Below are 53,807 nucleotides of genomic sequence, written 5' to 3'. Positions count from 1 at the left end.
CCTGGCGGCGGCGTTCGACAGCGTGCAGAGCACGGCCGTGGACGCGGCCGTCGAGCAGGCCAGGATGCGGGAGGGCCTGTCCGAGGCGCTGCGGAACCTGGCGCGGCGCAGCCAGTCGCTGCTGCAGCGCCAGCTCAAGCTGCTCGACGAGATGCAGCGCCAGACGGAGGAGCCGGAGGCCCTGGAGCGGCTGTTCAAGCTCGACCACCTGACCACCCGCATGCGCCGCCACGCCGAGGGCCTGGTGCTGCTCTCCGGCGGCTCCGCGGGCCGCAGGTGGCGCGGCATCATCCCGATCGAGGACGTGCTCAGCGGGGCGGCGGCCCAGGTGGAGGAGTACACCCGGGTCCGCGTCTACCCGATGACCGAGTGCGGCGTCTCCGGCGCGGCGGTGGCCGACCTCATGCACCTGTTCGCCGAGCTGATCGAGAACGCCGCCGCCTTCTCCTCGCCCAGCAACGAGGTCTCGGTGCGCGGGGAGATGGTCGGCAGGGGCTTCGCCGTCGAGATCGAGGACCGTGGCCTCGGCATGGACGAGGCCACCCGAAGGATCATCAACGAGCGCCTGGCCAGCCCGCCGGAGTTCGACGCCGCGCAGACCGAGCGGCTCGGGTTCGCGGTGGTCGGCATGCTCGCGGCCCGGCACGGCATCAGGGTGACGCTAAAACCCTCGCCGTACGGCGGCACGACCGCGATCGTGCTCGTCCCGGGATCGCTGGTCGAGCCCATGGCGACCCCGGTGCAGCCGCTGGAGTTCGAGTCCATCTCCGTGTCGGTGGTCCGGCCGGAGACCACGGGGCCAGGCGACTTGCCGCGCCGGGTCCGTACCGCCAAGCGTGGCGCGGGACCCGCGCTGCCGCAGCAGGCGCCGCCCGCGGAGCTCGCGGAACTGGCGGAGCCGGAGCTGGAACTGCCGCGGGGCGCGAGCTCCGGCGGGCCCACGACCCTGCCGGGTGCCGACGTGCCGATGAGCCTGCCGGAGCTCGCGCAACGGAACCGGCCGACCGGCCTTCCGCAGCGCGACCGGACCAACGGTCTCCCGCCCCGTGAAGGGCCCAATGGTCTCCCGCCCCGTGAAGGGCCCAATGGTCTCCCGCCCCGTGAAGGGCCCAATGGTCTCCCGCCCCGTGAAGGGCCCAATGGTCTCCCGCCCCGTGAAGGGCCCAATGGTCTGCCGCCGCGTGAAGGGCCCAGCGGGCCCCCCGCCGAACGGCAGACGAGCCTGCCCCGCCGCCGGCGGCAGACCAACCTGCCTCAGGGGCTCCAGGAGGAGCCGACCCCCATCCCGCCCGCCGAGGAGCGTTCGCCCGAGGAGGCCAGAGCGTTGCTCTCCTCGCTCCAGTCCGGCTGGCAGCGCGGGCGGCAGGACAGCGACCAGGACGGGGGATCTCAGCCGTGAGCCGCGAGCACGAGTGGGTCGACGAGGAGGCGGGCCCCGTCGTACGGCCGTACGCGGTCGCGCGCGGGCGCACCAGGCCCGCGTCCTCCGCGCTCGACCTGCTGGCGACCGTCGTCTCGACCGGGTTGCCCGCCCCGTCCCACGCCGAGCTAAGCGCACAGCATCGAAGGGTGGTCAGCTGCCTGTCCGGCCAGGGCAGGCCCGTCGCCGAGCTCGCCTCGGAGGTGGGCCTGCCGGTCGGCGTGCTGCGGGTGCTGCTGGGGGACCTGCTGGAGCACGGCCTGATCTCAGTGCGCCCGCAGGGCGAGCAGGCGTCCACGCCGACCGAGAGCCTGCTCCGTGAGGTGATCAGCGGTCTCCGAGCGCTCTGACGGCGCTCGGTAGGCCTCAGTTCGCCGAGGTCAGCGTGCGCAGGGAGTGCTCGACCAGGGTGATCATGACTTCCTTGGCCGACGTGCGCCGCCGCACGTCGCACAGCATCACCGGCACGTCGTCGTCCAGGTCGAGCGCGATGCGCACGTCGTCCACGCTGTGCCGATCCGCCCCGTCGAAGCAGTTGACGGCCACCACGAACGGCGTGCCACGCTGCTCGAAGTAGTCGACGGATGGGAAACAGTCGGTCAGCCGCCGGGTGTCGGCGATCACGACCGCGCCCAGCGCTCCGTAGGACAGCTCGTCCCACATGAACCAGAACCGCTCCTGCCCGGGCGTGCCGAACAGGTACACCACCAGCCCTTCGCGGATCGTGATGCGCCCGAAGTCCATCGCCACGGTCGTGGTGGTCTTGGCTTCCACGCCGTCGAGGTCGTCCACACCGATCCCGCGGTCGGAGAGCACCTCCTCCGTGCGCAGCGGTTTGATCTCGCTGATCGATCCGACCAGGGTGGTCTTGCCGACGCCGAACCCGCCGGCAATGAGGATCTTCAGCGCGACAGGGTCCTCAGAGAGCACGGAGTCCATTGATCACTTCCTTGAGAATGCGCTCATTCGACCGCGTCCCTCCGGCCGAGGGCGACGACACCGAGATGAGGCCGTGGTCACGCATGTCGCCGAGCAGGACTCGGACGACGCCGACAGGCAGGTCGAGCTCGACGGCCAGGTCGGCCACCGAGATGGGACTGCGAGCAGCCCGCAGGATCAGTTGCTGCTCGGGACCGAGCTCACCCGGCGAGTCGCCGATGGCGCGCACGGTCGCGACGAGGTCGAACGTGTCCCCGGAGGAACGCGTGCGACCGCGGATGAGGGCATAGGGCCGGACGACGGGCCCGGCCTCCTCATCGAACCACTGCGGGCCGTCGCTCATGACGCTCCAGCGCGCGGGTTCGTGGTGATGTGCTGGCCCACCCGCTTCACCAGCATCGCCATCTCGTAGGCGATGTGGCCGACATCGACGTTCGCATCGGCGATCACGGCCAGGCAGGTGCCCTGTCCCGCCGCCGTGACGAACAGGAACGCCGACTCCATCTCCACAATGGTCTGGCGCACGTCGCCGCCGCCGAAATGGCGTCCGGTGCCGCGGGCCAGGCTCTGGAAACCGGCCGCCACGGCCGACAAGTGCTCGGCGTCCTCCCGGATCAGCCCGTTGGAGTAGCCGATCGCCAGGCCGTCGGTCGACAGGATGACCGCCTGGCGCACCGCGCCGACCCTGGTGGTCAGGTCGTCAAGCAGCCAGTTCAGCTCACCGGTGTTGGTGGTCGGCACACTCATGCATCCCCCTTAGTCATGGCCCCTCCTCAGAGGCTTCTTCTCGGGCGCGTTGGGTTCCCCGCTGGAACGCTGAGAACAAGTCGCGTACCTCGTCGGGAGAGCGTTCGGCCGACTGCTCGGGCTTGGGCTCCTCGGACGGCCGGTTTTCCTTGAGCCGCGGCGACAGGCCGGCCTGGCGCACCCGCCTGGGCAGCCCGGCGTGGGTGCCCGAGGTGACCACCGCGAGCGCCTTCTTCCTGGTACGGCTCGGCAGCGCGGCCATCTCCTCCCCGCTGTCGCCGGCCGTCAGCGCCGTCTGCTCGGTCACCAGGTCGCGCGGCACGAGCACGATGGCGCTCGTGCCGCCGAAGGGCGAGCGCCGCAGCAGCACCTTGATCCCGTGCCGCTCGGCCAGCTTGGCCACCACGAACAGGCCGAGCCGGTCGCTGTCGGCCAGATCGAACTCCGGCGGGTTGGCCAGCAGCGCGTTGAACGCGGCGTACTCGGTGACCGGCAGGCCTGGGCCCTTGTCCTCGATCTCGATGGCGTAGCCGTTGCTCACCTGGTCGCCGCGCACCTGGACCTGGGTGTCCGGCGGTGAATAGATGGTGGCGTTCTCGACCAGCTCGGCGACGAGGTGCGTGAGGTCGGCCGCGGAGCCCCCGTCGAACGCGCTGACCGGCATCGTCTCGACGGTCACCCTGGTGTAGTCCTCGACCTCGGCGACCGCGGCCCGGACGATGTCGATCACGGGCACGGGCTTGCGCCACGCCCGCCCGGGCGCGGAGCCCGACAGGACCATCAGGCTCTCGGCGTGCCGCCGCATGCGCGTGGTGAGGTGGTCCAGCCGGAAGAGCTCCTCCAGCCGGTCGGGATCGTGCGTACGCCGCTGCATGCCGTCGAGCAGCGCCAGCTGGCGATGCAGCAGCCCCTGCTTGCGCCGGGCGAGATTGAGGAAGACCTGGCCGACCCCGCGCCGCAGCGCGGCCTGGCCGACCGCCGCGGTCACGGCGGTGCGCTGCACGGAACCGAAGGCCCTGGCCACGTCGGTGATCTCTGCCGAACCGCTCACCTTGATCGCCTTGGCCTCCTCCCGCACGTCGACGTCCTCACCCTTGCGCAACCGCTCCACGATGTCGGGCAGCCGCTGCTCCGACAGCTCGACCGCGGCCGCGCGCAGCCCGCCGAGCTCTCCGGCCAGGCGACGACCGAAGCGTACAGAGATGATGATCGACGCGAGCACCGCGATCAAGCCGACGCCGCCCGCGAACGCGATCTCGGCGACCGTGGCCGTGGCGGCCTCGGACGTGCGCGCGGCCAGCACCTCGGATGCGGCCAGGCCGTGTTTGTCCAGCTGAGCGGTGAGGGTGCTGATCGTCTCCGTCCAGGCGGCGGCGTCGGGCGGCGGCGTGCCGGTCCTGACGACCCTGGCCTCCATGGTGAGGAAGCTCCGGAACGGCTCGGAGGCGAAGATCTGCTCGTACGGCCTGCGCAACGTCACCTCGAGGCCCGCCAGCCCGCGCGCGTGCAGGAACTTCCTGGACGCGGCGTACTCGGTGAACGCCGCGGTCTCGGGCTCGGTGAGCCGCTTGTCGGCCAGGGCCCCGATGGCCAGCGCGTGCTCCCTGGCGATCTGCTCCCTGGCCATGCCCATGGCCTGCAGCGAGGATGCCTGCTGGAGTATGGCCAGGTCGGAGACGGTGACCAGGTGGTCGTAGAGCGTGAAGATCGAGTCGAGGATGCGGTTGTACTCGTTCAGCCCGGACAGGCGGGAACTGAGGCCGTTGTCGATGTCGGCCCTGATCGAGCCGAGCCGGTCGAGCCCGCCCATCAGCGTGCCCAGCGGGCGGCGCAGGTTGTCGATCGCGTCGCCGGCCTCCGTGACGGCCTGACGGAACTCGCCGACGGACCGGTCGGTGCGGGCGCGCTGGCCGCCGAGTGCCTCGGTGAGCTCACGCGTGGTGAGCGCCTCGGCGGAGCGCACTCGCTCGCCCTGAAGTTGTAAGCCCAAGTCGGTGGAGGTGACGCCGATGGTCCGGTACAGCGTGCCGGCCCGGATCAGTGACTGGGCGTCGCCCATGGTGAGGTTGAGGACGAAACCCCAGAGCGCGCTCAGAGACAGGAGGGGTAGCAGCAGTAACAAGAAGATCTTGAACCGAATTGACCGGTTTCGCGAGCCCATGTCCCAACCTCGAGTCGGGGGCATTTCCACACCTTGTGTAAATACACCTCCGGAAGATCGCACAGGAGACTAGCACCGTTTATGCTTCCGGCGCAGTGGGAGGAAGACGTTCATTACCGTGATTATTGGGACAAGATCTCTCGATGGTGCTTGCCCGATCGTACGATCGTCCACAGCCACACCAGCGCGACCAGCGAGATCGTGATGAGCCCCACCCAGTTCACCAGTGTGAAGATGTGCACCTGCCACGCGCTCACCCGCGGCACCCGGCCGATCCGCAGCAGCTCGAACTGCCACGGCCGGCCGGTCAGCACCAGCATGATCGCGATGGCGATGGCGGTCATCGAGTCCCACAACGCGTGCAGCAGCGAGACGCCGAGGTAGGTCAGCACCACGGGAACCGTGATCCGGCCGCGGGCGGCGAAGAGCACACCGCCGGCGATGGCCGTCCACAGGCCGTGCCCGACGGGCGTCAGGATGCCGCGCAGCACCTCGGTCTCGACCAGCTGGGCCAGCGACAGGCCCTCGGAGGTGAAGAGGGCGTTGAAGGCGTACCCGGCGCTCTCGAAGGCGGCGAAGCCGAAGCCGACGGTCGCGCCGAGTATGACGCCGTCCATGGTCGCACGCGTCTTCATGAGCCGGGTGACGAACATGAGCGCGGCCAGCTTCACGCCCTCCTCGATGAGGCCGACCAGCACGTACATGATGACCGACGGCCGGATGAGCCAGCTCTCCAGCAGCGAGGCGCCGAGCACACCGAGCACGCCGCCCACGACGAACGCCTTGAACATCAGCTCGACCGTGACCCGCGGGGATCGGCCGCGCCCGTACGCCCACACCACGAACGTCACCGGCACCAGGAAGCTGCCGAACAGCACCGCGGTCGGGACGAGGTTGGAGTTCTTCGTCCAGGCCGTCACGACGACGGTGGCCGCCCAGAGCGTGAGCCCGACCAGGAAGATCCGCAGCCACAGAGCTCGGAGCGTCATCGGGCCAGCTCTTCCACCGCGCGGAAAGCGGCCGTGACCGCGGCATCGGCGCGGGCGGCGGGCGCCGAGTCCGAGCCCGCGATCGCGATCCTGCCGAAGCGCCTGCGCGCCGTGTCCGCGGGGAACGGCCCGTCGGGATAGAACGTGTGCCACGGCCGGCAGTATTCGGGCGCGTTCCCGTGCCCCCACCGGTTGATCGTGATCGCCTCGATGTCCCCGGCCGGGTCGAAGCCGCCGGGCCCCAGCAGCCGGGCGAGCTGGTCCCGGATCGTGTGCTCCAGATGCTCGTACGGCGTCTTGATGAGCTCACGCCGGCCCGCCACGGAGCCCGCCTCCGGACCCAGCTCCGACCGGCACGGCGTGGCCAGCAGGTGCACCGCGGCCGGCCCACCCGGGCGGCGGGGCGGCTCCGGCTCGGTCAGCGACCAGTACGCGCCGGTCCAGCGCACCCGGCGCACGCCGGCCCGCCGCCATGCGTCCCAGTCGCGCACCCGTACCGTGGCGTGCAGCAGCGGCACCCGGACGGCCGCGCTCAGCGCCTGCCGCTGCTCGGTGGGCAACTCCGGCACCAGGTACGGGATGACCGCGTTCCAGCAGGCCAGGATCACCGCCCCGGCCGTGACGGTCATGACCTGGTGGCCGTCGAAGTAGCCCACGGTCGCCGACGTGGCGCCGTCGCGTACTGACACGACAGGGCTGGACAGCCGGAAGCGCACTCGGTTGCCGGGCCGCTCGAGCGTCCGTTGCACCATCGTCCGCACCAGGGCGTGATTCCCCTCGGGAAAGAGGTAAACGTCCGGATCCCCCATTCCCCACTGCTTCTTCACGGTGGGGGAGTTGAACCGCGACGGCTTGTTCGCGTCGAGCCCCAGGCCCGCGAACCCCGGATATCCGGTGCCCCAGGCGTCGATCGCACCGAGCGCCCGCGTGTCGTACCCCCATTCCTGGCACGACATGCTGCGGCAGAACCGCTCCACGTCCGGGTGCACACCGCAGACCTCCAGCAGGAAGGCCGAATACGTCAGCTCCGCCAACCGCTCCTGCTTGCCCTCTGCCGACAGCCCGGGAAACCAGTCGGGCGGCTCCCGGTGCAGCATGCGCAGGTCTTCCCTGGCCCGCCCGTCGATCGGCAGCCTGGCCACCCAGTCGGACGCCAGCCTGACCAGCGTGTCCGCGCCGAAGGTCTCCGCATCGCACATCACGCCGTCGGCCAGGCCGGGGTCGCCGTGCGCCGGGCCGCTCTGCCGGTGGAAGACCGCGCGCCGCGCCTGCCCGCCGATCTCGTCGTGGTTGTCGAGGACGAGCACGGCTGCGCCGGGATCCCGGCGCAGCCACTCGCAGGCCGCGCTCACCCCGCTGAGCCCGCCGCCGACCACCACGAGGTCGTAGCTCTCGCCGGTGGGCTCGGGCGGATCCGCGTACTGCCAGAAGCGACCGTCCCGCAGCGCGTGGGGCACGCTGAGCGCCTCCGCCGCGCCGCCGCGGAATCCACTCGGCGCCGGCGGAGCCGCGCTCTCCTGGGCTTTCCCAGCTTTCCCCGCGGACACAAACGCACTAACCGCGATGCCGTCGAAGAAGTCGCGGCGAGAAATAGGCTGGTTCATCCCGAGGTCGCGCGGACTCAAGCTCATGGCGCGATCATCAGCAGTCCGGCCAAATGCGACGCAGAGACGCGCAGCGTCTCGAGAAACATTTTGCGCGGCCTATTACCGCGAATGCCGGTTTGGAGTACCGTCCGGAATATCACTAACGGGGGGAGTCCGGTGGTCGGCAAGCAGGGCAGGGTCACAGGAAAGATCGGCCCTGGACTCGTCGGCGAGGTCATGATCTCGATCAGGGGCGGTGTCGAGGCCTTCTACGCCCATCCGAGCGTGACCGACGAGGAGATCCCCGTCGGGGCCATCGTCATCGTCGTGGACTACTTTCCCCCGCGCACGGTCTACGTGGCCAAAGCACTCATCTAGGGAGGGGTCGATGTCCCCTGAGCTCTACATCATCGGCGGCGCCGTCATCGTCGCGGCGATCGTCATCACCCTGCTGTTCAAGGCCGTGTGGCGGGTCGCGGAGCCCAACGAGGCCCTGATCATCTCCGGCCTGGGCGCGCGCCGGCGGGGCGACAGCCTCGACAGCCTCGGCTTCAAGATCATCACAGGCAAGGGCACGGCGGTGCTGCCGGGCTTCCAGACCGCCAGGCGCCTGCGCCTCGACACCAGGGCGGCCAACCTTCAGGTCTCCTGCGTCACCCAGCAGGGCATTCCGGTCCACATCCGCGGTGTGGTGATCTACAAAGTTGGCGACGACCTGTCCTCCATCGCCAACGCCGCCCGCCGCTTCCTCGACCAGCAGGACTTCATGACCAGCGCGATCCACGAGCTGTTCACCGGGCACCTGCGCTCGATCATCGGCAACCTCACCATCGAGGACCTGATACTCAACCGCGAGCGCCTGACCAGCGAGACCAGGGCCTCGGCGGCCGACGAGATGAGCAAGCTCGGCCTGATCGTGGACTCGCTGCAGATCCAGGAGATCGACGACGAGACCGGCTACATCGTCAACCTCGGCAAGCCGCACGCCGCCAAGGTCGCCGCCACCGCCCGCATCGCCCAGGCCCAGCGTGATCAGGAGGCCACCGAGGCCGAGCAGATCGCCGCCGCCAACATGGCCGCCGCCCGGCGCGCCACCCGTATCAAGGAGGCCGCCTACCAGGCCGAGATCGACCAGGCCATGGCCACCGCCCGGCAGGCGGGCCCGCTCTCGGAGGCCACCGCTCGCCAGGAGGTGGTGGTCCAGGAGACCAGGGCCGCCGAGCTGGAGGCCCAGCTGTCCGAGCAACGCCTGCAGTCGCAGGTACGCAAGCCCGCCGACGCCAAGGCGTACGAGACCGTCACACTCTCCCAGGCCGAGCGCGACGCCCGCATCGCCCAAGCGGAGGCCGAGGCCAGGGAGACCGAGCTGCGCGCGGCCGCGCAGGCCTCCCAGGTCAAGCAGGCCGCCGCGGCCGAGGCGGAGTCCGTGCGGCTACGCGGCGAGGCGGCCGGAGCGGCCACCAAAGTAGCCGGCGAGGCCGAGGCCCAGGCCGCCCGGGCCCGTGGGCTGGCCGGCGCCGAGGCCGCGAAGGCGCTGGGCCTGGCCGAGGCCGAGGCGTCACAGGCCAAGGGCCTGGCGGAGGCCAAGGCGATCAGCGCGCGGGCCCAGGCGCTGAAGGAGAACCAGGAGGCGGTCATCGCCCAGCAGCTCGCGGAGCGCTGGCCGGAGGTTGTGGAGGCAGGCGCGAAGGCGTTCGGGAACGTGGAGCACATGGTGGTGCTGAACGGCGCTCAGGGGGTCGAGGAGCTCCTGGCCAAGGCGCTCACGCTCGGCGGCACCGGACTGGGCCTGGCCAGGGCATTGCTCAACGGCGGAAACCCGAACAACGGCGAATCGGAAATCATTCCTAAAACCCCTGAATTCCGCGAATAGCGACGTTACACGGATGCGCGGCCCGGAATTCCTCTAGCGTTTTCGAAAATGCCGCTGGAGTTAAGGGGGAGGGCTCATGCGTAAGGCCATTTCCGGCATATGTCTGAGCATGGTGGCGGTTGCCGGATGCTCGTCCGATGAGACCGCGGCGGCGCCGGCCGCCTCGACGCCGCCGACGGCGTCGTCCGCCGACGCGGCCAAGCTCCGCGCCGCACTGCTGCCCGCGCCCGCGGGCATGCGCATCTCGTACGGCCCGGAGCTGGGCGCCTTCGGCTCACTCAAGTCCACCCAGCAGGGGCTGGCCGCGGTGCGCCAGACCAAGCTCGAGCGGCCGGAGTGCGCCGGGGCCGCCCAGCTCGACGCCGCCAAGCCGGACGTCGCCAAGGCGCCCGCCGCGGTGATCGCCTTCGCCGCGGAACGCGGCTCGATCACCCAGGCCGTGGTGCGGCTCCCGTCGGCGTCCTTCCCCGCGCCGCTACCGGAGCAGTGCACCTCGTACTCCGCGAACGTCGGCGGCTCGAAGATCTCGTACAAGACGCGGATCCTGCCCATGCCGACCAAGGGCGATCAGTCGCGGGCATACCTGACCACAGCCGCCGATGGGCAGAAGAACGCCCAGATCGGCTCCATCATGATCAGGCGCGGCACCCTGATCATGAGCATGCTGGTGGTCGGCAAAGACGTGAAGCCGACGGGCCTGTACGAGCTCGCCGACTTGGCCGATCAGAACCTGGGGCGCGTGCCCAAGTGAGGCATCGATAAGGCGGCAGGGCCCTTCCAGGAAGCCGAGGAAGGGCCCTCTGCGCCTTCTACTGCTGCAGGACCGACAGGATGTTTCCGGCCGGGTCGGTGAACCAGGCGATCGGCGGGCCCTCCTCGCGGACTATGCCCTTCTCATCGGCTTTGATATGCGGGTAGCGCTCGAAGCGCACCCCACGTGTCACCAGCTCGTCCACGGCCTTCTCGATGTCCTCCACCGGGAAGTTGAGAATCGTGAACGTGGCCGGGGTGTGGTTCTCCTTCGGGTACACCAGGATGCCGGTGCTCCCCGCTATGTGGAGGGTCAGCAGGCCGTGCTCCTCGGAGACCCGCAACCCCAGCGTCTCGCCGTAGAACTTCTTCGCCGCCGCGATGTCGTTCACCGAGAACCCGCTGAACGCCTTCGTCGTACCGAACATCGTCACATCGCCTTCCTGTGCTCCTCGCTGAGCTGAATGATCTGGACGTAGTTGCCGTCCGGGTCGATCGCGGTGGCGAAGAGGCTGCCGTCGCGGTCCTCCAGCTCGGCCAGCCACGTCACGCCCGCGCTCTCCATGCGGGCCGCCACGGCCCGGGCGTCCTCCACGTCGAAGTTCAGGATCACCCGGCCGGGCTCGGGATTCTTGTCGGCCACGTCGTCCCGCGTGTCGATGAACAGGAAGAATTCGCCGAACTTGAGGATGCGATAACCGTTGGCGTCGGTGTCGCTCTCGGGGTCGAGGGCGGCGGCGTACCAGGTGTGCAGGCGGCCGGGGTCGGTGCTGGCGAGCAGCAGGCTTCCCAGAACGGGGCGGGCCATGATCTTCTCCTCTGTCCGTTGAATGGGTGTACGACGGACAGACCGGGCGGCGGGCGAAAACTCATCGCTGGAACGGCCGCGCAGCGTGCCCGGGTCTGGTGGGCACGCTGCGCGGGGGTTTCGGTCAGCCGGTTCGGAGCGTGAGACCGTAAACGCTCAAGATCTCATTGACCGGCTGGTGGTACGTCGTGCCGCCAGTGGTGCAGTTGCCCGAGCCGCCCGAGGTCACGCCCTGGGCCTGGCTGCCCGAGATGAACGAGCCGCCGGAGTCGCCCGGCTGCGCGCAGGCACTGGTCCTGGTCAGGCCGGTGACGGTGCCCTGCGCGTACCGGACGGTGGCGTTGTGCTGCTGGATGAGGCCGCAGCGCCAGCCGGTGGTCGAGCCGGAGCGGCAGATGGACGCGCCGACCGAGGCCTGGGTGGAGCCGCGGACGGTCACGAGCGAGCCGCCGGAGCCGCGTACGTAGGGCGTCGGGTTGTTGCCGGGGGCGGCGACCCAGGCGTAGTCATTGCCGGGGAAGGACGAGCCTTGGAAGGTGCCCGTGGGGTTGTTGGTCGTGGCGCCGGTCCGGCCACAGTGCCCGGCGGTGACGAAGCCCGGAGTGCTGCCCCTGGTGACCGAGAAGCCGATGCTGCAGCGGCTGGAGCCGATGTAGAACGGCGCGCCGCCGACGATGTCGATGTACGTCCCCGGCCGCTCGGCCGTCGCCGCCACGGTGACCAGGCTCCTGTCTATGCCGGCGGCCGCGACGAGGGCGTCGGCGGCCTGGACCGTGGGGGCCTGGACGGAGACGGTGTTGGACTTCACGTCGACGTACCAGAGCGAGGCGGCGGCCGTGGCCCGCCGCGGGGCCGCGTCGAGCTTCTGCATGACCGCGTTGAGGTCGGCCAGCGTGCGCTTGACGAGGACCGGCTGCGCACCCTTCGCCTCGATGGCGGGGGCGGCGTTGGGGTCGGTGGTGGCGACCATGAGCTTGGAGGCGTCGTCGTTCAGCCAGGCGCCGCCGAACGACCCGCCGAGCTCGGCGGTCAGCGTGGACTCCGCGGCCGCGGCGCGTTCCTCGTTGGCCAGCCGGGTGACGACTTGCGCTTCGGAGAGGCCGAGGTCGCGTTCGAGCGCGTCGACCATGGCGGGGGGTGCTGGGGAGGCAGTTTGCGGTGCAGGGTCAGCTGCTGCGGGGCTGAGGGGGGTTGCCAGGCTGACGGCTAAGATGACGCCGCCTACCAGCGCACAGCGCTTACTCAACATGTGCACTCCTCGGGTGGGGGTGCTGTCAAGTTAACGGCTGGGTACGAAGGCCGTTCAGATACCAAAGGGACCCTATTTCGGTGTTATAGCGGGTTTTGGCCGCATCCCGAACCGGACATTTCTCGCCTTAAAGGTGGACAGGGAGGCGGGTCGGTAAGGTCCCGTTGCTGGAGGTGTTCTCTTTGCGTAACGGTGTTCGTCACTTGGTCGGTGCGGGCGCGGGACTGCTGGCCACACCACTGATCGCCGCGGGTCTCGGGTACGGGCTCAACAAGCCTCAGCCGATCACCGATTGGATCGCGCTGGCCGCGCTCTTCGGCGCCGTGATCGTCGTCGGCGTCCTGGCCGGGTCGCGGTTGTCGCCGCTCGCCTCTCTGCTGTCCGGCATGGCCTTCATGGGTCTCTGGGCGACGGTGCAGGTGCGCATGGGCATGGGAGGCGACCACCGGTTGTGGTATGCGTTCGTGCCCGCCGAATATCTCCAGGGCTACGAGACGCTGCTCCACACCTGGTCCCCCGTGGTCGGCTGCATCCTGCTCACCGCCTCGGTCTTTCCTTCCCGGTGGCGGGCGGCGGTGAAGGCGGTCTCGCCGCCGCCCGAAGAGGAGCCGGCGGAGGCGGCGGCCCCGGAACCGCCGCCTCTGCCCAAGCGGATCCCGTCCCGCTATTGAGCCGGCCGGGCCGCCAGAAGAGCGATCAGCACGTACGGCGCCACCAGGAGAGCGAACGTGGCACCGTGGGACAGGCCTGACGAGGCGCCGGCGTAGGCCGCGTACACGCCGAGCGTGACCAGGTTCGTGCCAAGCCCCGCGACCGACGTCACGGTGGCCCGGGCCGGGCCGGTGATCCGCGCCTGGAGGCGCGCGTCGGCCACCACCCCGGTCATCTGGAACGCCCCGAACGCCACGGCGATCAACGCGAACCCGGCAGGATGCCCGCTCAGCGCCCCGGCCGCCATGGCGGCGGCCGCCGCCCCGATCGTCAGGGCGTACCCACGGGCGGGCATACGCTGAGCCGCGCCCGCCAGGAGACCGCCGGCCGTGGCGCCGATCCAGACCACGAAGATCACCAGCTGGATGGCGGTCTTGGACAACCCCGTCTCCGCCCCGAGGACGGCGAGGTACTCCTCCAGGGCTCCCCAGATGGCCGTCACGAAGGAGAAGAGCAGGAGCGCGTTGAGCACCTTCCGGTCCGAGCGGGCCTCCGTGATCCCCGCTCGGAGCACCGCGAAATAGCTCATCTCCGTCGCGGCGGCGCCGGATATCCGGTGCTCGGGGAGCGTCAGAGCCGTGGCCGCGCACAGGACGCACGCCAGGACGCTGGCAGCCCCCACGGCGACATAGCCGCCGGCCGCGAAGACCGGCATGGCCAGACCCATCGCCGCCGCGACCGCGACGAGACCGACGGATTCTGCCCGGCCCATGACCGTGGCGTACCGGTCCTCCTGGCCGAGGCGCTCCAACTCCTCATAGGAGAGGGCTTCGAAGGCGCCGGAGACGAGGGCGCCCTCGGCGCCCCACAAGACGAAGCCGACGGCGAACACCCAGTAGGAGGGGACGAGTGTCCACAGGGCGAAGCCAGCGCCGGCCAGGAGCGGGCCGAGGCACAGAAGCAGACGCCGGGACACCGCGTCGGCCCACGCGCCGGACGGGACCTCCAGCACCATGCCTGTCACCGACCAGATGACGAACAATGACGAGATCTCGGCGACGGACAACCCGGTGTCGGTGAACAGCAACGTATACACCGGGTAGAGCAGGATGAATTCGCCTAGGAACGCATAGGCGTACAGTTTCTTGACGAGCATGAGGCCTTCCACGGGGACGAGCAGGGACTCCGAGTGCTCGTCGCCTCGGAGGTCCGCGCGCCCCGCGCCGGCCTCTGGTCAGTCATCAATGTCGCCAGTGCATGGGACGAGTGTAGCGCTGAAAGGCCTCGATCAGCGCGAGCGCGGCAGGGGAACGTCCCCGGATAGAGTCCAATGGTGGCTGACGTCAGTGTGGTGGTCCGATACCGCAAGGCGGTGACGTACGGCGTGCACGCGCTGCTCGCCGCTTTGGAGACCGCGAAAGTCGAGCACGACCTGCGGCTCGGCACCACTCCCGAGGAGACCGCCGAGCACATCACGGCCGCCGAGCCCGACCGGGTGTTGGTGCTCTGGTCCTTCTACTCGCCGGACGCCGAGGACATGGCGGCCGAGCTGGCCACGGTCAAGGCGCTGAGCGGCGGCCGAGGGCTGCACATCGCGGGCGGTGTGCACGCGACCGCGGAGCCGCAGCAGGTCATCGACGCGGGCTGGGACCTGGCGGCGATCGGCGAGGGGGAGTCGACGATCATCGCGCTGGTCCGCGCGCTCCAGGAGGGCCGGCCACTCACCACGGTCCCCGGGCTGGCGATCAAGGACGAGGACGGGGTCGCGCTGCGCACCAGGCCCGCGCCGCAGCTGCCGCTGGACACGTTTCCGTCCTTCGTCGGCAGGAACGGGCCGATCGAGATCACTCGAGGCTGCCGTTATACGTGCCGCTTCTGTCAGACACCCTTCATGTTCGGCGGCCAGTTCCGGCACCGGTCGGTCGCCAGCGTGCGTGAGCACGTGCGGGGCATGGTGGACAGGGGCCTGCGGGACATCCGGTTCATCACGCCGACCTCGCTCTCGTACGGCTCCCCCGGTCCCGACCCCGATCTCGGCGCGGTGGAAGAGCTGCTGGCCGGGGTCAAGGAGGAGCTGCCGCCGCACGGGCGAGTGTTCTTCGGGAGCTTTCCGTCCGAGGTACGCCCCGAGCACGTCACGCCGGAGGCGATGCGGCTGCTCAAGAGGTACGTGGCCAACGACAACCTGATCATCGGCGCCCAGTCGGGATCCGACAAGGTGCTGGCCGCTTCGGGGCGCGGGCACGACACGTCCCCGGTGCGCGATGCGGTCAGGATCGCGGTCGAGCACGGCTTCCGGCCCAACGTCGACTTCATCTTCGGGATGCCCGGCGAGGACGAGGGCGACCAGACCGCCTCGCTCAAGCTGGCCGAGGATCTGGCCGACCTCGGAGCGCGCATCCACACGCACACGTTCATGCCGTTGCCGGGCACGCCGTGGCGCGACGCCGAGCCGGCGTTCATCCCGCTCAGCACCATGAGTGAGCTCGACAGGCTGGCGCAGCGCGGGGACGCGTACGGGCACTGGCGCAAGCAGGCCGAGCACTCCGCGCGGCTGGCCGAGACGGCCAAGGCCTACCCGCGGCGGGCGCGGCGGCGGCGTACCGGCTAGCCTGCACGTCCGCGTCCAGGGCGTACCGACCAGCCTGCACGTCCTCGGCCACGGCGGGCAGGCTAGTCGTCGTCCTCGTCCAGGGCGTGCAGGACGCGTTCGAACGCGTCGCTGACGGGCCGCAGCGCCTCGGAAAACGCGTTGACGAGCGGACCGAAGATCTCCGTCATCTCGGTCATGAAGTCGGGACTCTTGTTCTCGGGAGGCGCCCAGCGCATGGCGTCGGCGCTCAGCGTCTCCCACTCGTCGACGGCGCCGTCGATGGCGTCGAGCACGTGATCAGGATCGCTTTGCATGACCATTCTCCGCGGCAGAGAAGGAATCGACCAGAGAAGGAGTCGATATGACCACGGTACTTCAGGCCGGGATGGACACGCCCACTCCGCCCCGCGTCTGGGCGCCGTAGCGCTCCTTTTCCGCGCCGAGGTCGAGCGGGCGGATGCCGGCGCGGGCGGCCAGGGTCTCGTCGGTCAGCAGCGAGGCCGGCACGAGCCACGACACCTCGAACTCCAGCCCGTCGGGGTCCTTGGCATACAGCGCCTTGGTGGTGCTGTGGTCGGACGCGCCGACCAGCGCGCCGAGCTCGGACAGCTTGGCCGCGACCCGCTCCAGCTCGTCCAGGGTGTCGACCTCCCAGGCCAGGTGGTAGAGGCCCACGGAGGTGCGACCGGCCGGCGACGGCGCGGCGTTCTCGCCGATCTCGAACAGGCCCAGGTCGTGGTCGTTCGTCGAGCCCGGGGCCTGCAGGAACGCGGCGCCCCGCATGCCCATGACGACCTCGAAGCCGAGGGCCTCCCGGTAGAAGGCGACGCTGCGCTCCACGTCACGGACGTAAAGGACCGCGTGGTTGAGCCGATGGACCGGCATGGTGATCCCCTTCTTTCAACAGAGTCCCACCCTGAGTATATGAGAGTTCAACTAAATTGAGAGCGTGACGAGATGGCTGGATGAGGACGAGCAGCAGACCTGGCGGAGATTCCTGGCGGCGACGCAGCTGATCAATGAGGCGCTCGATCGCCAGCTCCAGCGGGACGCGAGCATGCCGCACGCCTACTACGTGATCCTCGTACGCCTGTCCGAGGCGCCCGGGCGGGCGATGCGGATGAGCGAGCTGGCCGCCAGCGCGCAGAGCTCGCAGAGCCGCCTCTCGCACGCGGTGGCGCGACTGGAGGAGCGTGGCTGGGTACGCCGCGAGCGTTCCGCGTCCGACCGCCGCGGCAATCTCGCCGTGCTCACCGACGAGGGGTACGCCGCGCTCGCCGCCGCCGCTCCCGGGCACGTGGAGGAGGTGCGGCGCACCCTGTTCGACGTGCTCAAGCCCGAGCAGGTACGGGAACTGGACGAGATCTGTTCCGCCATCGTTTCCGGGGCCGACGGGGACACGCTGCAGCGATAGCGAGAAAACTGTCGGCCGGAGGCCGTAGCGTTCTCGGCGTACCCGATCGAGGAGATGCCGATGCACGACACCGAAGAGGCGCTGTTCAGGGCCGTCCATGGCATTGCGGGCCGCTTCGCCGGCCAGCCCGTGCCCGTGGTCATGGACGCGCTGCTGCGCGACCTGCCCAAGGCTCCCGGCCTCGAGGTGACGGAGATACGCAAGATCGCCGAGGAGATCAGCGTGGGGCGCGATCCATCGGGGTTGTGAAGAACTGATCGCCAGGGGAGCATCGAGTCATGTACGAGCCAACCCCTGATGATCGATTCACGTTCGGTCTGTGGACGGTCGGCTGGCAGGCACGCGATCCGTTCGGGGACGCCACCCGGGCGCCTCTCGACCCCGTGGAGAGCGTGCACCGGCTGGCAGAGCTCGGAGCCTATGGCATCACTTTCCACGACGACGACCTCCTCGCCGTCGAGCCGGATCGCGACCGGGCGATCGCGGCCTTCCGGAAAGCGCTTGCCGAGACCGGGCTGAAAGTGCCCATGGCCACCACCAACCTGTTCACGCACCCCGTCTTCCGCGACGGCGCGTTCACCAGCAACGACCGTGACGTGCGGCGATACGCCCTGCGCAAGGTGACGCGCAACCTCGACCTGGCCGCCTCGCTGGGCGCCACCACCTATGTGTGCTGGGGCGGCCGCGAGGGCGCCGAGTCCGACGCGGCCAAGGACGTGCAGGCCGCGCTCGCCCGCTACAAGGAGGCCCTCGACCTGCTGTGCGGGCACGTCCGCGAGCGCGGCTACGACATCCGCTTCGCCATCGAGCCCAAGCCCAACGAGCCGCGGGGCGACATCCTGCTCCCAACGATCGGGCACGCGCTGGCGTTCATCGGCGAGCTCGAATATCCCGACATGGTGGGACTCAACCCGGAGGTCGGCCATGAGCAGATGGCCGGCCTCAACTTCGTGCACGGCATCGCGCAGGCGCTGTGGCACGGCAAGCTGTTCCACATCGACCTCAACGGGCAGCACGGGCCGCGCTTCGACCAGGACCTGGTCTTCGGGCACGGAGACGTGATGAGTGCGTTCCACCTGGTGGACCTGCTGGAGCACGGCGGCTACGACGGCCCCCGCCACTTCGACTACAAACCGTTGCGCACGGAGGACCCCTCCGACGTGTGGGTGTCGGCGGCGGCCAACATGCGGACCTACCTGATCCTGCGTGAGAAGGCGCGCGGCTTCCGGGCCGACCCGGAGGTCCGTGAAGCCCTGCGGGCCGCCCGCGTCGAGGAGCTCGGCCTGCCCACGCTCAACCGTGGCGAGACGCTGGCCGATCTGGCCGGGGACGACTTCGATCCCGACGCGGCCGCTCAGCGCGGATACCATTTCACCCATCTCAACCAGCTTGCGCTGGAGCACTTGTTAGGAGTTCGTGGGTGACGCTGGTCGCTGGGGTCGATTCTTCGACACAAAGTTGCAAGGTCGTCATTCGTGACGCGGAGACGGGCACGCTGGTGCGGCAGGGCCGGGCGCCGCACCCGGACGGCACGGAGGTGCACCCGTCGCATTGGTGGGCGGCGTTGCTGCAGGCCCTCGAGGAGGCCGGCGGGCTGGACGGCGTGGCGGCCATCAGCGTCGCCGGGCAGCAGCACGGCATGGTCTGCCTGGACGAGTCCGGAAATGTCGTACGCGACGCTCTCCTCTGGAACGACACCCGCTCCGCCCAGGCCGCCCTCGACCTGATCGCGGAGCTGGGCGGCCCGCAAGTATGGGCGGACGCGGTCGGTTCGGTGCCGGTGGCCTCGTTCACAGTCACCAAGTTGCGGTGGCTGGCCGAGCACGAGCCCTCCAACGCCCGGCGTACGGCGGCGGTATGCCTGCCGCACGACTGGCTCACGTGGCGGCTCGCGGGCGCGCTCACCTCCGGTGTGCCGTTCTCCCGGGAGTCCTGGCAGGACGCCGCTCCCCCGCCCCTCGACCACCTCACCACAGACCGGGGGGACGCCTCGGGGACCGGATATTGGTCGCCTTTTACCGGGGCGTACCGTACGGACCTGCTGAAGGCGGCCTTCGGGGCGGTGCCGCTGCTGCCCCGGGTGTTGGGGCCGACGGATGAGGTCGGCGCGGCGGGCACGGGCGCGGCCGCCGGCACCGGCCGGGTGTTGATCGCCCCGGGGACGGGCGACAACATGGCCGCCGCTCTGGGCGTGGGCGCCAAGCCCGGTGACGTCGTCGTGTCGCTCGGCACCTCCGGCACCGTCTTCGCGGTTGCGGAGACTCCCAGCGCCGACCCCACGGGCGCGGTCGCCGGCTTCGCGGACGCGACGGGACGGTTCCTGCCACTGCTGGCCACGCTCAACGCCGCAAGGGTCCTGGATGCCGCCGCCCGCATCACCGGCGTCGGCCTCAACGACCTGAGCGACCTCGCCCTCCAGGCTCCTCCGGGGGCTGACGGGCTGACGCTGGTGCCGTACTTGGAGGGCGAGCGCACCCCCAACCGCCCCACCGCGACCGGCTCCATCCATGGGCTGACCCTGGCCACCTCAACCCCGGCCCACCTGGCCCGGGCGGCCATCGAGGGCATGCTGTGCGGCCTGGCCGACGCCCTGGACGCACTGGCCCTGCGACCGGAGCGGGTCCTCCTGATCGGCGGCGCCGCCCGCTCGGAGGCCGTCCGCCGCATCGCCCCCACGATCTTCGGCGTCCCGATCACGGTGCCGCCACCGGCCGAATACGTCGCCAACGGCGCCGCGCACCAGGCCGCGACCCTCCTCACCACCCCGGACTGGCAGGCGGAGGACACGGCAACCTACGAGGGCGAGGCCGTCCCGGAAATCCGCCACCGCTACGCCCGCGCCACCGCCCACATCCTCGACTGACCAGGTCACCATGGCGACGCGATCGCCATGGCGCCCCAAGGCCAGGAGCACGACGGAAAAGCCGGCGCTCCTGGCCGGGGCGAGCCACTCCGTAGAGACCAGAAGGCCGTGCACCGCCGCCACCCGCCGTCGCCCTTCCGGGGTCAGAATGAAACCGCGACCGGTTAGGGGTGAACCAGCCATGCCGGACCAGCAGCCGGATCTGGAAATCGAGCGGGTGGACCACGATGGGTGCTGCACGCTGCACCTGAGCGGCCACCTCGGCAGGGACGCCCAGCGCGCCCTGCGAGACGAGACAATCGCACTCCTGAACGAAACCCGCACCCCGTGCCTCGTCCTCGATATCGGTCGCGTGACCAGCCACGACGAGGCCGGGCTCGGCGCCATCATCTCCGCACTCAAAAGGCTCATGCTTGCCGATGGACGTCTGGTCATCGCAGCGACGCCACCCGGGGTGATGCTAGATCTCCAGCGTCGCGGCCTGGATCGGGTGTTCAAGCTCTACGAGAACGTCGACCTGGCCCTGGCGGCCATGCGCTCAGGCCGGGACACGCACTAGATCAGGCACTCAACTCCAGGCGGGATCGGCCACAAGTCTGGGTGCGGAGGGTTCGGGTACCGGTAACGACATGGGCCGCATCCTGGTGGGGACCGCTTCGTGGACCGACAAGACGCTGCTGGCCTCGGGGTGGTATCCCGACGATGTCACCACCGCCCAGGAGAGATTGAGCTACTACGCGAGCCAGTTTCCCCTGGTGGAAGTGGATTCGTCCTACTACTCGCCACCCGCGGAGACCACGGTCTCACTGTGGCGCGACCGCACGCCTGCCGGATTCACCTTCGACATCAAGGCGTTCTCCCTCCTGACCCAGCACCCGACCAAGCCGACGGCGCTGTACAAGGACCTACGTGAACAGCTGGGAGAAGCGCCGAAGAAGAACCTCTACCTACGCGACCTGGACCCCCAGATGGTCGATCACGTATGGGATCGCTTCCTGGCGGCGCTGGCCCCACTCCACGACTCGAACCGACTCGGCGCGATCCTGTTCCAGTTCCCGCGGTGGTTCCCCATCAGCAAGGGCAACAAGCAGTACATCCTGGAGTGCAAGGCCCGCTGCGCTCCCCTGCGGATCTGCGTCGAGTTCCGCAATCACACCTGGATGAGCAAGGAGAACCAGGCCGAGACACTGGACTTCCTGACCTCCTACGGATTGCCGTACGTGAGCGTGGACATGCCGCAGGGATACCCCGACTCCATCCCGCCCGTACTCGCCGCCACAGCAGACCTGGCAGTGGTGCGCTTCCATGGCCATTCGGAGAAATGGACGAGCAAGGACATCCACGAGCGGTTCGGCTACCTCTATCAGGAGAAGGAACTGCAGGAATGGGCGCCCAAACTACGGCGCCTCGCCGAGGACGCCGAGTCCACCCACCTCCTCATGAACAACTGCTACCGCGACTACGCCCAGATCAACGCCGCGCAACTGGCTCGCCTGATCCCCCTCGAATGACGCCCTGACGTCGTCCGGCCGGCCACCTCTGCGCCATCTCCAAAGGCTCACACCAGGCGAATGTCGCAACCGACGCCCACCGGCAGGCTGGCGAGCTTCACATCGCTGGTCACAAGAGTGCAGCCTTCGACTTCGGCCAGGGCCACATAGGCGGCGTCGTAGGCCTTGATATTGCCGCGCAGTTGCCAGATTCGGGGCAGAAGAGGCCTGATGTCCGCCAATTCGATCTCCGTTTGGGCAAGCGCTTCGAGGGCGCTCCGCCCACGTGCTTGGGTGATCAATTCTTGCCTGACGAGGCGGGTGATGACGTGGGCGACTTCGCTTGGCATGTGGCCGGGTGCAATCCAGGCGGGATCGGTCATGATGGCCTTACGGGCAGCGCCACCGGCTTCTCCGTCGTCAGTAAGCGCGTTGATCATGACTGAGGCGTCGATCACGAGCACCGACAGTCTCCGGTTGACTCAGCTAGCTGCTCCTCACGTTCGGCCCGCGACTGACGGACGAGGTCCGCAGTCTGCCCCGGAGCGCTGTGCATGCCGTCGTCACGCCCTTCGAACTGGGCAATGAGGTCGATGTTGCGAGAACGGCGCGCGTCCGCTACCAGAAGCGAGAGCATGTACGCCTGCGCGGACTGCCCTTTGGCACGAGCTCGTGCCGCGATAGCGTCGGCAACGTCGTCGGGAACCTCGCGGATCTGCATGTTCCTAGACATGCCTTCATTTTACATGCACAGCTCGGCCCTGTCCGCCGTGATCGCGGCATTGCGAGTACCGGCGGGACATCTTGCTCGCCTTTAGGGCATACGAACGGACGGGTACCGCGATCGCGGTACGTGATGCCCTACCCCGGGATGATGCATCCCTGACCTGCGCTGCATAGGCTGGCCAGGTGGAGCGCGCGGAGTGGGCGACCGACGTCTGGCTCGGTCTGGCGCTGTGTGCGATGGCGGCGGGAGGCCTGGTCACCGGACACGCCTGGCACGTGACGTGGCCTCTTCTGGTGGTCGTCCTCCTGGCGGCCGTTGCTCTGCTCGTACGGACGGCATGGCCGTGGGTCTCGCTGGCCGTCGCGACCGCCGGTGCCGTGGTTGCCATGCGGGTGGACATCGACACGTCCGCAGCCGATGCGCTGCTCGGTGCGACGTTGCTGGTCGCCGGTGGGGTGCATGGGCGACTTCTGCGACGTGGCAGCCGGGTGTTGCTGGTGGGCTCGTCGCGGCGCGCCCTAGCCGCGATCCTCCCGATGGTCGTCGTGGTCGTGGCCGTACCCGCTGATCTCAAGGAGTCGGCCGGTGCGGCGATGGCGCTGGCCGGGTATGCGGTTGCGGTGTCGAGCAACCGACTGGCGACGCTGGTGTCAGGGATCGGCGCGGCGGTGGTGATCGCGAGCGGCGCGATGATCGTGGCGCCGGCGGCCTGGACCGGGCTGGACACACCAGTGCCCTTGATCGCCGCCGTCCTCGTGGGGGCAGCGGCTGGAGATGCGGCCCGAAGCCGGCGGCAGATGCTGGCGGCCTGGCAGGATCGCGCCCGTCACGGGGTCGTCCAGGAGCGTTTGCGCATTGCCAGGGAGGTTCACGATCTGGTCGCTCATCACATCGCCGTGATCAGCATGCAGGCGGGCGTGGCCGGACATGTCCTGCATCGGGAGCCGGCGACCGCCGCGGAGGCGATCGGTCACGTACAGACCGCTAGCCGTACCGCGCTCGATCAACTGGGGACGTTGCTGAGCGTGCTGCGTGACGGCGAGCCGACGCCGGTGGAGCCAGTGGCGGGACTCGCCGACCTGCCGCACCTGCTTGATCGGTTCGCGACGGTGGGGCTGCGGGTGGAGTACGCGGACGTGCCGCCGGACCTGCCCGCCGCGGTTGACCTGTCTGCCTACCGGGTGATCCAGGAGGCCCTGACGAATGCTCACAAGCATGGAGACGGCCACGCCGGCTTGCGGATGTGGATAGCGCGCGACAACCTGAACATCGAGGTCCGCAACGGCATCGGCGCAGCGCGCGTGCCCGACCGGCGAGGGCCGGGGCACGGGCTTATAGGCCTGACCGAGCGCGTCCAGGCTCTCGGAGGCTCTTTCACGGCCGGACCCGATCGTCGTGACTCGTTCGTACTCCATGCCGGCCTGCCGATCCGCGCCGACGCCGAGGTGGTCGCCGACGGGACCGGAGCTACCGGATGACCGTGCGGGTCGTCCTGGCCGATGACCAGCCACTGATTCGGCAGGGCGCGCGGTATCTGATCGACTCCGCCGACGACTTGAGCGTGGTCGGCGAAGCCGACAATGGCGCGCAGGCCGTGGAGCTGGCCCGTGCGTGCCGTCCCGACGTGGTGGTGATGGACATCCGCATGCCGGGCATGGACGGACTGGCCGCGACGCGCGCGATCACCTCCGACGCCGCGCTCGCCGACGTCCGCGTGCTGGTGCTGACGACCTTCGAAATCGACGAGTACGTGTTCGAGGCGTTGCGGGCAGGTGCCAGCGGCTTCATCGGCAAGGGAGTGCAACCGCACGAGCTCCTCGACGCCATCCGGGTGGTCGCCCGCGGCGAGGCACTACTGTCACCACAGGCGACCAAGCGGCTGATCGCCCACTTCCTCCAGCAACCGGCCCGCGCCAGGCCTGCGGCAGCGCACGGGCCGTTGACCGAGCGCGAACTCGAGATCGTGGCCCTGGTCGCCTCTGGCCTGACCAACGCCGACATCGCCGACCGGTTGCACCTGTCGCCCACGACGGTGAAGACGCACGTCAACCGGTCCATGATGAAGCTGTCCGCACGCGACCGAGCACAGCTGGTGGTCTTCGCCTACCAGAGCGGGCTGGTCAGCATCAGCGCAGGCGTACCACGCTCGCGGTAGCCGCGAGACGCCGCACGCGGAGGATGCGGATGACGGAGGTCAGCCGCCAACCTGGCAGCCATGACACGCATATGGTCGTCGATAGTCGGGACCGGGTTCGTGATCGTCGGGGTGATGCGTTTCGTGGCGCTCCCAGACATGCCAGGGTGGGAGACCCCCGAGCCCCTCCACGGAATCCTGCACTTGGTCACCGGAGCGCTGTGGCTGGCGGCGGCGGTGCTTCGCCAGGGGCGCTACGCCAGTTCGGTCACTAGGTGGCTGGGAGTGTTCTGGCTGGCCGTCGGCGTCGCCGGTGAGGCGGGCTGGCTGGACGCGGTGGAAGCGCTGGCATTCGACGACGCGATCGTGCATCTTGTGGTCGGCCTGGGATCGGTCGCCGTGGGGTGGGCCCCGGTCGCGAGGCGCTCACGTACGTGATCGGTCCTCGAGTGATCGCCGGAGCGGCGATCGTCAATGCCGCGTGCTCGCTGACGCTCTGGCCGCCGGATGCGGTACGAGATTTCCGGCAGAGCGTGGCTGAGCTGTTCGCGACCACGGCGGTCATCCTGTTCGCGGCCGCGTTGGTCCTGGCCACCCGAGCCAGGTTCCTGGAGCCGTACTTCGGAGGCCTGGACCGGATGTATCTCGCGCACCGGCGGGCCGGCCGAGCAGGATTCGCTCTGCTCGCCGCCCACGTCGCGACGATCCCGTGGGCCTTGGCCTCGCCCGGGGGAACGCCTTCCGGCCTGATCGCCTTCGCGGGGATCTCCCTGTTGGCAGCGCTGGCCATCGGCCCCCTGAGCTACGGCAGCTGGCGCCGCTCCCACTGGCTCATCGGCGTGTTCTTCGCCATCAGCTTCGCCCACACGCTGCTGGTCGACCAGGTGACGCGCACAGCGGCGGTGCCGTTCGCCATCCTCATCGGCGCGTACGCGGTGGGCATCGCCGCGTTCCTCTACACCGTTCTGCTCGCCCGGTTCGGCCGACCCAGGTTCGCCTACGAGGTCCAAACCGTGCGACGGCTGACTCCGACCACGGTCGAGGTCGTTCTGTGCCCACGCGGGCAGCGCCGGCTGGCATTCGCCTCAGGACAGTTCGTGTTCGTGACGTTCCACCAGTACGGTCTGCGCGAGCCGCATCCGTTCACGGTCTCCAGCGCTCCCGCCGACCCGGCCATCCGCCTGGCCATCAAGGCCAGCGGCGATTACACCTCCCGGCTGGGCTTGACCCTGCGAGCCGGCTGCAGGGCCACGATCGAGGGCGGGTACGGCATGCTTGACTGCCGCAGTGGCGGGCGTCACCAGCTCTGGATCGCCGGCGGGATCGGCATCACGCCGTTCCTCAGCCTGCTGCGCGACATGCCAGACGAAGAAGACCGGCAAATCACTCTGTTTTACACCGTCAGGCATGCCCACGAGGTCCTCTACTGGGACGAGATCCGGGCCCATTCCGACGCCCATCCAGGCTTGCACGTCCACCTCAATGTCTCCTCGGAATCGGGCACCTTGACCACGGACATGGTCCTCGAGGTCGCCGGACGCGACTCCATCGCAGACGTCTACATGTGCGGCCCGCTGCCCATGCTGGACTCATTCGAGCGCGGCTTCCGAGACGCCGGCTTGCCGGCCTCGTCGATCCATTTCGAGCGGTTCAGCTTCCGCTGACGCGCCGCGCTGCCTCAACGAACTCTCGGCATCGCGCGTCCTACTTTCCCTCTCACACCGAAGAACACGTGGAGGAGCGGAGGAAGTGCGGGGACGCCTCATCGGACGGGGCCGCTCAGCGCCTCCAGCTCGCCCTGATATAGCAGCCGGTTGACGAACAGCACGTCTGTCTTGTCGTTCAGCGTCAGGACGGTCCTCAGCACCGTACGCCCGTCGGCGGGGACCCAGTCGTGCGCGATCTCCGCTGCGTAGTCGCCGTACGCCCCGCCGTTGCGCGTGTTCGCCGTCGGGGTGAGCCGAGTCGTCAGCGACTGTTCCACCTCAGTGGCGGCGGACGCGGAGGGCATGACGCAGATGATGTTGACCGGCCGGTCGACCAGGCCGGCCGGGCGGCGCAACCCAACGCCGTACAACGTGACGGAGCCCGGCGCCGACGGGGCCATGATCGTGGCGGCGGCGACATCGCCGAGGCAGGCGGCCATCGCAGCGTGATCCGGGCTGTCGGCCAGCGAGGGTCCGCTTCCCATGACGGCCGCCAGCGGCCCGGTGGCCGAGGCCGTTGCCACTGTGGTGTCGGTGACTACAACCTTGTTGAGCTGGTTGGTCACCCCGGGCACGATCGTGCGGGACAAATCCATCTCGCCATCGGGAGCGAAGGAGAACCCGTCGTGGCCGCCCAAGCGGTCGGGCTTGGCTCCGAGGGCGGCCAGCTTCGTCCGTACGGCGCCTGGTTCTACGCCGCCGTCGAACCGGAATGCCTGCTGCGGCGGCACGCCGATCGCGATCGCCCGCTCACCCGCCTCGGGCGTCATGCCTGTGGTCTTCGGCAGTGCCGCCGCGGCATGGGCCAGGCTCCCGAGACCGGAACCGGCCGCAGGCAGCCATCGGCGCCCATCGCCGGAGCCGCCGAAGCGGCGCCACCAGGCCGGTTCGCCGTATTCGAGGTACGCAGCGGCGGGGCCCTCGCCAGAGACGTCGGCCAGTGCGCCCAGCAGCCTGTTTCTGGTGGTATCGGACGTTCTTGAGGCACTCGGTGACGGCGCGCCCTGGGTGCGTTCGTCGGCGGCCTCTCGCGCACACCCCGTCAGGACCAGCAGCGCCGCCAGCGCCACGCCCACTCTTCGCATGGGCACGACGCTAGGCGGCCGTGCTTGTATCTCACTGGCGGGCGGCTGCAGTCCCGCTCAGGCCGGCTGGTAGTCGCGCATGTAGCGGGAGACCTTGTCGGTGTATGCGCGCCACCGCTCGGGGATGCCGCCCGCCCGCTTCAGCGGGTCGACGCCGCTGCGGTAGAGGGCGGCGAGCTTCAGCGCGGGGTTGCCCGGCAGATCCTGGACCCGAGGGCCCAGGGTGCACATGAACCGCCCCATGGACACGATCGACGACTCGGGGCTGAGTGGCGGCGTGGGCTTCGGGCTCTGCAGGCCGCCCGGCTGCCAGTGCCACAGCACCTCGGGGGTCCACCTGGCGATGCCGTACTCGTTGTTCTCCGGATCGGACAGGCCGGGGTCGTAGCCCGACTCCGCCTTGAGCATCGCGGCGATCAGGGCGGGGCTCAGGCCGGGCAGCTCGCAGTAGGTGCCCGCCTGCACGATCAGCCCGCGATACTGGCGGGGGATGTCGGAGTCGTCGCGCAGCCAGCTGCTGGTCTCGGCGCTCGCGGGCGGCCGGCTCGCCGTCGCACCGGTACCGCCGGGCGAATCGGGGGTCTGGGCGCTGTTGACGACCACGGTGGTGACGGCCGCTGCGGCCACGACAGCTGCCGCCGTGCCGCCGGCGATCGCGATCCGCCGCCCCGGCCTGCGACCCTCACGCGGCCGCTCCTCCTCGGGCGGGACCGCTCCGGGCGGGGTCTCCGGCAAGGTGACGGTCGACGAGGACAGGGCCGCGGCGTAGGCGGCGGCGTCGGTCCAGCGCGCCTCCCTGTCGAGATCCAGGGCGCGCATCACCGCGGCGTCGATCACCTCCGGCACCTCGGGCCGCAGCGCGCTCGGTGGCACCCGCTGCTCCGGCTTGGCGGGCACCTGGCCGGTGAGCATGTGGTAGGTCAGCGCCCCCAGGCCGTGCACGTCGGCGCGCGCGTCTGGCGCCCCGTCGAAGTAGAGCTGCTCGGGGGCCTGATAGCCGGGCGAGCCCGCGGGAAGCGTCAGCCCGCTCAGGTGGTCGGCGGACCTGGCGATGCCGAGGTCGGCCACCATCACCCGCTCACCGCCCTCCGGCCGCGAGCAGAACAGCACGTTCGACGGTTTCAGGTCGCGGTGGACGACCCCGATGCTGTGCAGCACGGCCACGCCCTGGCAGATGTCGTGCATCAGACCGAGCGTCTCGTCGACGGCGAACAGGCGACCGGCCAGGCGCTCCTCCAGGGTGCCGCGGTCGGCGTACGTCATCACGAAGTACGGCCTGCCGTCGTCGAGTTCGCCGATGTCGAAGACCTGCACGAGCAGGTGGGAGTCGGCCCTGCGCAGCAGCCGCGCCTCCTGGAGGAAGCGCTCACGCACGTCGGTCTGCCGGGCCCAGTTCTCTGCGAGGATCTTGACCGCCACCGGCGAGCGCAACTCGTCATCGTGGGCCAGATGGACGGAGGCGAAACCCCCGACGCCGATGAGCTGCTCGATCCGGTAACGACCTGCGTGGGAAGGAGCCGTCATTCAGCTCATCATGGCCGATGGTCAGGGGTTCGTCCACGTGCCCTGGCAGCTACCAGGTTACGGAATCCACTCTCCGCCCGGAGGATCGACGCAGCGACACCGAAACGGGGAGGGAAACATCATGACCATTCGACAGGCCGCGATCGCCATGTCCTTCGCGCTGGCGGGCCTGGCCGCCGCCGCTCCGGCCGCGCAGGCCGCCGCGGGAGACGCACAGCCGTGCGGCAAGCAGTACCAGCACAACGGCCTTACGGTCCAGAACTGCCCCGACTGGTCACCGAGCGGGAGCATCCCGGTCTACGCGTCACCCGCGAAGGGCAGGATCGTCGGCTCCATCAACCCGGCGGGGGACGACTGGTACCTGTGCCAGAAGCCTGGCGGCAGTTACAAGCTGGGCGGCTACCGCAACTATTGGTGGGCCTCCACCATGGCTGACAACAATCAATGGGGGTACGTCAGCGAGGTCTACTTCCGCGGCGGCGGCAACAACGAGCCCGACGCCGGCCTGCGCACATGCCGGGGCCCGGGTGGCAAGCCACTGCCCGAATGACCTGGACACCTTTACCGGCATGCGAGTAGGGTCCCGCCGATGCACAGCACGATCTTGATCCAGATGGCGGCGGCACCGACCGACGACCGGCCGTACTCGCTGGAGCTCGCGCCCGGAGAGCAGGCGTTCTTCGGGCGCGGGACTCCTGGCTCCCCCGTGGACATCTTGCTGGACAACCCCGCGGTCTCCCGCCGGGCCGGCAAGATCGTCGCAGTGGGCGACTACTGGCTGCTCTCCAACCTCAGCACCTCGAAGACGTACGTCGTGGAGAACCCGGAGGGTGGCGGGGAGTTCGTGAAGGTACCGCCGGGCCGGATGGGCGCGCCGATCCCGTTCGAGTTCTCCCGGGTGAGCCTGCCCGCGGTCGACGGCACGGTCTCGTTCCTGGTGTTCGCGCCGCAGCACGTGCATGTGCCGCCATCCCATGCGGACGGCGGGGCGGCCACGCAGGTCGCCTACCCCCTCGACCAGAACGCCAAGTATTTCCGCATCCTGGTCGCGCTGTGTGAGCCGCGCCTGCGCGACCCGTCGACGTCACGCATACCGACGATCCCCGAGATCATCGCAAGGCTCCCCGACCTGGGGTTGAGCCGGACCGCGATCGGCTTCCACATCGGTTACCTGGCGGAGAACAAGCTCCATGTCAAAGGCCCGCAGGACGGCGAGGGCAAGGCCGACTGGCAGCGCCACGCGCTGGTCTCCCTCGCGCTGAAGTTCAACCTGGTGACCAGCGACCACCTGGCCCTGCTGCCGATGCCCGGCCCCTGACCCCGCCCAACCGCCCGCCTCTCTTCATCGCGCCGGCCGAATCGCCGTGAGGAGTTCCGCCGTCGTCACGATGGCGTGTGCGTAGGTCGGCCCGTTCAGCTCGTGGGCCGCGTGCAGCATCTCCGCGGTGAAGGCCGCGGTCGCGTCCCGAACCAGGGTCACGTGGTATCCGAGCTCCATGGCGTACCTGCCGGTCGACTCGATGCAGGTGTTGGCGAGCACGCCGATGACGATGACATGCGTGATGCCGTGCTGCCGGAGCAGCAGGTCGAGGTCGGTGTTGGCGAACCCGCTCTGAGCCCAGTGCTCCTTGACGACCACGTCGCCGTCCTGGGGGACGAGATCCGGGTGCCATTCGCCACCCCAGCTGCCCTTCGCGAAGGAATGCCGCTCCTGGATCCCACGCTGGGTGGGATTGGGGTGGCTCCAGTCGTCGTAGTCTCCAGGCCGCCACTGCCGATGCGGGACGATGAACACCCGGATCCCCACATCCCGCGCGGCGGTGACCACCGTGCGTAGGTGGTCGAGGAGCCCCACGCGCTGGGCGACTTCCTGCAACCGAGGCCAGATCTTCCCACCCTCGGACAAGAAGTCGTTATAGGGATCAACCAGGAGGACACCGGTCCGGCTGATCTCATAGGACGTGTCGACCATCACGCAGTGGGCTCCGCGCCGGAGTTGTCCGCCTCGCCCGACCAACTGGGTGCGGCTACTTCCTCGTCCATCGACGCATGCCTGCTCACGCCCGTGGTGTACCCAGGTCCCGGGTCAGAACAGGCGATGCGCCCACAGTCTTGGCAAGGTCTTTGTGGGTGTCCGGCGGGTTCGCCGGGGCAACGCGATGGCCGATGGCGGGGTTGGCCAGTGCGAACTGTGGCTGTACCGGCGCGCGTCACCGCGAACCGTCACCGTGCTCGGCCGGCACCAGGCGATCGTGGCGGCCGGCGCGGCCGCGCATGGAGCGACCCCCGGGAAATGCCCTAAATCCCGGGGGTCTGTGAGCCGTCATGTCGTGGCACCAGCGGCGTTTAAGAGCGAAGGTCAGGCGTTACGATGTCGCGCTCTGCCATTAAGCCATGGGCGCACGTGGAGCACCCAGCGGGAGTCGAACCCGCATCTCGACAATCACTGCCTTCACCCGGTGGATCTGGTATCCGACGGCAATGCTGAATCTGGAGCGAGAGTCTGAGACTGATCGGCTGCCTCTACCATCTGGGCTACCCCGGCCCGCAGTGCCGGGGGAAGGGATCGAACCTCCGCTGTCACCGTTGTTCAGGCTGAGCTTCATCTTCAGCTTGCGCTCCTTGCGCACCCGCCCACTTGGGGCGGGGGTCTTTGCAGGCTACCCAAGCAGGTAGCCGAACAGGGCGTCGCCGATCCGCCGGTCAGCGACCTCGACGCTGTTGGCCTCCTCGCGGGCGTACTTCACCGCATCCTGAAGCTTGGTCAGCCGATCCAGCAGCTCGTTGACGCGCCGCTGCGGGACAGCGCCGGAGAAGGCGATCTTCGTCCAGTAGCCCACCACCACGTCTTCGGTGAACACCTGCACCTGTGCCGGGTGATGCTCGGTTGCCTCCGCGAGCACGTGGTTGCGTGGCACCTTCTTGGTGCGGGTGGTCTTGACGGGTTCGGTGCGCCACGTGTCGGTGTTCTCGTCCAGCGTCCACGTCTCGGACGGGTCCAGCGTGGGCAGCTTCGAGATCAGCGTGCGCAGGTCGACGAGTTGCTTTTCCAGGAACAGCAGGTACGTGACCGGGACGCCTTCCAGGAGAACTCGCCCTTCTACGACGACATCGGCCTTGGCCGAGCAGTTCGCGACGTCCTTGGTGGCAGTCACGTCGAACAGTCGCGTCAGGGCGTCCGCCGCGTCCTTGACGACGTCCTCGACCTTCACCTGCACCCTGGTCGACTCCGGCGGCAGTTGCTCACCCTCGTCGTCGATCGGCTGGTAGGTGCGCGAGATGCCCGACAGCAGAGGCGCCTTCTGCACCGTGTGGTAAACGTCGGTCACCTTGCGCTGGACGTCGGCCTTGACGCCCTTCTCGACGGCGAGGATCTGGTTGAGCTTGGTCACGGCACGAACCTAGCGTCCTACCGTGACGCGCAACACCGAATATTGGGGCGAATCAGGCTTATCCGCTGTGAGCCGCCTCCAACTGCGGGAGTTCGGCCGCCCCCGCCGGTTAGCCGACAGAGGGAATGCCTACCTTGGCCGCGAACTCAGCGGTGAAGACGACCATGACATCGTCGGTGCCCAGGTGATAGACCTCGGTTGGCGGCCATTCCGCCGGGCTCCCGGCGGCTATCCACACGGCCTTCTCTCGCGAGCACAACCTGATCGCGTTAGGCGTCCGGAGGTCGCTCTCTGGGTCTTGGGACCAGGCGATATCGACGCGGGTGAGATTTCTGCCGACGAGGCTCGACCAGTGTGGGTGATCGGTCACGTCCACCGCCGCCGACCCGCCTGGCTCCCCGATCATCCGCAGGTGAGCGGTCATCGGCTCAGGAAAAACTTCAAGCCCGAAGTGGTCGAAGCTACTGCCCCACACAGCCGAGAAGCAAGCGCCATCGTCGGTGGACAGTTCCACCCCCATGGTGGGCTGGTGCCACGTCCCGAAGTCCCACTCCTCGACCTCGCAACCGTTCTCCCCGACCATCAAGGGATAGTAGACGACCATGTGGATACGTCTGCCTCGCAACATGGCAGCCGTACGTTCATACTCCACAGCGGTCAGCAACGACGACATCGGTACAGCATCACCCGAGACAGACATCCCGGGCCATCGCATTTCTGCTGTCCACGACTCGGCCGACCGGTCACAGCACGAGCCGTTACAACTAGCACGCAACTATGACGCCCTTGAAGATCAAAAGACCCTCTCCCCAAGATCTGGGAGAGGGCCTTTTACGTGCGGAGGATCGGGGATTTGAACCCCGGATGGTGTTGCCACCAAACCGCATTAGCAGTGCGGCGCCATAGACCTGACTAGGCGAATCCTCCCGGAAGCCATCGCGGCTCAGCACAGCGTACCGGCCTTCTGGCGAGGCGGCAAAGCGATTCCGCTCCCCACCTATCCACAGCGTTCGCCAAGAGTTATCAACAGGCTGTGGGTAACTGGTTGTGGATGAAGCCCGCCCAGAGCGTGGGCGGGCTTCACGGGCTGTGGATAACCGTAGCCGGACGGAGCATGGGCTCAGGCGGCGGGGTTGGCCTCGCCCTCGATCTCAATCTTGATCTTCTTGCCCACCAGCACGCCGCCGGTCTCCAGGGCCTGGTTCCAGGTCAGGCCGAAGTCCTCGCGGTCGATCTCGGCGTTGATCGAGTAGCCCCACACCTCGGCACCCCACGGGTTCGTGCCCGCGCCGCCGTACTCGACGGTGAGCTCGACCTCCTTGGTGACGTCACGGATGGTCAGGTCGCCGACCACGGTGAACTCGTCGCCGGAGTGGCTGACCACGCGGGAGCTCTTGAAGGTGATCTCCGGGAACTTCTCGACGGACAGGAAGTCGTCGCTGCGCAGGTGGCCGTCGCGGTCGGCGACGCCGGTGTGGATGCTGGCGGTCTTGATCGTGAGCTCGGCGGTGGACTCCAGGGGGTTCTCGGCAATCGTGACCGAGCCACTGAAGTCGCCGAAGTGGCCGCGGACCTTGCTGACCATCATGTGCTTGACCGAGAAGCCGATGGTGGTGTGGGCGGCGTCCAGGTTGTAGGTGCCGGCGGCGGGGATGGCCAGGGCCTCCCAGGTGCGGGTGGTCATGGGGTTCTCCTTATTAGGAAGGTTGCACTGCGGATGTCTGCGGCAACAAATGTCTACACGAGGAATATTCCTCCCGTCAACTATCGTCGGTTAAGGTATGAGCGTGATGAACTTTGACGACCCCAGGCTGACGGCCGTCGGGCTGTTGGCCGAGGTACATGCCGGGGTTATGGCCAGGCTCCAGCCCGTGCTCGCTGCGGCGAGGTTGTCGGAGGTCGACTTCGAGACCGTCATCCGGCTGGCCCGATCCCCCGGGGAGCGGCTGCGGATGAGCGACCTCGCGGCGCAGACCGGGCTGTCCACGAGCGGCGTGACACGCGTCGTAGACCGGCTCGAGCGCGAGGGAGTGGTGACGAGGCAGGCGTGTCCCACTGATCGGCGAGCATCCTACGCCGTGCTGACCGATGCCGGGCGTGAGCGGCTGGAGTCCATGCTGCCGCAGCACCTGCAGGACATTGACGACACCTTTACGAGCCTGCTCGACGCGGAGGAGTTGGAGGCCTTTCTGGCGACTCTGCGGAAGATCCGGGATGTAGTGCGGCCCTGCGCCACCGCCGGCGCGGGGGAGGCCAAAGTGGAGGCCTGCGTGGAGGCTCTGAAGGCGGGTCGGCCGGAGGAAAGGGCGCGCATCCCCGCCCCCGCCGAGCCCGAGTTCACGGTCGACTCGGTTTCGTCCTCCTCCACCTGACCGCCTCCACCTGACCGCGCCCAGGCCGGAGCGGGCTATCCCCCAGGCCGGGAGCGCATCACCGCACCAGACCCGAAGCGGATCATCCTCCCAGCCCCAAGGCGGTCCGCAGCTTGGCCATCGCACGCGACACCGTGCTCTTCACCGTCCCGACACTGATCCCGAGCGTCCTGGCGATCTCCGGCTCGGTCATGTCCTCGTAATAACGCAACACGATCGCCGCCCGCATCCGCTCAGGCAGCTCGTCCAGCGCCTGCTGGAGCCGTTCGTGAACGTCCCCCCACGCCACGGGGTCAGTGACGATCTCGGGCAACTCGTCGGAGGGGTACTCCTCCAGTTTGCGCCGCCGCCACTGCGAGATGTTGATGTTCACCATCGCCCGCCGCACGTATCCGTCCAGAGCGCCCCGGTCCTCGATGCGGTCCCACGCCAGGTACGTCTTGGTCAACGCGTTCTGCAGCAGATCCTCCGCGTCCAGCGGGTGCCCGGTGAGCTGGTGAGCGGCGCGCAGCAGCGCCGGACCGCGGGTCCTGACGTACTCGCGGAACTCTTCTTCCCAACCGGTGGTCTGCATCGTGGCCAGAATCGCACTCCGATGCCCTATTAGGCCGGAACCGGAATTCAGGTTTCGGCCCGCCGACGATAAAGGTAAGTCAAGGTCGGTGGCGGATTCTCCGCCGAGGGATGTCAACTCCTTCTCCAGGGGATGCGTATTTTGCTCTCTTCTGCGACACCCGGCGTGAGCGGTCCTCGAGTCGTGTGAACCTAGTACCGAGCGAGGGAGGGGCGGATGGGCCATCCGAGCGTTGAGCGCCGCCGGGTGCTCGCCGCGGCCGCGCTCGGCCGCGATCCGGGCATACCAGGTCCTGACCCGCGCGATGGAAAACCCATCAACGCGGTAACCGGTGAGGTCCTTGACGTCAGCCCGCATCTCATCATCATCGAGACCCCGGACGGCGCGGAGGAGCGGCTCGTCATCGCGCCGTGGGCCACCGCCTGGCACGGTGGCGACACCGCGCCCGCCGACCTGCCTGTGGGCTCCATGGTCGTGATGCGGGCCCTGCGCGACGGGCGCGTGGTCGAGCGGATCTGGGCGGACACCACACGCATCACGGGGACGATCCTGTCGATCAGCGGGCGCAAGGACCTGACGGTGGAGCTCGACTGCGGGCCCCATCGCGGGCACCGCACGGTCGTCATCCCCTACCGGGCGTCGGGCAGACTGCAGGTGCGGCATCCCAAGTTCGAGCCCGGCTACCTGTTCGACGCGATCGGCATCAGGCGCGACGGCGCGGGATTGGCCCTGCTGCCGGCGACCTCGCAGCCGCCGTACCCGGCGCGGGCCGTGCCGGACCCGCCACCCGCGTACGCGGGCCTGCAGTCGCGGATCTCGGGCACGGCGACGTGGTCGGACACGTTCGACGAGGAAGAGCACGGCGCGGCCTATCCCATGCTGGAGCGTGCCGACACCGGCTGCCCGGACGTGGGCGCGTCGTGCGCGGGCCTGCCGTACCTCGCCCTCGGTTCCCTCCTGCAGATCAGGAACGTCTGCTCCAACCGCTCCGCCAACGTGCCGGTGGTGGCGTGCGGGTGCGTGGCCGGGCGGTTCTGTGACCGCTGCGTCGAGTGCGACACCTCGCCGCGCGGGCGGATCGCGGAGTTGTCGCCGTTCTCCTATGTGGAACTCGGCGGCGACTTGGTGAAAGGCTGCTTCAACGCTCAGATCGGATTGGGGTGACACGCGTGCTGGAATCGCAGCTGCCGATCCTGATCGTGCTGCTCGTCCTGGGCACTGTGTCCAAGGTGAGCACAGTACGGTCCGGAGGCGAGCCTGGGGCGCTGGCCAGGCTGGGGCCGGCGGTCCTGGTGCCGGACCGCATGCAGGCGCCCGCGCTGCTGGTCTGCGCGGCCGGCGAGGCGGTGCTGGCCGCCGGGCTGCTGCTGAGCACACATGAGATCTTCCGGTGGGGTACGGCCGCGTTCTTCGCGTTGTCCACGTACGTGCTGCTGGAGCTGCGCAGACGGCGGCCCGAGGCGGGCTGCGGCTGCTTCGGCGAGGTGAGCTCGGCGCCGGTCGGACTGCGCTCGATCGCACGGACGGTGCTGCTGGCCGGGATGGCCGCGCTGTCGCTGTGGGCGCCGGTGACGGGCTGGGTGGCGGTGACCCGGCCGTCGTGGCTGACGGGGGTCGGGCTGCTCCTCCTCCTCGTGTTGTCGCCGGAGATCGAGGAGATGATCGATCGGGTACGGTACCGCGCGCCGTGCGAGCAGCGCCGCGGCCCCGCCGAGTCGGTCACGCTCGCCATGCTCCGGGCAAGCGGCGCCTGGCGGGCTCACCGGGACGAGCTGACCTCTGCAGAGCCGTTCGACAGCTGGCGCGAGCTGTGCTGGCGCTTCTTCGCCTTCCGCAACCACGAGCAGGACGACGTCGTCTTCGCGGTCTACCTCAGTGGGCGGCGTCCGGCGGTGCGGATGGCAGTGGTGAGCGCGGAGGGCAGCGGCAGTCTGCCGGAATATACGCCAGTATCGGCCTGACGCTAGAGAGCCGTAGATTTCCCTCGACAACGCAGGCAGGCATGGTCATATTGCTCTATTGGGCTGTCTAGCTTCCCCACTAGACAGCCCAATAGAGGTCTAGGGGCGCCGCTCAGACCGGTTGAGCGCGCAGGAACTTCCCGAAATGCGGCACCGTGAAGGCGATCAGCCCGCGTTCGGCGCTGTAGATGAGTCCCTTCTTGATGAGGCTGTCACGGGCGGGCGAGAGGCTGGATGGCTTGCGCCCTAGGGCGTCGGCCACGTCAGCGGTGGCGACCGGCTCGTCGCCGATCTGCGCCATGGCGTGCATGTAGTCGCGCTCGGCCGGGGTCGCCCGCTCGTAGCGGCTGCCGAAGAAGCCGACCGCGAGCTCTTCCTCGGCCTCGGGCGCCGAGACCTTGACGTCCTCGATGGTGATCGGGCTGTGCGGCGCGAGGTCCCAGGCGACCTTGCCGTACGCCTGCACGAAGTAGGGGTAGCCGTCGGCCGCCTCGTAGAGCGCGTCCAGGGCGTCCTGGGTGAACTCCACCTCCTCCTCCCGGGCCGGCAGGATCAACGCGAGATCGGCCGCGTCCCGGTCGAGCTTGTCGATGCGCGCGTAGCGGAAGAGCCGTTCGGAATAGCTCTTGCTGGCCGACAACACGCTCGGCAGGTGCGGCAGCCCGGCCCCCACCACGATCAACGGCCCGCCCGTCTGCGACAGCTCGTGGCAGGCGGCGCAGAGCGCGGAGACGTCGGCCGCAGGCACGTCCTGCATCTCGTCGATGAACAACGCGATGCCGACGGCCAGGTCGGTGGCCACGCTCGCCGCGTCCACGAACAGCTCAGTGAGGTCGATCTCCAGATCGCCCGAGTCGGCGCGCCCGCGGCTGGCGGGCACCTCGATGCCGGGCGACCAGTGCGAGGTGCCCTTGGCCGCCGCGGGATCACGCATCGCGAACGCCTTGAGCACCCCGAGGAACTCCTCGATCCGCTCGGGCGCGCGGTGCCGCGGAGCCAGCTCTCGGATCGCCATGTGCAGCGCGGCCGCGACCGGCCGCCTGATCGACTGGTCGGGCCGGGCCTCGATCTTGCCCGTGCCCCACAGCCGCTGCATGGCCATGGACTTGAACGTGTTGAGCAGGACGGTCTTGCCTACCCCCCGCAGGCCGGTGACGACCATGCTCCGCTCAGGGCGGCCACGGGCCACGCGCTCGAGTACGACCTCGAACTGCTGCAGCTCTCGGTCGCGCCCGGCGAGCTCCGGGGGACGCTGTCCGGCTCCGGGGGCGTAGGGGTTTCGCACAGGGTCCACGCTCTCGGACTTTATTGCCGGATATAGCGGCCGTCTTAGATTTGGGAAGAAAGTGTTACGGCGTGTCCGAGCAGGGGCGGTCGCGAGCACCGTCATCGGACACACCCCCTCTCACCAGGCCGAACCCTTGTTCGATTGCGGTACCTAAGACTGTAGCGCGGACTCGAACACCTATGCGATGGTTTCGAGTAAAAGATCTTTGCAACAGTGCGGACCCTCTCGTGCGTCTCTGTGATGTGGAGTTCGAGGATTTCGTCCGCGCGCGGGGCCCGGCGCTGCTCAGGTACGGCTACGTGCTCTCCGGCAACGCCGATGACGCGGCCGACCTGGTGCAGGAGGCGTTGCTCAAGCTGAGCGGCGCCTGGTGGAGGGTCCGCAACAAGGACAATCCGGAGGCCTACGTACGCACGATCATGGCCCGCCAGCACATCAGCTGGTGGCGCAGGCTGCGCAGGGAGCACGTGACGAACGAGGTGCCCGAGGGCTCCTACACCGACGACCACACCTTCGGCGAGCTGTGGAAGGAGCTGGCCACACTGCCGCGCAAGCAGCGGGTCGTCCTGGTGCTGCGCTACTACGAGGACCTGTCGGACAAAGAGATAGCCGAGATCCTCGGCATCTCCCGCGGAACCGTGAGAAGCCAGGCATTCCACGCGCTCAACGCACTGCGGGTCAAACCGTCGGTGCTCGAAAGGGAACGTGCATGAGGACAGAAGACGAACTGGCGGGCGCGCTGCGCGTGGCGGCCGAGCGCGCTCCCGACGAAGGCGACCTGCTCGCCGGCGTGGCCACACTCCGACGCCGCAGGACCAGGCGGCGCATACGCATGCTCGCGGCCGCGACCGCAGTGGTGGTGCTGGGCATGGGGGTCAGGAGCGTCGTCCTCCCTGGCGGGGGCGAGGTCGAGGTGGCCACGACCCCGAGCCCCACCGCGGCCCTCGGCATGAACGCCGTGCCGGTGGATCGGCTCTGGCCGACGGCGGTCCTCACGGTGCCCGCCACCAACGCCGACGGCATGCGCTACCAGCCGATCACCGGCATCAGCGCCACTGAGGTGCTGCTCCTGGCGGCGTCCGTGGAGGAGGGAACGAGGATCGAGCTGTACGACGCCGCCACCAAGCGAGCCCGTGTGGTGGCCGAGGTGCCCATGAAGCCCACTGACGTCCCGCCGACCGTGACCGCCGACGGCGAAAACGTCGCCTGGATGTCGTACGGCAGGAAGAACGGCGTGTCGGTGCGAAGGATCTGGACGGCCCCGCTGTCCGGCGGCAAGGCGAGGCTGGTCACCACGATCAGCGGCCCCCGGGCCGACATCGACTCCCTCGCGATCAACGGGGACCGGATCTTCTGGTCGGAGCGCCGCGGCGACGTGTGGGGCGTCCCCCTCTCGGGCGGCGCCTCTGAGCGGATCCCGGCCGGTCGCGGCCTGCGCCTGCTGAGATGGCCGTGGGCCAGCGACGCGCCCGCGGGGCCTGACGACAGCGTCCGCAGCCAGAGCAAGATCGTCGACCTGGCGAGCGGGTACACGATCGAGGTCGTCGCGCCTCCCGGGACGCGGGGCCTGCGCTGCGGACCGTTCTGGTGCTTGGGACACGACGAGACAGGGAGTTTCCTGCAACGGATCGACGGCAGCAGCATGCGACGCCTCGATGATCGCGGCTCCTGGGGGCGGCTGGCAATGGCACCGGTCTTCAACCGGTTCGCGGTGAGCGACGACGGCATCTATGACATCGCGACCGGTCGCGTGGCCGCCACCGAGGGCAGGTGGACCGCCTTGTCCGCCGGGCAGCCCACGATCGTCTACTGGGAGGGCGGGCGGGACACCCTCCGAGTGCTCAACTTGGCAGCCGTACCATCCGCGCAATAGCGTTCGCACCATGCGGACCTTCGCGAACGTTCAGGAGCTCAAGGCGGCCGTCGGAGAGACGTTCGGCCCGACCGAGTGGCGCACCGTCACCCAGGAACAGGTCAACCTCTTCGCCGACGCCACCGACGACCACCAGTGGATCCACGTGGACGTGGAGCAGGCCAAAGAGGGACCGTTCGGCGGCACGATCGCGCACGGCTATCTGACGCTGTCGCTCCTGCCGTCGTTCATGTTCGAGATGGTCAAGGTCGAGGGCATCGCGATGGGCGTCAACTACGGCCTGAACAAGGTCCGCTTCCCCAGGCCGGTGCCCGTGGGCGCGCGGATCAGGGCCGTGGGTGAGCTCACGGACGTCAAGGGCACCCCGGCCGGCTACCTGTCCAATCTGAAGGTGACGGTGGAGATCGAGGGTGAGAGGCGACCCGCCTGCGTGGCCGAGACCCTCAGCCTCTACGTGCCCGCCGAATAAATCCGGCAGTTCCGCAGACGCGGCGCCTGGCGGCGGTCACATGATGATCGCCACGACGGCCACGACGGCGAGGAGCCCGAGGTAGGCCAGCACGAGCCGGGTGTCCCTGAGCAGGCACTTGCTCCGGGTCAGCCCGGCTCGCCGCGCCTTCCAGTAACCGGCGAACCCGAGCACGGCGAACCCCAGCACCGCCCACGGCCCGAGCAGCCAGGCCAGCAGCGCGACGGTCGCGTACACGCACAACCGGAGCGGATCGTACGGCTGACCCTTCGCCGGATTCCCGCCGGAGCGCGGATCGTCCGCCATCACGACGCCACCACCGACAGTCGTTGCCGGGAGAGTTGCGGCCAGGCCTGCACGGCGCAGAACGGCGCGCACTGGTCCTGCTCGGCCCGTGTGCCCACGTGCACGCAACACTGCGTGAGCCGCTCCTCGATCATCGTGGAGATGTCCATGAACGGTTTGACCGTGATGCGCACCACCCGCTCCCCCAGCATCCTGCGCAGCTTCCTGCGGCGGCCCGGGAGCGCCGAGGAGGCGAGGGTGAGGAGGGTGGAGACGCCGAGGTCGCAGTTCTCGCAGATGTTCCGCCACAGGTCGCCGATCTGCGGATGGGACAGCGACGACTGCTCGGACAGGAGGCCTAGCAGGGATTCCTGTACGGCCAGCCGCAACTCCTTCGGGATCTCGCTGTCGGCGATGCGGTTGGAGACCAGGCCCAGGTTCTCCTTGAGCCGGTCGTGGCCGATCAGCGCGGTGAGGGAGCGCCACTGCTGGGCGTCGTCGCGGATCAGGTAGCCGACCGAGCAGCAGTGGGGATGGGAGCAGGGCAGGGCGGTGAGGTCGCGCCAGGTCACCAGGCCACCGGTCTGCGGGCCGAGGCGTTTGAGCACGCCGGTGTGGGTGAGCCTGTTCGCCGGGTCGATGCTGCCCGACCGGCCCGAGCCGAACTGGGGTTGCAGGGAGACGCCTCCGACGTACGGGGTGTCGAGCGCGAGGCGTACGACATCGCCGATCTCGCCATCGTTGACGCCCAGCGCGGCTGTCATCACCAGGGTGGTGAAGATCTCGCGCGCCGACAGGCGTTCGAGGGCTGCGGCCTTGAGCCGGCGCAGGTCGCCGCCTCGGTGGTGCCGCGAGGCGTGTTCGGAGGAGCCGTCGTACTGCAGGTAGACCTCCACCCGCTCCCTGTGCTCGGTGAGCAGGTCGAGGAGGGAGTCGTCCCTGGCGATGAGGACGCCGTTGGTGTTGATCAGGATGCGGGTGATCGGACGCTGTTCGAGCTCCGCCAGGAGGGTTTTGAGCTCGGGGTGGAGGGTGGGTTCGCCGCCGCTCAGCATGAGGACGTCGAGGCGGCCGTTCTCCCTTTCGAGGCGTTGGTCCACGTTCGCGAGGATGTCGGGGACGGGGACGATGCCGGCGACGTCCGGGGAGCTGTCGGCGAAGCAGGTGGGGCAGCGCAGGTTGCAGGTCTCCGCGATGTCCTCGAGGAGGATGCAGGTGTGCTGGGTCTGCATCTCGGGGAGACCGTTGAGGTAGGCGAGGGGGATCGGAGCGAAGTTCCCCGACACATCCGGTACGTGCTGCTTGGTCGGCGCGGTCCACTCCTCCAGGTATTTGAGGATTTCCGGGTCTTCGTCGTACAAAGTCCGGATCAGGCCGTGTTTGCGGCAGCCTCGCTCCAGCCACACCCGGCCGTCGCGTTCGGCCAGGTAGCCACTGAGGCGCTCGACCCGGTCGAGGTCCTGGCCGTGGCAGTGCGGGCAGAACGCGTTGACGTACCTGAGGATGCGGTCGCCCCGCAGACCCATCCCTGTGCTCATGCCATGACCTTCCGCTGGAAAAGGGGATCGTAATAACCGCGCCGCCAGCCGTACGCGAGCCGGAACGCGAGCAGCGGCAACCCGACGAGCAGGAAACACTGTGGCCCGGTCAGGCCGAGCCAGAGCGTGTCGTTGGCTCTGGTGAACTCGACGAGGAACCGGAAGGCGGCATACCCGGCGAGGTAGAGGGTGAGCAGCTCCCCAGGCTGTGTGAGCCGCCTTCGTGCCCACATGAGCGCTGCGAACGCGGCGAGCTGGAAGATGATCTCGTAGACGAACGACGGGTGCATGGCCTGGCCGGCGAGGCAGCCGGGGCATGCGGGGGTCGTCGCCGGGGCGTGCACGCCCCAGGGCAGGTCCGTGGGCCGGCCCGGGGCCTCGGTGAGATGGCAGCCGATCCTGCCCACCGCCATGCCGAGCGCCACGGCCGGGGCGAACAGATCGCCGGTGCGTTCCTTGTAGCCGATGATCTTCTTGGCGGCGAGCACGCCCACGTACGCGCCGGTCAGACCGCCCAGGATGCTGCGGGAGCCGTACAGCCAGAGGTTCTGGAGGTCCAGCGTCTCCAGCCAGCCGGCCAGGCGCATGCCGATGGCGCCGCCGACCAGGGCGCCGGCGACGGCTATCAGCGACTGCTCGTTGAATGCGCCGCGTCTTCTGGCCTCCCGTACGAAGACGACGGAGGCCGTGAAGACGCCCAGGCCGACGAATATCTCGTGATAGGGAGGCATGTCAGGCGTACAGGCTCGGGTTCAGACCGGTGCAGATCCCGGCGGACAGGATCGACCACAGCGCCCACCCGATCATGAGGCCGAGGCCGAGGCCCCTGGCCCAGGGTCGGCGGATGATCAGGAGGCCGATGCCGGCACCCAGGCCGACCAGGGCGAGCACCGCCGCACCCGCCGCCACGTAACGGGTGTGGGGGCCGCTCGAGTCCATGGCGGCGGCGAAGATGACGAAGCCGACGATGATATTGAACGCGCTGTAGAGCGCCAGACCGGCGAACGCGAGCCCGATGACCAGGCCGGTGGAGGCCCCGCTGGACGGAGGCGGCGGCGGTGGTCCGTACGGGGGCTGCCAAGGGTGGTCAGGGTTCTGCGGCGGTGGTCCGTACGGGGGCCGCCAAGGGCCGTCCGGGCCCTGCGGTGGTGGCGGTGGCACGCTCATCGGTCGGGTCTCCCCCGGGTCGTCATCGCGCTGAGGGCCAGGCTAGAGGCGGGTGATTGCCATTGGATCAACGATTGCCATCGGATCAAACCGTCCACCTACGCGTACAGCTGCGGATTGAGCCCCGTACAGAATCCAGCCGTGACGATCGACGTGAGCCCCCACCCGATCATCAACCCCAGCCCCAGTCCAAAGGACCACGGTGTCCGTAGCCGCACGAACACCAGCCCCACGCCGATGCCGACGAGCGCCAGAATCACGGCCGCCACCCCGAACGCCACCTCCGACCCGATGCTCACGGCGACGAGGCCGACGATCACATTGATGATGAGATAGCCGAAGAACCCGGCGAACGCCAACCCGACGGTCAGCCCCGTCCGACGAGGCGGCTCCTGATGTGGCTCCTGAGGCGGCTCAGGAGGAGGCGGCATGCTCACGCCGCTCACATTACGGCTCTATGTGCCCCCTGAGTAGTAAATCGCCGCCTGTACACGGCTCTTCAGTCCCAGCTTGTTGAGCACCCGGCTGACATGCGTCTTCGTCGTGGCCTCCGCCATGTCCAGCTCACTGGCGATCTCGGCGTTGGACATGCCGCGCCCGATGCAGGCCAGCACCTCCCGCTCACGAGGCGTCAGGCCCTCCCTCTCCCGGTGCGTCAGCCCTTCAGGACCGGCGGCCGGCTCTCTGCGCGGCGGCGCCTGCTCGGCGAAGGCCGCGATCAGCTTGCGCGTGACCCCGGGCGAGATCAGCCCGTCCCCGCGCGCGACCAGCCGGACCGCTTCCACCAGGGATTCGGCGTCCGTGTTCTTCAACAGGAACCCGGCCGCGCCCGCCCGCAGGGCGCCGAAAACGTACTCGTCGACATCGAACGTCGTCAGGATCAGCACATCGCTGATCCCCGCCAGCTCCCTGGTGGCCGAGATGCCGTCGAGGCGCGGCATGCGGATGTCCATGAGCACCACATCGGGCCGCAGCTTCCGGGCCATGGCCACGGCCTGCTCGCCGTCACCTGCCTCACCGACGACCTCGATGTCCGGCACGCCGCCGAGGATCAAGGCGATCCCGGCCCGGACCGCCGCATGATCGTCGGCCACCAGCACCCTGATCATCACCGGTCACACACCTCCCGGCCGTACGTCCACAACCGCCTGCTCCTCGCCCTGCCTCGCTCGGCCCCCATCCGCGTAGTAAGCCACGGTGAAGCCATCCTCAGAGGTAGGCAGCACGGCAAGCACCCGCCACCGCCCCCGTCCTTCCCCTGTCCGGCCGCGAGGTCCGGCCTCAAGAGAACCTCCGACCAGCGAGGCCCGCTCCCGCATGCCGATCAGCCCGACCCCCGCCCCCGGCAACGGCGCCGCGACATCCCCTCCCACGGCGTTCTGAACGGTCACCACAACGCACCGGGCCTCATAAGAGATGACGACATCAACCGGCGGATCCCCGTGCTTGAGCGCATTGGTCAACGCCTCCTGCAGAATCCGATACCCGGCCAGGTCAACGGAGGCAGGCACCTCACGAGGCTCCCCATCGACCCGCAATCCGGCGTCGAGCCCGGCCCGTCTGACCCGCTCCACCAAAGTCTCCGCATCGGCCAGCCGCGGCCGCGTGGCCTCCGGCTCCTCCCCTTCCTGCCGTAACAACCCGATCATGGACCGCATCTCGGCCATCCCCTTGACGCTGTTCTCCCGTACGGACTCCATGACCTTCCGAACCGTCCCAGGATCGAGATCCTTACGAGAGAGCGCAGCCGTGGACTGGATGGCGATCGCACTGAAGTGATTGGCGATCATGTCATGCAGTTCGCGCGCCATGCGCGTACGCTCCGCGGCGATCGCCGCCTGCCGATCGAGCTCCGCCAGATGAGCCACCTGCTCCGCCCGCAGCCGCTCGGCCGCCGCCCGATCCCGCTGCTCCCGCAGCACAAGCGCAGTCGTGACAGGCGTGACCAGGACCAGCCCGGCCTGAACCCCCATAATGGCCAGCACCCGCCAGTCCTCCGCGATGAACCCGGCCACCGCCCCACCCACCACCGCCAGCGTGGCCGTGACACCGAGCAACACCCGAGCAAACCGGGCCGGCCCGTAGAGCACGGCCGCGTACAGATTGTCGGTGAACACGAGCACGGTCCCCAGTGAGGGCCCCACAAACCCATCCACGGTAACCGCGACCACCCCGAGCCCCAGGGACAAGAGCGGCGCCCGCTGCCGTACCAGAACTCCCACACAGGTAATCGCCAAGGGCACGACGAGCACCCACCCGGGCACCCCACGGTCGACGTAGGCACCACCCGCGATCAGCACCACGCCCGCCACGAAGGCCGCCCCGGCCCCGAACACGATCCACTTCACGCCCTCTATCCCACCACCTGGCTCCCCCACCGAACTCCTGCGAGGGACCTGCCTGTGGATACACACTTCGATGTATCCGCGGCCGGATGAGATCCTGGTCGCGGGGCTCATGATTGCGGTATCTGGTTCGAGGTACTCCCCAGAACCCGCTATGCTTGCTTACGCAGCGAGCGGCCGTAGCTCAATGGATAGAGCATCTGACTACGGATCAGAAGGTTACGGGTTCGACTCCTGTCGGCCGCGCTCCAGCTCAAAGGCCCTTTGGGATCATCCCGGAGGGCCTTTTTTCGTGGCCGTACAGCAGCGTTGTACAGCAATACCCCGGAGACTAACCGTCTGATTCGGTAGTCAGACGCTTATTCAACCGGTCGAGCGCCTTGCGCGTCTCGGGAGGAGCCGGAGCAGCGGAATCGGCCAATGGCGGACGATCAGCTCTCTGCGCTGCCGCGGGATCAGTGGCCTCTGATCTCGGAGGCCAGCTGATGAGCGGCCACGGTCACGTAGGCGATCGGGCCGCCAGCCGTGGATTCGAGTCGCTTGCCGAGGAGGAACTCGGCGATTCGCAGGTCGTCGGCTGTGCCGATCGTGACCATGTTGATGGGCATGTCGAGGTCGCTGATGTAGCCGGCCAGGCTCGCGTCGAAACGATGACGGATCACGCCAGTGTCGGTAAGTTTGGTATCCCAGCTGCTCAGCCCCGTTAGTACGGCGACGACGAATCCGCCGAGTGTCACCGGGAGAATGCCGGCCTGGGCGACCTTTTCCGGCCTGCCCACCCACCATCCACGCAGCGCCTCCAACAGGTCTGCAGGTGCCAGATCAGCACGAAAGCCGATAAAGGGGCGATCTTCATCTGGGACACGCTTCGCCACGTCGACGCGCAACACTGCCATCGTGGCGCTGCCCGTTGTCGTTGGAAGGAGGCGATGTAGCGGCACAGCGGAGCGTGCCTCGATTCGTTGCGCCACGTCCGTAGGGATGACTAGCTTGCCGCCGTGTTGACCGGCCGCAGGAAGCAGACCCGTAGCCGCGATCTTCTGTAAAGCGCCGTAGGAGAGGTTGAAGCGGACGGCGGCTTGCCGCAGGGTGATGAGAGTCATGGGCTCGTCAGGGCATCTCTCGGCTCGCTGCGTTCGGACACTCGAAGTCCAGCAGGTGGACGCGCGAGTTGTCCAGAGGGGGCCGTGCAGGCTGGGACAGCGAGCATTCCAAGTGGCGAGAGGGGGTTGCGTCCGCAGAGAAGGTGTACAGCAGTCGATACAGCAACACCGTCTTACAGGATCACCCTCCACCGACCCGCAACCACCAACTGAGCAGGGCGAAATCCCGCTGACGAGGCGTCCGCCCCTCCCTACGGATCTCAGAAGGTTAGGGATTCGAGTGCTCTCGGCCGCGCTCCATAAGAAGGTTCCGGGGAGCTCCTCGGGGGGCCTTCTCAACTTTCCCTGAGGTGTAGGCGACGTCGCATCAATCTATCCAGGTAACGCGAACGATCAGCACAAGGCGCAGATGCTCCGCGACGATGAAGTTGAGGAACCCGCGGCCGCCGAACAGATCGAGCGTCCGAAGACCTCCCCCATGCAGCGGGCCTCTGCCGACGCGGATCGCGTCCCTCCCGAGGACTGCGAGTTGGCCAGCAAGCCGCTCAACCTCAAGGATGACGGTCGGAGGGAGCCCAGCAATGACATGCTCGGCGTCCGGGTTGTACTCCCAGGTCCAGGCGTCACTCACCGACAACCTCTCGGCGCGCGGATGCCGTGATCTCGGTGATTTCGGCCAAGGCTGAGTCCAGCTTGACTCTGTCGGTGGCGGTGGCGACTTCCGTCTCCAATGCGTGCAGGCGGGCCGCTTGAGCAGGGTGGCGCTGAATCGCCACAAACTCGCCCCAGTGCTGCAAGAAGTTCTGCAGAGGTGCCACGGTGCTCTGCCGCGCCGCCTGCTCCGTAGCCTGGTCGAGGTGGTCAACAAACTGGCTGAGGTAGGCCGGAGCGATCTGGGCAACTGCCGCCCGGAGGGCAGCGGTGGTCAGTGGCGGGCGAGGGATCAGTGCCTCGCTGTCTTGATGCGGGGTGGACATCGTTGACCTCCAAGCTGTTACGCTTCCACGCTACCGATACCACTGAACCCTTTCCACTCTGGAATCGCAGGTCGAACGCCCTGATGTAGGTGGCCGGCGTCCTCGTGTTGCTGGCGACACGGTTTCCGGATCGCGTAATCGTCAGGATAGACCTCTGCCAGACGACGAGTCCGGCTTCGACTCAGGCGTCAAGACCGTGCCGCCGGACGATCGGCACACCGAGCCATGACTACCCCTCCTTCAACCGGGCTGATCAAGCACGAGAAGATCGGAAAGTCGGGTGTTCGGCGAGACTGCGAGCGGCGGTACAAAGTGTCGATCTTGCTAACGCGTTTGCTAACAACGGCTCCGGACAATCATGAACCCTCGTGGACGCGACCCACTCGCGAGAGCGGCCCAGAGCAGCGTCCAAACACGGCTACGGATGCGTCTGGACGGCCTTGACCCGGCTACGGATCAGAAGGTTACGGGTTCGACTCCTGTCGGCCGCGCTCCAGCTCAAAGGTCCTCTGGGATGATCCCGGAGGGCCTTTTTCGTGGCCGTACAGCAACGCCGCCGAGGTTAACCGTCTGATCCGTAAGTTCCCGGAAGATCTCCGGGGTCGCTCAGGATCGCTGGTCGACGGTCATCCCTCCAAACAAGTTCTGGTTCGGTTGGCTCAGTTCGTGATCGTCCGTTCAGGTGGCTTCCAAGGCGCTTCCCGGAAGCTTGCTGCATCGCCCGCGCGCAACCCTGTACGGCGGCATGCTGGATCGCAGGCTCCCCGTAAAGGCCCTGGCCAACCGATCACCGTCGCCGGGCATCCTGCACGACCTCGCTACGGTTAAACGGCGGGATGATCACGGGCCTCCAGCAACAAGTCGGTCTCGCTTAGCCTGTGCTTATGCGGCGCTTGTGCGGGATCGTGCTGGCAGTCATCGGGATCACGAGCGTTACGAGTTGCTCACCTCCCACAGGCGGGTGGGCCGGCGTCAGTGTTGACACGCAGGGGCATCCCATCATCGTCTTGGCATGGTGCGAGGGCGCAGCCCCCGAACGTATGAGAATCGCACCGCGAGGACGCCTCGGGCGCCTTGGCTTCGGTGCCGGGCCCTTCGTCATCCGCAACGGTAGTAGGCGATGTGGACTTCATCGCGCCGTCCCTCGATGGCCAGAGCGCATCTGTCCGACTGGATGGACCAGAAGAAGGTTGGACTGTAGGGCCGAAACCGTTCGTGCTGCGCCCGGGGGTGCTCTATTCGGCGTCCGGCTACCAGCACCGTGGTAGCTCCTACAGCCAAGTCAACATCCGCGACGTCAGCTTCAGGGCGACCGACTTCGCGAAGCTCAAGCCGGGCCAGGTCCTCATCCAGCGGGGAGAACGCGTTCCGGTGAAGACTCCTGAGGTCAACGGGGTGGACTCAGAGATCGTCTTCGTGGACAAGGTGATCTCCCGGGAGGACTTCGACCGCGAGGGCCAGAATTGGGCCAACTGTGAATGATCACTCTCGTATTGCATGACGAAGCCGATCTCGGACAGTCGGTGGGGTAGCACCAGCTCGGGCGAGGAACGACCGTGGCTCAGTGGTTCTGGCCTGCTCGACTTGTACCGGGTCGATGGCAGGCGGGATACCCGACCTCCACCTCAGTCATCTACGGCTTCGTCTCGACGACGCCGACCATCCCGGAGCCGAAGCACCCCTGCCGGAGGGAAATTTTCTGTTTTGGTCACATCGTGAATGTCGACGACGCGTGAATACTGACCCCCAGGCAAAACGCTCGGGTTCTAGTGCTTGTCGCAACACACCTGATCATGAGAGGCGTGTTGATGGCGAGGCGAGGGCCCAAGCGCAGGCTGGATGTTGAGTCGGAGTACTGGCGGCTGGTGCTGTCAGGCGTGGGGACGGTCGAGGCGTGCCGTGCCGTGGGAATCGGACGCAAGACCCGATACCGATGGCGGGCAGAGAATGGTGGAGTCCCTCCGGCGCGGCTGGCTGAAACTGCCCGATCAAGCTCAAGCCCCCTAAGCAGCGGACTAGCCTCCGCTCTCCTAGTCCGAAAATCAGTGAGTTAGCGGGCAGGCGGCAGCGGACCCCGGCATACGGCGACGTGTCGGGGCCGGCGATTGGCTCAGCTGGCCAGGCGGCTGGCTCCAGAGTGACTCGATAGCCCAGGGCTTCGAGCTCGCGGATGTCCTTGTGTTTGCGGCGTTCGGTGCTGATGCGTTTGTCGTAGAAGTCCGAGCCCAGGTCGACGAAGTGGGTGTCGGGGGTGGACAGCAGATGCCAGACGATGGTCAAGATGGAGCGCCCCACAGCGACGATGGCGCGTTTAGGGCCTGTACGGGGTTGAGATCAGCTGGATCCCGTCTGCGGCTTTGATCTCCGATCCTCATAGGCCGTCGCCTTCGCACGGGGAGACCTCACCGATGAGGAATAGTCCTTGATCGGGCCTCGCTTACCTCCTCAAGCGAGCGAAACGCCATCCCGGACTTGCGGCAACAGGACCGCGTCCGCGCGCCTATGTTTGACTGGGCGAATGGATCAGCGCCGGTACTTACACCTACTCGAGCTGGACTACGCGCGAATGCGCGAGACCGCCACCCGTGACCTCGCCGCCCCGGTGCCCCACTGTCCAGGGTGGACCACCGCCAACCTGCTCACGCATGTCGGCGACACCTTCCTCCACAAGGTGGAGACGATGCGCCGCGGCACCTGGCCAAAGCCCTGGCCGCCGGTGCCTGATCCGAGCGGCCCCGGAGCATACCTGGACCGCGCCATGGCCGAGCTGCGTGGCGAGTTCACCTCCCGGCAGTCGGAGGAGCAGGCGCTCACCTGGTACAACCCCGACCAGACCGTTGGGTTCTGGGCCCGCAGGATGGCGCTGGAGGCGGTGGTGCACCGGGTGGACGCTGAGCTCGCGGCCGGCGAGCCGATCATGCCGATCCCCACCGACCTGGCGGTGGACGGCATCGATGAGATCCTCGTGACCTTCCTCGCCTTCGCCTCCCGCCAGTGGCCGGAGGACTTCGGTGACGAACTCGCCAGCGCGGACGGACGCGCGGTGTCGATCGCCGCGGGAGCGGATCGCTGGCTCGTCCGCCTGGCCGCCTCGGGCGTCGAGGTCTCCACGGACGATTCCCCGGGAGAGGCGTCGATCTCGGGTACGTCCCAGGACGTGCTGCTGTGGTTGTGGGGGCGCGGGGACGGGGCGGCACTGACCTTCGACGGCGACCCCGAGCTGGTGAAACGGCTGCGCGACCTGCTGAAGGAGGCGACGCAGTAAGGTCAGACGCCGGTTCCGTGCTCAAGCAGGTCCGCCAGCCCCGCCGGGCGCCCTTGCGAGGACCCACGATCAGACAGCCAGCGGGACAGGCCAGCGATCACGGTGTTAGGGCCTGTACTTCGGATCTTCAGATCGGTTGAAGGCTTCGGATCCACAAGATAGCTCCGCGTAAATGAAGGCCGGCCAGGTAGCTCCTGGGCGTTTTGGCGAAACGGAAGGTCAGCCCACGCCACTCCTTGATCCGATTGATGCAGCGTTCCGCCGTGTTGCGCTCCTTGTAGAGATCGGGATCATGACTGACCGGGCGGCCGCCACGAGAGCCGCGCTTCTTGCGGTTGGCCGCCTGGTCGGCTTTCTCTGGAATGACCGCCTTAATGCCGCGTCGGCGCAGGTAGACGCGGTTGCCGCGGGAGGAGTACGCCTTGTCGGCGGCCACGGCGCCCGGGCGGGTGCGCGGCCGGCCGACGCGCAGGCGGACCTTGATGCGGTTCAGCACGGCACGAAACTGCGGGCTGTCTCCGGCCTGGCCCGGGGTCAGCACGGAGGACAGCGGACGGCATCGCCGCTCGGCGGACAGGTGCACCTTGCTGGTCAGCCCGCCCCGCGAGCGGCCCAGCGCGGCGGCCTTCAGCCGGATCCTGCGCCGCAGTCGTACCCGCCGACGTCCGGCCTGGTTCTGGTCTTCACCCGGATCGCCGCCATCGGGGGTGTTTTGCCCCTTTGGCGCAGCCCCTTTTCCTGCCCGACGGCCTCTTCCAGCACCTGGGCAAGCTCACCGCCCAAGGCCATCCCCGCGGCGTGATGGTGGGCGCGAGCCGTGGTGGAGTCCACGCTGACCAGGTCGAGGTCAACCTGTCCCCGGGCCGCGGCCTCGGCGATCATTGCCTGCATCAGCTGCTCGAAGACTCCCATCATCGCCCACGACCGGAATCGGTCATAGACCGTCGACCACGGTCCGTACTCGGCGGGCAGATCCCGCCACGGACTGCCAGTACGAAACCGCCACATCACTGCGTTGAACTGCTGCCGCAGGTCCGGGATCGGGCCTCGCTCACCCAGCGGCAGGTGAGGCTCGATCAACGACCACTCCTCGTCGGTGAGGTCTCCACGCGCCATGTTGATGGCCTACCAGGATCGGAGGCCAAAGCGCAGGCGAATCCCTCTGATCTCAACTCCGAACAGGCCCTAGTACCACGTCGGCGGGCGATGCGCCGGTAACGTTCACCCAGGAAAGCCGCACGGGGATGCCGTACTGTCGCGATGCCCTATGACGCCGCGGCCGGCTCGGGCGCGCCGGACACGGGGGGCGGCTTGCTTGGTGCGGGGTCGGCTGGAGGCGTTGAGCGGAGGGTCTCCTGGACGGCGGTGATCTTGCGGATGACGCCGATCGCCAGCATGGCCGCAATCAGCATCAGCCCGATGCCGACCACCTCCAAGCGCAGGGCGAAGGCGATTCCCTCCATGTCGATGGAGATGTAGACCAGACCCCAGGTCGCCTTCGCCGTCACCCAGGCGGTCAGCCAGGCCGCCCACCACGCGTTGATCAGCCCCTTGGCAGAGTCGGGGGGCGTGGAGGCGCGCCAGATGTCGTCCACGATCTGCTTGGGAATCCAGAACCAACCGATCGGCATCACCCATCCTGCGATCAGCCAGGACCGGCCGTATCGGTGACCGTTCAGCGAGAGACTCACGGCGTTGGCCCTGACGCGGAACAACCAGGCCAGGAACCCGGACGCGGCTACGAGGAAGATGAAGATTCGCGCGACCTCGGACCCTAGGACGAGCAGCTCCCCCGTACGTATCGCCGCCCCGGAGACGGAGTCGAAATCACTGATCATACGATCCACGAGCGACGCGTACCAGAGGTTGATCCCCGCTGTGGCGACCCCCACGAGGGAATCGCACGCCACGCCCGCGATGGCGAAGACCGCGACGCCACCGACCGGGCGTAACCGCCCATGAGAGAGATGCATCACTTGAAGGCCTTCGGGAGGGGCGAACGAGGTGTGCACCAGTATGTATCCCCAAGATCTGGAAGAGGATCGGTTATCCCATCCGGGATCCTCTCGTGACCAACCCGCGGTTCTCCCACGCCGACACATCCGCGCCACCGCGCACACGCACCTGGCCACGGTCTGGATTAGCCAAGCAGGGTGATCGATCCGCCTGAGATGCTGACGGTCATGCTGCCGCGTGGCTTCCCGTTCCTCGGGCCTGGCGGCCCTGCGGTATGGATCCCTTGCCACCGGACCATGAGGGCTGAGCACCAATCCTGCTAACAGTCCCCCTCTCCCTTCCGGTGACGCCACACAGGCGTGAAAATGGGGGTGGGTTGCCCGCCGACGCCGGAGCTTCTTCTGGGCCGCATGAGCCCGTCTAACAGTCTGGCGCCGGGGCCCGACCCTGATGGGTCACGCACTGTTGCCTTCGAGCACGCCGGTCAGAATGTTCGGTTCCCGACCGAGGCCCCCGGGCATCCCGCCGTCTAC

60 protein-coding genes, 2 tRNA genes and 2 pseudogenes (1 of these 64 running past the window's edge) are annotated in these 53,807 nt (G+C 68.3%); 29 read left to right on the top strand and 35 right to left on the bottom strand.

Annotated elements, in window-relative coordinates; genetic code table 11:
- Positions 1-1,399: the 3' portion of a nitrate- and nitrite sensing domain-containing protein gene (locus ACTWPT_RS35550; protein WP_443181896.1), read on the top strand. It extends 1,139 nt beyond the left edge of the window; the window shows 1,399 of its 2,538 coding nt (coding positions 1,140-2,538); its start codon lies off the left edge, out of view; it ends in the stop codon at positions 1,397-1,399.
- Positions 1,396-1,770 (top strand): DUF742 domain-containing protein, encoded by a 375-nt coding sequence (locus ACTWPT_RS35545; protein WP_443181895.1) that lies wholly within the window; start codon positions 1,396-1,398, stop codon positions 1,768-1,770. The genes ACTWPT_RS35550 and ACTWPT_RS35545 overlap by 4 nt, the downstream gene beginning before the upstream one ends.
- Before the next feature lie 16 nt (positions 1,771-1,786).
- Here the strand turns inward: ACTWPT_RS35545 and ACTWPT_RS35540 are convergent, their stop codons facing one another.
- The 6 genes from ACTWPT_RS35540 to ACTWPT_RS35515 form a co-directional block, all read right to left on the bottom strand.
- Complete coding sequence (locus tag ACTWPT_RS35540; protein WP_148438261.1) at positions 1,787-2,359, bottom strand: GTP-binding protein; 573 nt, start codon at positions 2,357-2,359, stop codon at positions 1,787-1,789.
- Positions 2,340-2,702 carry a DUF742 domain-containing protein gene (locus ACTWPT_RS35535; protein ID WP_443181894.1) on the bottom strand — a complete coding sequence of 121 codons (363 nt, stop codon included), beginning with the start codon at positions 2,700-2,702 and terminating at the stop codon, positions 2,340-2,342. The genes ACTWPT_RS35540 and ACTWPT_RS35535 overlap by 20 nt, the downstream gene beginning before the upstream one ends.
- Positions 2,699-3,106 carry a roadblock/LC7 domain-containing protein gene (locus tag ACTWPT_RS35530; protein WP_443181893.1) on the bottom strand — a complete coding sequence of 136 codons (408 nt, stop codon included), beginning with the start codon at positions 3,104-3,106 and terminating at the stop codon, positions 2,699-2,701. The genes ACTWPT_RS35535 and ACTWPT_RS35530 overlap by 4 nt, the downstream gene beginning before the upstream one ends.
- Positions 3,107-3,119: 13 nt before the next feature.
- Positions 3,120-5,267, bottom strand: coding sequence for a sensor histidine kinase (locus ACTWPT_RS35525; protein ID WP_443181892.1), 2,148 nt, complete (start codon positions 5,265-5,267; stop codon positions 3,120-3,122).
- A 122-nt stretch (positions 5,268-5,389) separates the two neighbouring features.
- Positions 5,390-6,256 (bottom strand): PrsW family intramembrane metalloprotease, encoded by an 867-nt coding sequence (locus ACTWPT_RS35520; protein WP_443181891.1) that lies wholly within the window; start codon positions 6,254-6,256, stop codon positions 5,390-5,392.
- Complete coding sequence (locus ACTWPT_RS35515) at positions 6,253-7,887, bottom strand: FAD-dependent oxidoreductase (protein ID WP_443181890.1); 1,635 nt, start codon at positions 7,885-7,887, stop codon at positions 6,253-6,255. Before ACTWPT_RS35515 ends, ACTWPT_RS35520 begins: the two co-directional genes overlap by 4 nt.
- A 132-nt stretch (positions 7,888-8,019) precedes the next feature.
- Between ACTWPT_RS35515 and ACTWPT_RS35510 the strand changes: the two genes are divergently transcribed.
- The 3 genes from ACTWPT_RS35510 to ACTWPT_RS35500 all read left to right on the top strand — a co-directional run bounded on the left by ACTWPT_RS35510 (position 8,020) and on the right by ACTWPT_RS35500 (position 10,466).
- Positions 8,020-8,220 carry a hypothetical protein gene (locus ACTWPT_RS35510; RefSeq protein WP_443181889.1) on the top strand — a complete coding sequence of 67 codons (201 nt, stop codon included), beginning with the start codon at positions 8,020-8,022 and terminating at the stop codon, positions 8,218-8,220.
- A 10-nt stretch (positions 8,221-8,230) separates the two neighbouring features.
- Positions 8,231-9,715 (top strand): SPFH domain-containing protein, encoded by a 1,485-nt coding sequence (locus ACTWPT_RS35505; RefSeq protein ID WP_443181888.1) that lies wholly within the window; start codon positions 8,231-8,233, stop codon positions 9,713-9,715.
- Between the two features lie 76 nt (positions 9,716-9,791).
- Positions 9,792-10,466: a hypothetical protein gene (locus tag ACTWPT_RS35500; RefSeq protein ID WP_443181887.1), complete on the top strand. Its 675-nt coding sequence runs from the start codon at positions 9,792-9,794 to the stop codon at positions 10,464-10,466.
- A 58-nt stretch (positions 10,467-10,524) separates the two neighbouring features.
- Here ACTWPT_RS35500 and ACTWPT_RS35495 read toward each other — a convergent pair whose 3' ends face one another.
- From ACTWPT_RS35495 to ACTWPT_RS35485, 3 genes are all read right to left on the bottom strand, one after another.
- The gene (locus tag ACTWPT_RS35495) at positions 10,525-10,893 is read right to left on the bottom strand and encodes a VOC family protein (protein ID WP_443181886.1); all 369 of its coding nucleotides are present in this window, start codon (positions 10,891-10,893) and stop codon (positions 10,525-10,527) included.
- A 2-nt stretch (positions 10,894-10,895) separates the two neighbouring features.
- Positions 10,896-11,273, bottom strand: coding sequence for a VOC family protein (locus ACTWPT_RS35490; protein WP_443181885.1), 378 nt, complete (start codon positions 11,271-11,273; stop codon positions 10,896-10,898).
- A gap of 124 nt (positions 11,274-11,397) precedes the next feature.
- On the bottom strand, positions 11,398-12,402 hold the full coding sequence (locus ACTWPT_RS35485; RefSeq protein ID WP_443181884.1) for a S1 family peptidase: 1,005 nt from the start codon (positions 12,400-12,402) through the stop codon (positions 11,398-11,400).
- A gap of 302 nt (positions 12,403-12,704) precedes the next feature.
- On the opposite strand from ACTWPT_RS35485, the gene ACTWPT_RS35480 reads away from it, so the two are divergent.
- On the top strand, positions 12,705-13,193 hold the full coding sequence (locus ACTWPT_RS35480; RefSeq protein ID WP_443181883.1) for a hypothetical protein: 489 nt from the start codon (positions 12,705-12,707) through the stop codon (positions 13,191-13,193).
- Here ACTWPT_RS35480 and ACTWPT_RS35475 read toward each other — a convergent pair.
- On the bottom strand, positions 13,187-14,329 hold the full coding sequence (locus tag ACTWPT_RS35475) for an MFS transporter (RefSeq protein WP_443181882.1): 1,143 nt from the start codon (positions 14,327-14,329) through the stop codon (positions 13,187-13,189). The two genes, ACTWPT_RS35480 and ACTWPT_RS35475, sit on opposite strands and share 7 nt — an antisense overlap.
- A 177-nt stretch (positions 14,330-14,506) precedes the next feature.
- Between ACTWPT_RS35475 and ACTWPT_RS35470 the strand changes: the two genes are divergently transcribed.
- On the top strand, positions 14,507-15,784 hold the full coding sequence (locus tag ACTWPT_RS35470) for a TIGR04013 family B12-binding domain/radical SAM domain-containing protein (protein ID WP_443181881.1): 1,278 nt from the start codon (positions 14,507-14,509) through the stop codon (positions 15,782-15,784).
- 62 nt (positions 15,785-15,846) lie between these two features.
- Here the strand turns inward: ACTWPT_RS35470 and ACTWPT_RS35465 are convergent, their stop codons facing one another.
- Both ACTWPT_RS35465 and ACTWPT_RS35460 read right to left on the bottom strand, forming a co-directional pair.
- Positions 15,847-16,080: a hypothetical protein gene (locus ACTWPT_RS35465; RefSeq protein ID WP_443181880.1), complete on the bottom strand. Its 234-nt coding sequence runs from the start codon at positions 16,078-16,080 to the stop codon at positions 15,847-15,849.
- Positions 16,081-16,141: 61 nt separating this feature from the next.
- On the bottom strand, positions 16,142-16,651 hold the full coding sequence (locus ACTWPT_RS35460; protein WP_443181879.1) for a VOC family protein: 510 nt from the start codon (positions 16,649-16,651) through the stop codon (positions 16,142-16,144).
- Between the two features lie 64 nt (positions 16,652-16,715).
- Here ACTWPT_RS35460 and ACTWPT_RS35455 point away from each other — a divergent pair, with 64 nt between their 5' ends.
- The 6 genes from ACTWPT_RS35455 to ACTWPT_RS35430 all read left to right on the top strand — a co-directional run bounded on the left by ACTWPT_RS35455 (position 16,716) and on the right by ACTWPT_RS35430 (position 21,554).
- Entirely contained in the window at positions 16,716-17,180 is a 465-nt protein-coding gene (locus ACTWPT_RS35455) for a MarR family winged helix-turn-helix transcriptional regulator (RefSeq protein ID WP_443181878.1), read from the top strand.
- Between the two features lie 60 nt (positions 17,181-17,240).
- Positions 17,241-17,429 (top strand): hypothetical protein, encoded by a 189-nt coding sequence (locus tag ACTWPT_RS35450; RefSeq protein WP_443181877.1) that lies wholly within the window; start codon positions 17,241-17,243, stop codon positions 17,427-17,429.
- Between the two features lie 29 nt (positions 17,430-17,458).
- On the top strand, positions 17,459-18,604 hold the full coding sequence (xylA, locus tag ACTWPT_RS35445) for a xylose isomerase (RefSeq protein ID WP_443181876.1): 1,146 nt from the start codon (positions 17,459-17,461) through the stop codon (positions 18,602-18,604).
- A complete protein-coding gene (locus ACTWPT_RS35440) occupies positions 18,601-20,043 on the top strand; it encodes a xylulokinase (RefSeq protein ID WP_443181875.1) in 1,443 nt (480 codons plus the stop codon). The genes xylA and ACTWPT_RS35440 overlap by 4 nt, the downstream gene beginning before the upstream one ends.
- Positions 20,044-20,224: 181 nt before the next feature.
- Positions 20,225-20,602, top strand: coding sequence for an STAS domain-containing protein (locus tag ACTWPT_RS35435; protein WP_443181874.1), 378 nt, complete (start codon positions 20,225-20,227; stop codon positions 20,600-20,602).
- A 70-nt stretch (positions 20,603-20,672) separates the two neighbouring features.
- The gene (locus ACTWPT_RS35430) at positions 20,673-21,554 is read left to right on the top strand and encodes a DUF72 domain-containing protein (protein WP_443181873.1); all 882 of its coding nucleotides are present in this window, start codon (positions 20,673-20,675) and stop codon (positions 21,552-21,554) included.
- Positions 21,555-21,601: 47 nt separating this feature from the next.
- On the opposite strand, the gene ACTWPT_RS35425 is transcribed toward ACTWPT_RS35430, so the two are convergent.
- Together ACTWPT_RS35425 and ACTWPT_RS35420 are read right to left on the bottom strand one after the other, a co-directional pair.
- Positions 21,602-21,997: a type II toxin-antitoxin system VapC family toxin gene (locus tag ACTWPT_RS35425; RefSeq protein WP_443181872.1), complete on the bottom strand. Its 396-nt coding sequence runs from the start codon at positions 21,995-21,997 to the stop codon at positions 21,602-21,604.
- Positions 21,988-22,266 carry a FitA-like ribbon-helix-helix domain-containing protein gene (locus ACTWPT_RS35420; RefSeq protein WP_443181871.1) on the bottom strand — a complete coding sequence of 93 codons (279 nt, stop codon included), beginning with the start codon at positions 22,264-22,266 and terminating at the stop codon, positions 21,988-21,990. The genes ACTWPT_RS35425 and ACTWPT_RS35420 overlap by 10 nt, the downstream gene beginning before the upstream one ends.
- A 176-nt stretch (positions 22,267-22,442) precedes the next feature.
- Between ACTWPT_RS35420 and ACTWPT_RS35415 the strand changes: the two genes are divergently transcribed.
- Genes ACTWPT_RS35415 through ACTWPT_RS35400 form a run of 4 tightly spaced genes read left to right on the top strand, consistent with a single transcriptional unit; the run spans position 22,443 to position 26,058 of the window.
- Positions 22,443-23,738, top strand: coding sequence for a sensor histidine kinase (locus ACTWPT_RS35415; protein ID WP_443181870.1), 1,296 nt, complete (start codon positions 22,443-22,445; stop codon positions 23,736-23,738).
- Entirely contained in the window at positions 23,735-24,415 is a 681-nt protein-coding gene (locus ACTWPT_RS35410; RefSeq protein WP_443181869.1) for a response regulator, read from the top strand. Before ACTWPT_RS35415 ends, ACTWPT_RS35410 begins: the two co-directional genes overlap by 4 nt.
- Before the next feature lie 60 nt (positions 24,416-24,475).
- On the top strand, positions 24,476-24,832 hold the full coding sequence (locus ACTWPT_RS35405) for a hypothetical protein (RefSeq protein ID WP_443181868.1): 357 nt from the start codon (positions 24,476-24,478) through the stop codon (positions 24,830-24,832).
- On the top strand, positions 24,829-26,058 hold the full coding sequence (locus ACTWPT_RS35400; protein ID WP_443181867.1) for a ferredoxin reductase family protein: 1,230 nt from the start codon (positions 24,829-24,831) through the stop codon (positions 26,056-26,058). The genes ACTWPT_RS35405 and ACTWPT_RS35400 overlap by 4 nt, the downstream gene beginning before the upstream one ends.
- Before the next feature lie 98 nt (positions 26,059-26,156).
- On the opposite strand, the gene ACTWPT_RS35395 is transcribed toward ACTWPT_RS35400, so the two are convergent.
- Both ACTWPT_RS35395 and ACTWPT_RS35390 read right to left on the bottom strand, forming a co-directional pair.
- On the bottom strand, positions 26,157-27,185 hold the full coding sequence (locus tag ACTWPT_RS35395; protein WP_443181866.1) for a hypothetical protein: 1,029 nt from the start codon (positions 27,183-27,185) through the stop codon (positions 26,157-26,159).
- A 57-nt stretch (positions 27,186-27,242) separates the two neighbouring features.
- Positions 27,243-28,709: a serine/threonine-protein kinase gene (locus tag ACTWPT_RS35390; protein ID WP_443181865.1), complete on the bottom strand. Its 1,467-nt coding sequence runs from the start codon at positions 28,707-28,709 to the stop codon at positions 27,243-27,245.
- A gap of 121 nt (positions 28,710-28,830) precedes the next feature.
- Here ACTWPT_RS35390 and ACTWPT_RS35385 point away from each other — a divergent pair, with 121 nt between their 5' ends.
- Positions 28,831-29,259 carry a hypothetical protein gene (locus ACTWPT_RS35385; protein ID WP_443181864.1) on the top strand — a complete coding sequence of 143 codons (429 nt, stop codon included), beginning with the start codon at positions 28,831-28,833 and terminating at the stop codon, positions 29,257-29,259.
- A 39-nt stretch (positions 29,260-29,298) separates the two neighbouring features.
- The gene (locus ACTWPT_RS35380) at positions 29,299-30,027 is read left to right on the top strand and encodes a winged helix-turn-helix domain-containing protein (RefSeq protein WP_443181863.1); all 729 of its coding nucleotides are present in this window, start codon (positions 29,299-29,301) and stop codon (positions 30,025-30,027) included.
- Positions 30,028-30,051: 24 nt separating this feature from the next.
- On the opposite strand, the gene ACTWPT_RS35375 is transcribed toward ACTWPT_RS35380, so the two are convergent.
- The 5 genes from ACTWPT_RS35375 to ACTWPT_RS35355 form a co-directional block, all read right to left on the bottom strand.
- Positions 30,052-30,681 (bottom strand): isochorismatase family cysteine hydrolase, encoded by a 630-nt coding sequence (locus ACTWPT_RS35375; protein WP_443182018.1) that lies wholly within the window; start codon positions 30,679-30,681, stop codon positions 30,052-30,054.
- Between the two features lie 688 nt (positions 30,682-31,369).
- Positions 31,370-32,101, bottom strand: coding sequence for a DUF7873 family protein (locus tag ACTWPT_RS35370; protein WP_443181862.1), 732 nt, complete (start codon positions 32,099-32,101; stop codon positions 31,370-31,372).
- Between the two features lie 109 nt (positions 32,102-32,210).
- Entirely contained in the window at positions 32,211-32,774 is a 564-nt protein-coding gene (locus ACTWPT_RS35365; RefSeq protein WP_443181861.1) for a hypothetical protein, read from the bottom strand.
- Between the two features lie 165 nt (positions 32,775-32,939).
- Positions 32,940-33,028, bottom strand: a tRNA-Ser gene (locus ACTWPT_RS35360).
- A 193-nt stretch (positions 33,029-33,221) separates the two neighbouring features.
- Positions 33,222-33,785, bottom strand: a complete 564-nt coding sequence (locus ACTWPT_RS35355) for a YceI family protein (RefSeq protein ID WP_443181860.1) — start codon at positions 33,783-33,785, stop codon at positions 33,222-33,224.
- A gap of 106 nt (positions 33,786-33,891) precedes the next feature.
- Here ACTWPT_RS35355 and ACTWPT_RS35350 point away from each other — a divergent pair, with 106 nt between their 5' ends.
- Entirely contained in the window at positions 33,892-34,473 is a 582-nt protein-coding gene (locus tag ACTWPT_RS35350; protein ID WP_443181859.1) for a MarR family winged helix-turn-helix transcriptional regulator, read from the top strand.
- An 82-nt stretch (positions 34,474-34,555) separates the two neighbouring features.
- On the opposite strand, the gene ACTWPT_RS35345 is transcribed toward ACTWPT_RS35350, so the two are convergent.
- Positions 34,556-35,047, bottom strand: a complete 492-nt coding sequence (locus ACTWPT_RS35345; protein ID WP_443181858.1) for a SigE family RNA polymerase sigma factor — start codon at positions 35,045-35,047, stop codon at positions 34,556-34,558.
- A gap of 216 nt (positions 35,048-35,263) precedes the next feature.
- Between ACTWPT_RS35345 and ACTWPT_RS35340 the strand changes: the two genes are divergently transcribed.
- Both ACTWPT_RS35340 and ACTWPT_RS35335 read left to right on the top strand, forming a co-directional pair.
- On the top strand, positions 35,264-36,211 hold the full coding sequence (locus ACTWPT_RS35340) for a hypothetical protein (RefSeq protein WP_443181857.1): 948 nt from the start codon (positions 35,264-35,266) through the stop codon (positions 36,209-36,211).
- Between the two features lie 5 nt (positions 36,212-36,216).
- Positions 36,217-37,008, top strand: a complete 792-nt coding sequence (locus ACTWPT_RS35335) for a MauE/DoxX family redox-associated membrane protein (protein WP_443181856.1) — start codon at positions 36,217-36,219, stop codon at positions 37,006-37,008.
- 112 nt (positions 37,009-37,120) lie between these two features.
- On the opposite strand, the gene ACTWPT_RS35330 is transcribed toward ACTWPT_RS35335, so the two are convergent.
- On the bottom strand, positions 37,121-38,302 hold the full coding sequence (locus tag ACTWPT_RS35330; protein ID WP_443181855.1) for an AAA family ATPase: 1,182 nt from the start codon (positions 38,300-38,302) through the stop codon (positions 37,121-37,123).
- Positions 38,303-38,523: 221 nt separating this feature from the next.
- Between ACTWPT_RS35330 and ACTWPT_RS35325 the strand changes: the two genes are divergently transcribed.
- The 3 genes from ACTWPT_RS35325 to ACTWPT_RS35315 are packed head-to-tail and all read left to right on the top strand — an operon-like array spanning position 38,524 to position 40,638.
- A complete protein-coding gene (locus ACTWPT_RS35325) occupies positions 38,524-39,009 on the top strand; it encodes a SigE family RNA polymerase sigma factor (RefSeq protein ID WP_443181854.1) in 486 nt (161 codons plus the stop codon).
- Positions 39,006-40,169: a TolB family protein gene (locus ACTWPT_RS35320; RefSeq protein ID WP_443181853.1), complete on the top strand. Its 1,164-nt coding sequence runs from the start codon at positions 39,006-39,008 to the stop codon at positions 40,167-40,169. Before ACTWPT_RS35325 ends, ACTWPT_RS35320 begins: the two co-directional genes overlap by 4 nt.
- A 10-nt stretch (positions 40,170-40,179) precedes the next feature.
- Positions 40,180-40,638, top strand: a complete 459-nt coding sequence (locus ACTWPT_RS35315; protein ID WP_443181852.1) for a MaoC family dehydratase — start codon at positions 40,180-40,182, stop codon at positions 40,636-40,638.
- A gap of 36 nt (positions 40,639-40,674) precedes the next feature.
- Here ACTWPT_RS35315 and ACTWPT_RS35310 read toward each other — a convergent pair whose 3' ends face one another.
- The 7 genes from ACTWPT_RS35310 to ACTWPT_RS35280 all read right to left on the bottom strand — a co-directional run bounded on the left by ACTWPT_RS35310 (position 40,675) and on the right by ACTWPT_RS35280 (position 45,976).
- The gene (locus ACTWPT_RS35310; RefSeq protein WP_443181851.1) at positions 40,675-40,944 is read right to left on the bottom strand and encodes a hypothetical protein; all 270 of its coding nucleotides are present in this window, start codon (positions 40,942-40,944) and stop codon (positions 40,675-40,677) included.
- On the bottom strand, positions 40,944-42,461 hold the full coding sequence (locus ACTWPT_RS35305; protein ID WP_443181850.1) for a radical SAM protein: 1,518 nt from the start codon (positions 42,459-42,461) through the stop codon (positions 40,944-40,946). The genes ACTWPT_RS35310 and ACTWPT_RS35305 overlap by 1 nt, the downstream gene beginning before the upstream one ends.
- Complete coding sequence (locus tag ACTWPT_RS35300) at positions 42,458-43,192, bottom strand: prolipoprotein diacylglyceryl transferase (protein ID WP_443181849.1); 735 nt, start codon at positions 43,190-43,192, stop codon at positions 42,458-42,460. The genes ACTWPT_RS35305 and ACTWPT_RS35300 overlap by 4 nt, the downstream gene beginning before the upstream one ends.
- 1 nt (position 43,193) lies before the next feature.
- On the bottom strand, positions 43,194-43,628 hold the full coding sequence (locus ACTWPT_RS35295) for a hypothetical protein (RefSeq protein WP_443181848.1): 435 nt from the start codon (positions 43,626-43,628) through the stop codon (positions 43,194-43,196).
- 98 nt (positions 43,629-43,726) lie between these two features.
- Positions 43,727-44,065, bottom strand: coding sequence for a hypothetical protein (locus ACTWPT_RS35290; RefSeq protein ID WP_443181847.1), 339 nt, complete (start codon positions 44,063-44,065; stop codon positions 43,727-43,729).
- A gap of 18 nt (positions 44,066-44,083) precedes the next feature.
- Positions 44,084-44,737, bottom strand: coding sequence for a response regulator (locus ACTWPT_RS35285; protein WP_443182017.1), 654 nt, complete (start codon positions 44,735-44,737; stop codon positions 44,084-44,086).
- A gap of 6 nt (positions 44,738-44,743) precedes the next feature.
- A complete protein-coding gene (locus ACTWPT_RS35280; RefSeq protein WP_443181846.1) occupies positions 44,744-45,976 on the bottom strand; it encodes a sensor histidine kinase in 1,233 nt (410 codons plus the stop codon).
- Between the two features lie 170 nt (positions 45,977-46,146).
- Here ACTWPT_RS35280 and ACTWPT_RS35275 point away from each other — a divergent pair.
- Positions 46,147-46,219 (top strand) — tRNA-Arg (locus ACTWPT_RS35275).
- Between the two features lie 209 nt (positions 46,220-46,428).
- Here ACTWPT_RS35275 and ACTWPT_RS35270 read toward each other — a convergent pair.
- The 3 genes from ACTWPT_RS35270 to ACTWPT_RS35260 all read right to left on the bottom strand — a co-directional run bounded on the left by ACTWPT_RS35270 (position 46,429) and on the right by ACTWPT_RS35260 (position 48,053).
- Entirely contained in the window at positions 46,429-47,076 is a 648-nt protein-coding gene (locus ACTWPT_RS35270; RefSeq protein ID WP_443181845.1) for a hypothetical protein, read from the bottom strand.
- Positions 47,077-47,443: 367 nt separating this feature from the next.
- The gene (locus tag ACTWPT_RS35265) at positions 47,444-47,707 is read right to left on the bottom strand and encodes a hypothetical protein (RefSeq protein ID WP_443181844.1); all 264 of its coding nucleotides are present in this window, start codon (positions 47,705-47,707) and stop codon (positions 47,444-47,446) included.
- Complete coding sequence (locus tag ACTWPT_RS35260; protein WP_443181843.1) at positions 47,700-48,053, bottom strand: DUF6247 family protein; 354 nt, start codon at positions 48,051-48,053, stop codon at positions 47,700-47,702. Before ACTWPT_RS35260 ends, ACTWPT_RS35265 begins: the two co-directional genes overlap by 8 nt.
- 1,122 nt (positions 48,054-49,175) lie before the next feature.
- Here ACTWPT_RS35260 and ACTWPT_RS35255 point away from each other — a divergent pair.
- The 3 genes and pseudogenes from ACTWPT_RS35255 (at position 49,176) to ACTWPT_RS35245 (ending at position 51,318) form a co-directional block, all read left to right on the top strand.
- Positions 49,176-49,535 (top strand): hypothetical protein, encoded by a 360-nt coding sequence (locus ACTWPT_RS35255; protein ID WP_443181842.1) that lies wholly within the window; start codon positions 49,176-49,178, stop codon positions 49,533-49,535.
- A 311-nt stretch (positions 49,536-49,846) separates the two neighbouring features.
- Positions 49,847-50,047 (top strand): annotated as a pseudogene (locus tag ACTWPT_RS35250) (IS30 family transposase); the annotation flags it as partial.
- Between the two features lie 524 nt (positions 50,048-50,571).
- Positions 50,572-51,318: a maleylpyruvate isomerase family mycothiol-dependent enzyme gene (locus ACTWPT_RS35245; RefSeq protein WP_443181841.1), complete on the top strand. Its 747-nt coding sequence runs from the start codon at positions 50,572-50,574 to the stop codon at positions 51,316-51,318.
- Between the two features lie 127 nt (positions 51,319-51,445).
- On the opposite strand, the pseudogene ACTWPT_RS35240 reads toward ACTWPT_RS35245, so the two are convergent.
- Positions 51,446-52,434, bottom strand: a pseudogene (locus ACTWPT_RS35240) (IS5 family transposase).
- Positions 52,435-52,583: 149 nt separating this feature from the next.
- Positions 52,584-53,291 carry a DUF4328 domain-containing protein gene (locus ACTWPT_RS35235; RefSeq protein WP_443181840.1) on the bottom strand — a complete coding sequence of 236 codons (708 nt, stop codon included), beginning with the start codon at positions 53,289-53,291 and terminating at the stop codon, positions 52,584-52,586.
- Between the last annotated feature and the right edge of the window lie 516 nt (positions 53,292-53,807).

It is taken from the genome of Nonomuraea sp. 3N208 (assembly GCF_052245935.1).
GTDB lineage: Bacteria > Actinomycetota > Actinomycetes > Streptosporangiales > Streptosporangiaceae > Nonomuraea.
Note: the sequence above shows the minus strand (reverse complement) of the source record. Positions and strands in the feature narration are given on the sequence as shown.

Bases quoted from the DNA above. Each gene is read 5' to 3' on its own strand.
- ACTWPT_RS35310 (WP_443181851.1), bottom strand. From the start codon at position 40,944: ATGGCGGACGATCCGCGCTCCGGCGGGAATCCGGCGAAGGGTCAGCCG.
- ACTWPT_RS35475 (WP_443181882.1), bottom strand. From the start codon at position 14,329: ATGCTCGTCAAGAAACTGTACGCCTATGCGTTCCTAGGCGAATTCATC.
- ACTWPT_RS35245 (WP_443181841.1), top strand. From the start codon at position 50,572: ATGGATCAGCGCCGGTACTTACACCTACTCGAGCTGGACTACGCGCGA.
- ACTWPT_RS35525 (WP_443181892.1), bottom strand. From the start codon at position 5,267: ATGGGCTCGCGAAACCGGTCAATTCGGTTCAAGATCTTCTTGTTACTG.
- ACTWPT_RS35235 (WP_443181840.1), bottom strand. From the start codon at position 53,291: ATGCATCTCTCTCATGGGCGGTTACGCCCGGTCGGTGGCGTCGCGGTC.
- ACTWPT_RS35270 (WP_443181845.1), bottom strand. From the start codon at position 47,076: ATGACTCTCATCACCCTGCGGCAAGCCGCCGTCCGCTTCAACCTCTCC.
- ACTWPT_RS35405 (WP_443181868.1), top strand. From the start codon at position 24,476: ATGACACGCATATGGTCGTCGATAGTCGGGACCGGGTTCGTGATCGTC.
- ACTWPT_RS35450 (WP_443181877.1), top strand. From the start codon at position 17,241: ATGCACGACACCGAAGAGGCGCTGTTCAGGGCCGTCCATGGCATTGCG.
- ACTWPT_RS35380 (WP_443181863.1), top strand. From the start codon at position 29,299: ATGCACAGCACGATCTTGATCCAGATGGCGGCGGCACCGACCGACGAC.
- ACTWPT_RS35305 (WP_443181850.1), bottom strand. From the start codon at position 42,461: ATGAGCACAGGGATGGGTCTGCGGGGCGACCGCATCCTCAGGTACGTC.
- xylA (WP_443181876.1), top strand. From the start codon at position 17,459: ATGTACGAGCCAACCCCTGATGATCGATTCACGTTCGGTCTGTGGACG.
- ACTWPT_RS35285 (WP_443182017.1), bottom strand. From the start codon at position 44,737: ATGATCAGGGTGCTGGTGGCCGACGATCATGCGGCGGTCCGGGCCGGG.
- ACTWPT_RS35375 (WP_443182018.1), bottom strand. From the start codon at position 30,681: ATGGTCGACACGTCCTATGAGATCAGCCGGACCGGTGTCCTCCTGGTT.
- ACTWPT_RS35395 (WP_443181866.1), bottom strand. From the start codon at position 27,185: ATGCGAAGAGTGGGCGTGGCGCTGGCGGCGCTGCTGGTCCTGACGGGG.
- ACTWPT_RS35320 (WP_443181853.1), top strand. From the start codon at position 39,006: ATGAGGACAGAAGACGAACTGGCGGGCGCGCTGCGCGTGGCGGCCGAG.
- ACTWPT_RS35420 (WP_443181871.1), bottom strand. From the start codon at position 22,266: ATGTCTAGGAACATGCAGATCCGCGAGGTTCCCGACGACGTTGCCGAC.
- ACTWPT_RS35435 (WP_443181874.1), top strand. From the start codon at position 20,225: ATGCCGGACCAGCAGCCGGATCTGGAAATCGAGCGGGTGGACCACGAT.
- ACTWPT_RS35390 (WP_443181865.1), bottom strand. From the start codon at position 28,709: ATGACGGCTCCTTCCCACGCAGGTCGTTACCGGATCGAGCAGCTCATC.
- ACTWPT_RS35355 (WP_443181860.1), bottom strand. From the start codon at position 33,785: ATGACCACCCGCACCTGGGAGGCCCTGGCCATCCCCGCCGCCGGCACC.
- ACTWPT_RS35300 (WP_443181849.1), bottom strand. From the start codon at position 43,192: ATGCCTCCCTATCACGAGATATTCGTCGGCCTGGGCGTCTTCACGGCC.
- ACTWPT_RS35505 (WP_443181888.1), top strand. From the start codon at position 8,231: ATGTCCCCTGAGCTCTACATCATCGGCGGCGCCGTCATCGTCGCGGCG.
- ACTWPT_RS35520 (WP_443181891.1), bottom strand. From the start codon at position 6,256: ATGACGCTCCGAGCTCTGTGGCTGCGGATCTTCCTGGTCGGGCTCACG.
- ACTWPT_RS35340 (WP_443181857.1), top strand. From the start codon at position 35,264: ATGGGCCATCCGAGCGTTGAGCGCCGCCGGGTGCTCGCCGCGGCCGCG.
- ACTWPT_RS35535 (WP_443181894.1), bottom strand. From the start codon at position 2,702: ATGAGCGACGGCCCGCAGTGGTTCGATGAGGAGGCCGGGCCCGTCGTC.
- ACTWPT_RS35260 (WP_443181843.1), bottom strand. From the start codon at position 48,053: ATGTCCACCCCGCATCAAGACAGCGAGGCACTGATCCCTCGCCCGCCA.
- ACTWPT_RS35515 (WP_443181890.1), bottom strand. From the start codon at position 7,887: ATGAGCTTGAGTCCGCGCGACCTCGGGATGAACCAGCCTATTTCTCGC.
- ACTWPT_RS35315 (WP_443181852.1), top strand. From the start codon at position 40,180: ATGCGGACCTTCGCGAACGTTCAGGAGCTCAAGGCGGCCGTCGGAGAG.
- ACTWPT_RS35385 (WP_443181864.1), top strand. From the start codon at position 28,831: ATGACCATTCGACAGGCCGCGATCGCCATGTCCTTCGCGCTGGCGGGC.
- ACTWPT_RS35295 (WP_443181848.1), bottom strand. From the start codon at position 43,628: ATGAGCGTGCCACCGCCACCACCGCAGGGCCCGGACGGCCCTTGGCGG.
- ACTWPT_RS35465 (WP_443181880.1), bottom strand. From the start codon at position 16,080: ATGCAAAGCGATCCTGATCACGTGCTCGACGCCATCGACGGCGCCGTC.
- ACTWPT_RS35490 (WP_443181885.1), bottom strand. From the start codon at position 11,273: ATGGCCCGCCCCGTTCTGGGAAGCCTGCTGCTCGCCAGCACCGACCCC.
- ACTWPT_RS35410 (WP_443181869.1), top strand. From the start codon at position 23,735: ATGACCGTGCGGGTCGTCCTGGCCGATGACCAGCCACTGATTCGGCAG.
- ACTWPT_RS35460 (WP_443181879.1), bottom strand. From the start codon at position 16,651: ATGCCGGTCCATCGGCTCAACCACGCGGTCCTTTACGTCCGTGACGTG.
- ACTWPT_RS35485 (WP_443181884.1), bottom strand. From the start codon at position 12,402: ATGGTCGACGCGCTCGAACGCGACCTCGGCCTCTCCGAAGCGCAAGTC.
- ACTWPT_RS35430 (WP_443181873.1), top strand. From the start codon at position 20,673: ATGGGCCGCATCCTGGTGGGGACCGCTTCGTGGACCGACAAGACGCTG.
- ACTWPT_RS35530 (WP_443181893.1), bottom strand. From the start codon at position 3,106: ATGAGTGTGCCGACCACCAACACCGGTGAGCTGAACTGGCTGCTTGAC.
- ACTWPT_RS35350 (WP_443181859.1), top strand. From the start codon at position 33,892: ATGAACTTTGACGACCCCAGGCTGACGGCCGTCGGGCTGTTGGCCGAG.
- ACTWPT_RS35345 (WP_443181858.1), bottom strand. From the start codon at position 35,047: ATGCAGACCACCGGTTGGGAAGAAGAGTTCCGCGAGTACGTCAGGACC.
- ACTWPT_RS35500 (WP_443181887.1), top strand. From the start codon at position 9,792: ATGCGTAAGGCCATTTCCGGCATATGTCTGAGCATGGTGGCGGTTGCC.
- ACTWPT_RS35365 (WP_443181861.1), bottom strand. From the start codon at position 32,774: ATGTCGTCGTTGCTGACCGCTGTGGAGTATGAACGTACGGCTGCCATG.
- ACTWPT_RS35495 (WP_443181886.1), bottom strand. From the start codon at position 10,893: ATGTTCGGTACGACGAAGGCGTTCAGCGGGTTCTCGGTGAACGACATC.
- ACTWPT_RS35540 (WP_148438261.1), bottom strand. From the start codon at position 2,359: ATGGACTCCGTGCTCTCTGAGGACCCTGTCGCGCTGAAGATCCTCATT.